Raw genomic sequence first — 51864 nt, forward strand, 5'->3', positions numbered from 1 at the left:
GCAAAGCTGTAATATATATTCTTTTACTGGCACATCGTTATCTGCAGATTTGAAGACCATTACCATTCAAAATTTTGGCGTTGCCTCAGCTGGTGGGCCGCAAAACTTGGCAATTGATTTTAATGAAGCTTTAAAGGAGTACTACCAGAGGAACACCAATTTAAAACTTATCCCAAACGAGGGCGATCTATTTTTGGCGGGTTCCATAATTAAATATGAGATGACACCAGTAGCTACCAGTGCTACGGATAAAGCTGCAACCAATCGCCTGACGATAGGTATAGAGGTCACTTTTCAAAATACGCAAGCAGAAGACGAGAGTTTTGAAAAGGAATTTTCCTTTTATCAGGATTTCCCACAGGAGCAATCCTTAAGTGATGTAGAAGCCCGATTAGTGCCCAAAATTTTGGAACAGTTAGTTCTTAATATTTTTAATGACACTGCAGCTCAATGGTAGATAGTAAAGATATATATCGGCTTATTAACCTCTCTAACGAGCCTCAAAAGGCTAGTCCTGCAGATTTTGAGTGGTTGGCAAAACACTTAGACGAATTGCCTGACTTTGATCTTTTAAGAAAGGCGTTTGTGTTGGTTGGAGAGAAATTTGGTGCCAGCGGTCCAAACTTTGAAGAAGAAAGAAATATTTGGAAAAGGAAGAAGGTCTTTTACGAGCCTACTCCTAAAATAAAAAAAAGATTAGAAGCTAATCCTGTCAATAAAAACACTACTTCTGAAAGAATAAGTCAATTCATGAAGCAGTTTCAGCCAGTTCTTTCACCATATTAGTACGTTTCAAATAAGTTATAGCATAGGAATACTGTTACTTTAAGAAAAAAGTATTTATTTTGCACCCTCTTTAGAAACTCGAGAAAAATAATTTTGATTTCATGATAAGTACAATCTTAATATTAATGGTCATTGCAGCTTTATTGCTGATAGTGGTAATTTTAGTTCAAAACCCAAAAGGTGGTGGACTATCAAGTGAATTTGGCGGTGGAGCCACTTCTCAAATGTTTGGTGTTCAGAAAACCGGCGATATCTTAGAAAAGTTAACGTGGGGATTTTTTACATTCATTGTTTTAGGTTCATTATTCACTGGTTTGTATTTACAAAATGACCAAACGACAACTGTGAATAGTGCTTTAGATGTAGAAAGTAGCCAATCCGCTCCTGCTGCACCTGCACTTCCTAGCACTACTCCTTCTCCAGGTTTGACCGCTCCGATTGAAGTACCTGCAGAATAAGACAAATAGCATTATTAAAGAAGAGCCTGAGAAATTTCTTAGGCTCTTTTTTTTGGTCAAACTGACAGTTTAACCGAATCTATCCGGCCTTAAAACTTCGGATATCTGCCGCTTGTCTGAAAAGAAACAAGCCAACCTGAAAAATTGTCAGGATTATACACCTTTGTCACCCTTTGGCAGATAGTTTGTTCATCTGCTCATATATTAATAACCGAAAAAATAATTTAAAACTTAATAAAAACTATGTCAGTAAACGTGAAACCCTTAGCGGACAGAGTATTGGTAGAAGCTTCTCCAGCTGAAGAAAAAACAGCCTTCGGAATCATTATACCAGATACTGCAAAAGAAAAACCTCAAAAAGGAGTGGTAGTGGCTGTAGGCCCAGGAAAAAAAGATGAACCAGTTACTGTAAAAGTTGGTGACAATGTACTTTACGGAAAATACTCTGGCACTGAGTTGAGTGTAGAAGGTAAAGAGTATTTAATCATGCGTGAATCAGACATTTTCGCAATTGTTTAATTAATTATCGAGTTTGCTCGAGCCCAACAGCATACTGTTGGGAAAATAAATTATTGAAAATATAAAATTTAAAAGAAATCATGGCAAAACAAATTCACTTCGATACCGAAGCTAGAGATAGAATGAAAAAAGGAATTGACACCCTTGCCAATGCTGTCAAAGTAACTCTAGGCCCTAAAGGAAGAAACGTAATTATCGATAAGAAGTTTGGTTCTCCTGCTATCACTAAAGATGGTGTAACAGTAGCCAAAGAAATTGAGCTTAGAGATGTTATTGAAAACATGGGAGCACAGTTGGTTAAAGAAGTTGCTTCTAAAACTGCAGACCAAGCTGGTGATGGTACTACTACTGCCACTGTTTTGGCTCAAGCTATTTACACTATTGGTGCTAAAAACGTAGCAGCTGGTGCAAACCCAATGGATCTTAAAAGAGGTATTGACAAAGCGGTTACTGCTGTAGTAGCTAACCTTAGAGAGCAGTCAAATACCATCTCTACTTCTAAAGAGGTTACGCAGGTAGCTTCTATTTCTGCAAACAATGATTTCGAAATCGGTCAAATGATTTCTGATGCCATGGATAAAGTAGGAAAAGAAGGTGTTATTACGGTAGAAGAAGCTCGTGGTACTGAAACTGAAGTTAAAACAGTGGAAGGTATGCAGTTTGACAGAGGTTACCTTTCTCCATACTTTGTAACTAATGCAGAGAAAATGGATGCTGAAATGGAAAACCCATTCATCTTAATTTCTGAGAAGAAAGTTTCTTCTATGAAAGAACTTCTTCCTGTTCTTGAAGCTGTAGCTCAGACTGGTCGTCCTTTGATGATCATTGCTGAAGATGTAGACGGAGAGGCTCTTGCTACTTTAGTGGTAAACAAAATCCGTGGTTCATTGAAAATCTGTGCTGTTAAGGCTCCAGGTTTTGGTGACAGAAGAAAAGCTATGTTAGAAGACATCGCTGTTTTAACTGGCGGAACCGTAATCTCTGAAGAAAGAGGATTTAAATTAGAAAATGCTGACATTACTTTATTAGGTCAAGCAGAAAAAATCATAGTGGACAAAGACAATACAACTATTGTTAATGGAAGCGGTGATAAAGCGGCTATTTCTGGAAGAGTAAATCAGATCAAAGCTCAGATTGAAACAACTACTTCTGACTATGATAGAGAAAAACTTCAAGAGCGTTTAGCTAAATTATCTGGTGGTGTTGCTATCATATATATTGGTGCAGCTACTGAGGTAGAAATGAAAGAAAAGAAAGACAGAGTTGACGATGCTCTTCATGCTACTCGTGCTGCAGTAGAAGAAGGTATAGTAGCCGGTGGTGGAGTTGCCCTTATCAGAGCTCAAGCAGCCCTAGAAGGCCTTGAAGGTTCTAATGCCGATGAAAAAACGGGTATCGCTATCATCAGACAAGCTATTGAGTCTCCATTGAGAACTATCGTTGCCAACTGTGGTGGAGAAGGTTCTGTAGTGGTTATGGAAGTTAAAAAAGGCAAAGGAGCTTATGGTTACAATGCACGTGAAGACATATACGAAGATTTAATTAAAGCTGGTATCATTGACCCTACGAAAGTAACTCGTTTGGCTCTTGAGAACGCTGCTTCTATTTCTGGCATGTTATTAACTACGGAAGCTGTAGTTTCTGATATCCCTGAAGAGAAAGGTGATATGGGCCATGGTCACCCAGGTGGTGGAATGGGCGGAATGATGTAATTCATTCTTCACCCTGTATTTACAAAAAGGAGATTGTCTGTAATGGGCAATCTCCTTTTTTATTATACTGTAATACTTTAGCACAATATTTGCACAGATTCTTTTGATGAAAAAGGTACACTTGTTTACGATGTATAAACCAACGGTATTTTTGCTGCTTATTTTATTAGTAGGCTGCAACAAAGTAATTGATCTAGATATCAAACCTCTTAAAGAAAACATTGGAGAGACTATCTTAGGCAAAACCTGTAAAGTACAAAACCTCACAAGATCTGATGGTTTGTCTTTTAGCGTAGAATATGATGGAGACAAGCCGATTACCATTACTGGAAACTTACCTAGTTTTGACCGATTTCTGTATACAGGAAACCTTCTCACAGGGGCACAGCTAAGCAATGACCCAAAATCTCAAATCCTATTTACTTTTGATACTAAAGGAAATTTATCTAAAATAAATTTCAAAGGATCAGATGCTAGAGGTCCATTTGATTATGCCACCACCTTGACATATGACGGCAAAAGTAGACTTACGGATCTATCCCTAAATCTGCCCATCTTCTCGAAACCGGCCAATGTTAGATTAGAGTATAATGCAAATGATAACGTTACCAGAGTATTAAGAAAAACAGGTTTTGAAGACGAAGTACTTCTAGAAAATCATACTTTTGACACTAAAAAAGCCCCATTTTTAGACCAAAGACTTGGACAAATTTTATCCTACTTTATGGTATACTCACTTTTACAAGGTGACGCAAATTATACTTATTTCGTAAATAAAAACAATGTTACTTCCGCCACCATTACTAATGATAATGGCGTTACTGAGCTCTCTATGGAATATGCGTATAATACCAGCGGTTATCCAACTTCAACAGATATTGCCAAAAACTTTCAAGGTAGACTAAAACAAAGTACAGAGGCATTTACCTATAAGTGTGAATAAAAATTTTCTTTTAAATAGAACGCAGAAATGAATAAATCTATTTTTGAAGTAGCACATTGACCCTTAGCATTTCAACACTCCTAATTTGGAAATAAAATAGTCTCAGTTAAATTTAAGAAGAATTAAAATAGAAATTCCCGAAATATTTAAAGCCCGTTCAAACAAAAAACACTACTTTTGTATCCCGTAATCATAATTAGGAATTTACCAAATTTCAATGAGCGGGCAGAAAAAAACACCAAAATACATCTTCGTTACAGGAGGTGTCACTTCATCACTAGGTAAGGGAATCATAGCGTCGTCGCTAGCAAAACTGCTTCAAGCAAGAGGCCTTTCTGTGACCATTCAGAAATTAGATCCTTATTTAAATATTGATCCAGGAACCTTAAATCCTTATGAACACGGCGAATGCTATGTAACGGACGACGGGGCAGAAACAGATCTAGATTTAGGGCACTATGAAAGATTTCTGAATGTCAGAACTTCTCAAATAAACAATGTTACTACCGGTAGAATCTACAATAACGTACTCAGCAGAGAACGAAAAGGAGATTTCTTAGGTAAAACTGTTCAAGTAATTCCGCATATTACAGATGAAATCAAGAGAAACATTCTCAATTTAGGTGAAGAAGGTAAATACGACATTATCATCACTGAGATTGGCGGCTGCGTTGGTGATATTGAATCTTTACCATTTATTGAGGCGGTACGTCAACTAAAGTGGGACTTAGGAGAGCATAATATGCTCACCATACATTTGACGCTAATTCCTTATCTTAAGTCTGCAGGTGAACTAAAAACAAAACCTACGCAGCACTCTGTAAAGAAACTTCAGGAGGCTGGTTTACAACCCGATATTCTTGTTTGTAGAACGGAGCATTCACTTCCAATGGATATCAGAAGAAAAATTGCCCTTTTCTGTAATGTTCAGGTGCAGTCTGTTATAGAAGCCAAAGATGCTGGCACTATTTACGATGTACCACTTATGATGGAAAAAGAGAAGCTAGACCAAAGGGTACTTTATATGCTAGATATTTATAACGACAAAGACGCCAATATGAACGATTGGAAGAAGTTTCTTGGTCGTTTAAAAAACCCTACTGCCGAAGTTACCATTGGCTTAATAGGAAAATATGTGGAGCTTCCTGACGCTTACAAATCTATTGTTGAATCTTTTATTCATGCTGGAGCAGAAAATGAGTGCAAAGTAAAGATTGAGTGGATACACTCAGAAAGCTTTACGCTTGATAATATCAAGGAGAAACTTGGTGGTTTAGATGGTGTTTTAGTGGCTCCTGGATTTGGAGAAAGAGGCATTGAAGGAAAAATAGCTGCCGTAAAATATGTAAGAGAAAACAACATTCCATTTTTCGGAATATGCCTAGGTATGCAAATGGCTGTTATAGAATATGCCAGAAACGTACTGGGCTGGACAGACGCCCACTCTACAGAAATGAATCCTGATACCAAGCACCCTGTCATACATCTCATGAGAGACCAAAAAGATGTAGAAAATAAGGGAGGTACTATGAGACTTGGAGCATATAACTGCGAACTCGTAAAAAATACCTTAGCGTATAACGTTTATGGCAAAAAGAAAATCGCCGAAAGACACAGACACCGCTGGGAATTCAACAATCAATATATAAAAGATTTTGAAAACAGTGGTTTAGTACTTTCTGGCTTGAATGTTGAGAATAACTTGGTGGAAATTATAGAGCTTCCTACACATCCGTTTTTTATTGGCGTTCAGTTTCATCCAGAACTTAAGAGTACTGCATTGGAACCGCACCCCTTATTCATATCGTTTGTTAAGGCGGCGATGGCGTTTTCTTCAAACAAAGAATAACTCGATATTTTGTAAATTAGTGGAGCCCAATTATGAAAATAAAATATTCCTTTTTACTACTCATTATTACGGTCTTCACTAATTCTCAGCTCTTTTCTCAAACTATTACCATTAAAAATCTAAAGTCTCCACTCTGTAATGGTCAAAAAACGTATATCCAATTTGACACTACAGGACTGTTTATTGGAGAAGATTTCATTCTATATAGGTTAGATTTTCAAGGTTTTAAAGTGGAAATGGCTCGTTCTAAATCAGACTCCATAGCTATTTCTCCTACTTTCTCGACTGAAATATTCATAGCATCTTCCATTTCAAAAGTCTCTTCTGCAAAAGTAAGTATGAGCGTAGATGCTTTTACAGGATTATTCTTAAAATACAGTTCAGAAGCTATCTGTAATGGTTATACCAATCCAATAGAAATTTACACAGGCTTAGCCAGTGGTGATGAAATTTTCTGGACAAAAAATAATGCAGAAATCGATGGAGCGAAACAAAATATTTATCAAGCCAATGAAACGGGCACATATAAAGCCAAAGTAAAAAGAGGTGCTTGTATTTATTCCGTCGGTGGTACCGCCAATGTAGAAATTGGAAGCATCAGAAAAGCCGTTTTAAGTTCAAAACAACCTCCGGAAGTCTGTGAAGGTTTTTCGGTACCTTTGGATGCGAGCATCCCAGTAATAGCCGACCTTAGTTATCAGTGGCTTTACAATGGCGAAGAAATTTCTACAGCCAACATGCGTACTTACCTTGCAACAAAATCTGGAAGCTACCAACTGAGATTAAGTCAAGGCGAATGTACCAGCCTTTCTGATAAATTCGCTGTTAAAACAGGAAACCTCAAACCGGGTAAAATAATTACTCAACCTATAGTCTCCACCAATAGTGCTGTTACCATTTGCGAAGGCACCAGTGCCGGCCTAAGCATATCAGACTATCAGTCTGCCAGTAATATGTCAATAACTTGGCTTAAAGACGGTGTCAAATTAGCAAAACAGAATTCAGACCAGAATATATACGTCAAAGAAGCTGGAATTTACAGATATCTATTAAAACAAGGCAGTTGCGAAGTTCTTTCAGAACCTTTGATTTTAAAGACAGCAAAAGGAATGAGGGGGTTTGACCTAAAAGGCTTATCTGGTACAAGTTCTTGTGCTGGTAAGACGGTTGAGCTTATTATCAATTCAAAAAATAATGTAATTAGCCAAAGTGCATATAGTTTTAAACTCTATAAAGGAGGGCAATTTCTTTCTGATGTTCCGTTTCTATTCGATTATCTAAAAATAAAAGAGACGGGCAAATACCATGTAGAAGGTCGCTATGGCTCTGATAACTGTACTGTATACTCCGACACCCTAAATGTGACTATCTCCAATTCATCCGTTCCTTTTCAGATTTATGCGGGTATAGACGAAATACAAAGCTGCTCAGACTCTACTTTAATCGCACAAAATTTAAACCTTACTGGTTTAGATAGCCCTAGTGTTCAATTTTTATGGAAGAAAGACGGACAATCCATATCAAATGGCAACCAAAAGGCTCTTTATGCCAAATCAAGTGGGACATATAGTCTAAGTGTTGCTCTGGATAGTTCTTGTGTTTATGAATCCACACCCCTAAAAGTAAGTCTAAAGTCCTTTAATGGTAAAATACAAAAGCCAGAAAAAGCTCTATGTGCAGCTAACTTGAACGAATTACTTGTTCAAATTGGTGATAAAAATATTAGGACTCAGAAAATAGGCGGCGACTTGCTTTTAAGCAATGACGTTAGCTATCAATGGTTTTTAGACAATGCTGCTTTAGGCACGAAGTCTAGTCAAACGATTAGTAAATCTGGAAAATACAGTGTTGATATTTTTCATAAAACTTGCACTGTAAATACGCCACAAAGTTCGGTTCAATTATTAGAACTCAATAGGAAGCTTACACCATCGATAGACACGCTTTCTATATGCCCTGCAGGAGGTTTGGTGGTTATTTCTGCTATAGGTATAGCAGACAGCTATCAGTGGATTAACGACAGCATTAATGCGACGTCTACCGAATTTGAAATTTATGCTGATAAACTTGGCAGCTATAAGGTTTGGATGGAAAAAGAAGGCTGCTCTGGATTTTCCGAAACCAAAGTAGTAAAAAGAACTAACGCCTCGCCTACGGCAACATTAAGCGGCGGTGAAACCATAGAAATTGGCAAAAAAACAGATTTAAAAGTGGCGTTGACAGGTTCTGCACCTTGGAATTTAACAACCTCCTCTGGTGAAACCTTTTTGTTAGTTAAATCACCATTTACTTGGAAAGTATCTCCAACCGAAAACACCAGCTATTCGCTTACCACGGTAACCAACCCATGTGGATCTGGAGAAACTTTTGGAGGTGCAGACGTCAATGTTTTAGTATTGGGGAATGAAGAAAGTAAAACAGACGGTCTTTCTGTTTATCCTAATCCCGGAGTTGATAAAATTAGACTAGAACTGAGAGAAACACCTTCTTCAAAAACAGATTATAAAATCTACAATCTAAATGGCGAGATTCTTAAGTCCAGCTTAGTTTCTGAAAAAGTAAGTGATATAGATATCAGTAATCTTAGTGAGGGAAGCTATATCATTAGAGTGGTTTCAGGACAGAGTGTTAGAACAAGAAAGATCATAAAAAGGTCATATTAATAACTAGACCTGACAAGCAAAACCTATTATCTTCATTAAAGATTAAATAGCTTTATCTAAAGTAATTCATCCATCATCTGAACATCCAATGGCGTTCAATAGGTGAATTGACAGAAAAGTTGTAAATCATAATTTGTCTTAATCCCTTAGAAAGATATTGAAAATGCTTAAAGTAATATTAAAAATCCTAGCTGGTATCTTCACAGTTTTACTGTTTCTAGTAATCTGTTTGGTAACCAAAATTGACAGAACACCTTATCAGGACATGGATTATTATTCCGCCTGGAAAAGCAATATCAATAACTTGGTACTTTCCTCCGAAAAGGCCACTGATTCTCTTAAAGTAGGCTGGGCAAAAGTTAACATTACACCTCAAAATCCAATTCCACTGGCTGGATATGGAAAAAGAAGAGGTGCCGCTTATGAAGCCGTTCACGATTCTGTTTTTGTTAGAACCATACTTTTAGAGAAAAACAACATCAGAACCGCCATTATATCTGCCGATTTACTCATCCTCCCACCTACCGTAAGTCAAAAAGTTAAATCTGGACTAAGTGAGTTAAACATAGATTTTGACCATATTTATTTTGGAGCCATTCATAGCCATAACAGCATAGGAGCTTGGTATAATACGCTGGTGGGAACTTTATTTGCCGGAAAATATGATGAGACCATAGAGAATTCAATAAGTGATGGTATTCTAAAATCCATTCAACTGGCGTCAGACAATTTGACCGTAGCGGAAGTTAGCTTCGAAAAAGACTTAGACGAAAAAGACATCAAAAATAGAATTATAGAAGGAGGAAAAATAGAACCTTTTATTAGAACCTTAAGATTCAAAACCACAAATAATAAACAAGCCATTTTAACCACTTACGCTGCCCATTCCACGGTCCTTAATGCCGCTACCCTTCAGCTTTCTAGAGATTATCCTGGTGTATTGGTGGATTCCTTAGAAAAAGGAGAGGCCGATTTTGCCATGTATATGGCAGGTGCAGTAGGAAGTATGGCACCCATAGAAAAAGGATTGGACGATTTTGACGAATTAAATAATCAAGCGAGGGGTGTTCTATTTGAGCTTAACTCGGAAAACGAATTTGAATCTTTGTCTTTAAATCCTGACATTTTATCTTTTCAATTAGATTTACCTTTAAGAAAACCATCTCCTCGTATTTCTGATAATTATGCACTAAGACCATGGGTTTTTAAATGGCTTTTTGGCGACGCACCTTCCTTTGTGAAAGTTTTGAAAATAGGCGATAATCTTTTAGTAGGATTGCCATGCGATTTTTCTGGAGAACTGATGGAAAACCTAGATTTGTATGCCCAATCAAAAGGTCTCAACCTAATCATAACAAGCTTTAATGGCACCTATGCTGGCTATATAACGGCCGACGAGCATTTTGATACAGAAACTTACGAAACCTTCACCATGAGTTGGTTTGGGCCTTATAATGGAGACTATTTCTCTGAAGTGGTCACAGATATAATAGACAAGCTTTCTCTTAACTAAAAAAGCTTTAAACCGCTTTATTCATTAGAAAATCTCCCGATTTTATCGGGACCGTAGCTAAATTGCTTCCCATCGGCAAGCTCAGGGTTACACAAATTAGTTCAATTCGTCAGGCTCAATGCAGGCGTAAACCCATTTAAACTCAATCTCCAGAACATTTGCTCAGGGTAAACCGGTAGGCTATTCTCGTATAAATGTCTGATTTATGCCACTTTAAAACTCATTACGATTCATGAATAAACCGGGTTTAATCTCTTTTCAAAAAAACGAAATCTATAGACATTTCTTCGTTGGAAATGGTGGCTTTAAGCGTATCTCCCAATCTATTGTAGGCAATTTTCTTAGGAAAGTCGTTGGCAGTATTTTCGGCTACAAAGCCATGAGATGATTTAGTAATAATATCAAAATAGGTGGGTTCTTCATTAACACCTCTTACCACTAAGGCCCACTTTTCACTGTCGTTTTCTATGGTCATGTTTTCTATAAAAACCGTATCCGCATTGTTTAGTGTTAGCCCTAAACCTGCCATAATACCTTCATGATTTTGTTTCCAATACTCATAAGTCTTTTTCCCTTCGGCATTATTTAATCTTACCCAATCTCCTGATAACCACGAGAACTCTTTAAGCTCACGAGATTGACAAGATAAAACGGCTGTCCATAAAAAGGCCCAAACGATTAATTTCATGCGGCTTTATCTGACTTGATTTTGAATGGCATTCTTAAAACTATCTTAGTTCCAGTGGCTTCACCCCTAGCGTCTTCCAAATCTACAATCTCTAAAGAATGTTCGTTGGAAGAGTCTTTAAAGTAATTATCAAGTCGCTGCTTTGTCAAAGATAAACCAATAGATGAATTATTAAGTGTTTTCTGAGCCTTGATCTCTCTGGATTTTTTCCTACCAATTCCATTGTCTTCAATCTCTATTAAAAACTCTTTATTTGAATATCGACTCACATTCATTTTAATCACTTTCGATCCTTCTTTTGACGATAATCCATGCCAAATAGAGTTCTCTAAAAAAGGTTGAAGAATGAGGGAAGGAACCCTTATTCCAGTAGTTTCTATCCCATCTTCTACATTCATCTCAAAATGTATTTTGTTTGAAAACCTGATATTCTCTATGTTTAAATAAAGCTCCATGGTGTCCAGTTCTTCCTGCAATGTAATATCCTTTTCTTTTGAAGTTGCCAAAATGGTTCTTATCAGTTTTGAAAACTTATTGAGATAATAAACCGCCTTATCTTTCTCATTGCTAATAATATACAACTTGATGGAATTAAGGGAGTTAAAAATAAAATGAGGATTCATTTGAGAACGCATCATTTTTTGTTCTAAAGCCAAGTACTCTTTTTCTCTCCTAAGCTGTAATTGCCTGTAAATAAAATAAAAAAGCCCTATTAAAAGGGTAAGGCATATACTTCCAATAACAAAAACCTTACGATTATCATCTAGTTTAAGATGAACTATTTCATTTTCCTTTTCTAATATTTCAATTTTATTCTTCTTGGTGTCAGAGTCATATTTAAGAATCAGGTCTGCTACATATTGCTGATTAGATTCGTTTAAATAAATGGCTTGGTTTTCATTGTATAATTTCATGAAGCGAATAGCCTCCTGATATTGCCCTTTTTTTTCATTAATTTCTGACAAGACTCGGTAAGACTCTGCAACAAAATAGCCCATATTTCTTTCCTTGGCGTCTGTCAAGGCTTTTTGTATATATGACTCGCTTAAAGCTAAATTTCCTTCTTCCAAAAGTGCCCAGCCATAGTTTAAATTAGCCATGGTCAAATAATAGTAATCTCCTATTTCCTCCGCCTTTTTAATGGAAGGTTGAATAATTTTCAAAGCTTCCTTAAAACGCTTTTGTTTTATATAGATCTGGCCAATACTGTTATTGCAAATTACTTTACCTAATGTGGAATTTATTTTGTTATTGTAAGCTAGAGATTTCCGGTAATAAGCTAGTCCAGTTTCTAAGTCTCCCCTATCCTCATAAATGCTGCCAAGGTTCTGATAATTAATAGCCAAACCCATTGCATTATCTGTTTTTTCTTCAATTTTAATGGAAGCCAAAAACTCAGTTTCAGCCAATTCTGGCTGACGCAATGAAATGTAAATATTCCCTATGCTATTTCGTGCTACAGCAATATTTCGCTGTGCTGTTAGGGTTTCTTTACCACTAGCTTCCGCAAACTCCAAAGCCTTTTTATGTAGGTCTAAGGCTTCTCTGACCTCCTCCATCCGACGATGAACCACGCCCATCATGTTTAGACTAATAACTTTGAAGTCTATGTTTTCACATTGTTCGGCATACCCCAATGCTATTTTAAGATCAACCAAGGCCTTTGGATATTCTGAAATATTTCTACTGTTAATACCCTTTTGAATATAGGCATAAGCTAAGCCCTCATTATAAGATTCATTTTTCGCCTTAATAATAAAAGCTTCAAGGATATCCGAATCTCTTCTTACTGATTTTAGTAAACTGTCTATTTCTGCAAAATCTGTGGAATGGATTTTCAGTACTTCATCCAAGTTGACTATTCCTTGCGAAAAAGTATTTTCTGGAAAAGTCCATATAGCCATTAAGACCATTAATATTTTAAGCAAACTTCTCACTAAAATTTATTAAGAAATTCAGATTTTCTGTTCCTAGAAACAGGTATATGCTTACCATCTTCCATGATGATATAAGCATCTGTTTTTAAATACTCCCTCACCTTTGAAAGATTGATTATATAGGAGTTGTGTACTCTAAAGAATTCTATCTCATTAAGTTTTTCACTTAACTTTTTCAATGTTTGTGTGATAAAAAGCTTTTCGCCGTTGCCCAAAAAGATAGAAGTATAATTTCCGTCGCCCTCGCAATAAAGGATTTCCTCGGGTTTTAAAAAGACAATTTTGCCATCAATGTTAATGCCTATTCGCCGATTTCCTCCCCCTGTTTTAGACATCACATTTAGCAGCGTTTCCTCAAATTTATCTTTGATTGAATGCTCTCTTTGAAAATCCTTAACTTTATTACAAGCCAACATTAAGTCGTCAGAATCAATGGGCTTGAGAAGATAATCTAAGGCCCTTTCTTTAATGGCATTGATACCATATTGGTCATATGCAGTAGTAATAATAACTGCGAAATTCCTATCGGGCAATTGGTCTAAAAACCTAAACCCATCCATTTGAGGCATTTCAATGTCAAGAAAAACACAGTCAATTTCTTGCTCATCATCAAAGAATAGCAATCCTTTTCTGGGGTCTGTAAAGGTGGCCACAACCTCAACCTCAGGACAGAAATTTTCCAATTCCCATTTGAGACCTTCAATAGCCTTAGGCTCATCGTCAATTATTACTACTTTTATCATGATTGAATGCTAATGGCACAATTTACATCAAAGCATTTATTTGCAGTCAAAAAGTGTATACTTGGTATCCTTTTTTTAATAAACGGTCGTTTTCGATTAAAAATTAACGAAAACGACCGTTTATAAGTTATCTTAAGCCTGCCTTCACTATAATCTCCTCTACTATAGTAGGGTCTAAAAGTGTTGATATATCACCTAAGTTTGACACGTCTTTCTCCGCTATTTTCCTTAAAATTCTTCTCATAATTTTCCCTGATCTAGTCTTCGGTAAACCAGACACGAAGAGAATTTCATCTGGCTTAGCTATAGGTCCAATCAGTTTAGTCACAGTGGCTAAAATCTCCTTTTTAGTCTTGTCCTCATCACTAACGTTTTTCTCTATGATTATATATGCAAAAATACCTTGGCCTTTAATGTCATGAGGATATCCTACCACGGCAGATTCTACCACTCCATGATGAGAATCAAGAGCATCTTCTACCTCTGCGGTGCCTATTCTATGTCCAGAAACATTGATAACATCATCTACCCTACCGGTAATTCTGTAGTATCCGTCTTTGTCTCTTACACAGCCATCTCCTGTAAAGTAATTACCTGGGTATGCAGAAAAATACACTTTCTTACATCTTTCGTGGTCACCCCAAGTAGTTCTTATAATAGAAGGCCACGGAAACTTAATGCATAAGTTTCCATTGACACCATTACCTTTTATTTCTTCCCCTTTATCGTCTACCAGCATAGGCTGAATACCCGGCAATGGTAAAGTGGCATAAGTCGGTTTAGTTCTAGTGATATCTGCCAAAGGAGAAATCATGATACCTCCAGTTTCGGTTTGCCACCAGGTGTCTACAATCGTACATTTCCCTTTACCTATTTTTTCGTCATACCAATGCCACGCTTCTTCATTAATAGGCTCACCCACAGAACCTAACACTCTTAAACTGGATAAATCCTTATCATTTACATACTCATCTCCCTGTGCCATTAAAGCTCTAATGGCCGTAGGTGCTGTATAAAAAATATTGACTTTATGTCTCTTCACAATATCCCAAAAACGACCCGCGTCTGGGCACATAGGAACGCCTTCAAACATTAGGGTAGTTGCACCTGCTGCCAGTGGACCATAAACTATATACGAATGACCCGTTATCCAGCCAATATCTGCGGTACAGAAATATACATCTCCAGGATTATACTGGAAAACATTGAGAAACGAATAGGTGGTATAAACCATATAGCCCCCGCAGGTGTGAACCACACCTTTGGGCTGCCCTGTGGAGCCAGAAGTATACAATATGAACAATGGGTCTTCTGAATCCATTTGCTCTGGAGCACATACTTCCGAAGCCTCAGCCATTTCCTCGTCCCAGTCCTTATCTCTACCAGATAGCATGGTTATTTCTTCATGGGTTCTTTTCTTAACCAATACCACCTCCACAGAAGAACAGCTTTTCATGGCCTCGTCTACCGTGGCTTTCATTGGGATATTCTTTAATCCTCTAAAAGCTCCATCAGAAGTGACCACAGCCTTACAATCCGCATCGTTTATTCTATCGGCAATGGCCTTTGCAGAGAAACCACCAAAAACTACAGAATGAATAGCACCAATTCTGGCACAAGCCAAAGCAGCAATAGCTAGTTCTGGAATCATTGGCATATAAAGACAGACACGATCCCCTTTACCAATGCCATTATTTTTTAAAACATTAGAAAACTTACACACTTCGGCATGTAATTCTTTAAAAGTAAACTTAACGGGTTCGTCTATAATTTCATTAGACTCCCAAATAATGGCTACTTGGTCTCCTTTATCTTCCAAATGCCTATCAAGACAGTTCTCCGTTATATTTAATTTACCGCCAACAAACCATTTTACATTAGGCTCATCAAAATTCCATTCCAAAACCTTATCCCAAGGCTTCTGCCACATGAACTCCTTGGCTATATCTCCCCAAAACTCTTCAGGACTATCTACACTCTTTTTATATGCTAATTGGTATTCTTCGAAATTATGTATTCTCATTTTTTAGGGTCACAAATTATATTTATACTAGTTTGTAAATATAGGAAATTAGTGTTTTCAAGCCAGAAAAAGATAGAAAATTGGCATTATTGACTTAAAAGTTCAATAGAATATAACCTCAAAAAGTTTGCTTTCTTGCGTTCACATCTGAACGAAAGTCCTATTTCTTAACAAGAGGGATGTACCATATATCCTTTTGAAGGTCTACGCCACCACCCAGTTGTTCTTGCACCACCCGGTCTATAATATAGATTCCTTTATTAGCCATATTAGGAAAAGAGTCGATGCCATTATTGGGAAAACCTACTCGAGTTCTATGGATATTAAACTTGTCTGCAAACTTTCTTCCAAAAGCTTCTTCTACGCCCTTTTTACCAATCATAAAACCTAACAAACCACCCCAAGTGGCCGTTGGGTTATCAGAATCCCAGCCACAAAGTGCTCCTATTTTTATGGTCTCTTTAAGGTCTCCTTCTCCATAGTAAAGACTTATAATGCTGGATGCAAAGTTTATTCCTGCGGCAAAACAGGCATTGCAGTAAACGTTTTTCGAAGTCATATCATAGCCATCTTCTTGATTAACCTGATATCTTTCGTATACCTCGTCTCTGGTTTCTTCCCACGTTTTACCTAACATATATTGAGCTTTTACCAAATCATACATCTTGGCAGAATAAGTATGATTTGGTAAATGTTTACGAGCTTCCTCTGCCATCCATTTGATATTATCCGCTATTGGTTTAGACTCATCAATGCTGGAAGCCAAAGAATACATGATCACGTTAAACTCAGAAACTAATTGGGCATTTTCTCTCGCCACAGTTTGTATCGGCAATAACGATAATTTCAGTGCCACCTCCGGACGAGACGGTGCATAAAAGCCAAATATCTCTGTGGTCAATTGGGCATCTATCATATCATACTCTGGATTATTTTCTGGACTTCCAGTAGCAGGAGGCACTAGGCCTTCGTACATTAAATCCAAAGCTTTCTGATTTGAAACCCACAGATAGTTCTCTTCTTCTTTTTTGATGTGCTTTAACCATCCATTTCTTATTTGCTCACCAGAAAGAATACTCGTTTTATTTGCTAGTAGAAGTTCTTGATAGATGTATTCAATGTCGGTATCATCGTCTGCCCCCCAAACACTCCCTTCATCCTCAAAAACAAAATCAATGGTAGAGGACCATTCGCTAATCTCTCCATTTTTTGAAAAAATACTTGGCAAATCTGGTTTACCCCAATCTTCTCTTGTGTAGAAATTCCCTGTTTTAATAGCTCCAATATTTCCAATCTTATCCATCTCTGTCACTAAACCTGTCCAATTGGCAATACATTGCCCTAGCCAAAAACCTTCGAGCTTGTCCTTATAAGCTGTTCTAGAAATCTTTATGTCGGAGTCATTCTGTTGATAATCTTGGTAAACCAAATCTGGATTTTGAAGGCTATTGGGTTCTGACTTTTGGCAGGAAGTAAAGACTAAACCTAGTACTAAGACTGAATAAGAAAAGTATTTCATGAATGATTGGGTTGAATATTAAATAAAAGCAAATGCTCGTCCGAACATTTTCTTGACCAAATTACGCAGCGTTTTTACAAGTGTTAACCTGTTTTGTCTTTTTATTGAGTCAATCCTGAAATAAACAAAATTACCTCTAAAGGATTACTGAGCAACAAATTATTAATCATATCCCTGTATTAAATAAACTTCTTTATGGCCATCATATAACCCAAATAGACCCTTCATCAGCCGATGTAAAGTGCTTACAAAAAATAACATTTAATATAATTCCTAAAACCAAAAATGAATTCAATAATACCTCCAGAATAGGAGGAAAAACAGCCTTTCTAAATACACTAATTGCAAAACTAAATATGCTAGATAAAATCAGAAGATAGATACCTATCCTATGAGAAGGTGAAAACACAGCACTCGATAAACAACAGTCATTTTCTTTTCCAAAATCCATGTATAATAAGAAAAAAATAGGCAAGAAAATAACTGTCCACAGCTGAATCACCTTCCATAGCTTACTAACCGTTTTTACTTTTCCTTGGACTAAATAATAAGTAAAGTTTACCCATGAAAAAACGGAGGACACTATTGCCAATATTATTATCGGAAAACTAATCAAAGCACCTATGTATTATTTAGAAATGCTTACCCCACAATAAGAAAAAACTATTGAGAGGTAAGCATAATATTTATCAATGCCCCGTAGCCTCTCCAGCTCCGCTAGGAATTCTAATAGTTTCTACCATTTCTTGTACATCTTCTGGTGGTGCAGGCGTAAATCTTGAAATGATTAAAGACACTGTAAAGTTGACCATCATACCTACCGTACCAAAGCCTTCTGGTGAGATACCAAACCACCAATCTGCTTCTGTGGCTGTAGCTTCATCTCCTATCCAGTGCAATCTAAATCTAGCGATATAATACATGGTAATTAGAAGACCTGTTATCATTCCTGTAATTGCTCCTTCTTTGTTCATTCGTTTATTAAAAATCCCAAGAATGATGGCCGGGAAGAAAGATGCTGCTGCTAAACCAAAAGCTAGTGAAACCACGGATGCTACAAAACCTGGCGGATAAATACCAAAATAGCCGGCTACGCATACTGCTACAAAAGAGGCCAGACGAGCCGCTAATAGCTCTGCTTTATCGCTCATGTTTGGCATGTACTGCTTCTTCAATAAATCGTGCGAAACAGAACTAGAAATAACCAAGAGAAGTCCTGCCGCAGTACTTAGAGCTGCTGCTAAACCTCCTGCAGCCACTAAAGCAATGACCCAATTAGGCAATCTGGCTATTTCAGGATTCGCTAATACCATGATATCCTGATCAATCTTAAGTTCATTGGTAATAGGGTCGGCAACGTATTGTACTAAACCATCACCATTCTTATCTTCAAAGCCAATCAAACCTGTTTTCTCCCAATTGGAAAACCATGCAGGTAAACTTTTATACTCCGCATTACTAACAGTTTCAATTAAATTTGTTCTGGCAAAAGCAGAAATTGCAGGTGCCGTGGTATATAAAATAGCGATAAAGGCTAAAGCATAACCTGCAGATTTACGAGCATCACTCACCTTAGGAACCGTAAAAAACCTCACTATAACGTGCGGCAGACCTGCCGTGCCCACCATTAAAGCAGTAGTAATAAAGAAAACATCTAATTTGGATTTTACTCCAGAAGTGTATTCTGCAAAACCCAGCTCCTTATGTAAACCATCCAATTTGTCTAAAAGGTAAACACCATCCGACATTTTAGCACCAAAACCTAGCTGCGGCAAAATGGTATCGGTCATCTGGATAGATATAAAAAAAGCAGGAACCATAAAGGCAAATATTAAGACACAGAACTGGGCTACTTGTGTATACGTAATGCCTTTCATGCCACCTAATACAGCATAGAAAAACACAATGGCCATTCCTATGATAACACCTGTGTTAATGTCCACTTCTAAAAACCTTGAAAATACTACCCCTACCCCACGCATCTGTCCTGCCACATAGGTGAAAGAAACAAACAAGGCACATACCACAGCCACTGTTCTGGCGGTGTTGGAATAATATCTATCGCCGATAAAATCTGGCACCGTAAACTTGCCAAATTTCCTTAGATAAGGAGCTAATAACAAGGCCAGTAAAACATACCCACCTGTCCATCCCATGAGGTAAATGGAGCCGTCGTATCCCATAAAAGAAATAAGACCAGCCATAGAAATGAACGATGCTGCTGACATCCAGTCGGCGGCTGTGGCCATACCGTTTGCCAAAGGGGAAACGCCACCACCAGCCACGTAAAAGTCTTTGGTTGATCCTGCTCTTGACCAAATGGCTATACCTATATATAATGCAAAAGAAATACCTACGATAATGTAGGTCCATGTAGTTATGCTCATCTATTAATCTTCGTTTACGTTAAATTCCTTATCTAATTTATTCATAAGACGTACATAGACGAAAATCAGAATAACAAACACATAAATGGAGCCTTGCTGTGCAAACCAAAAACCAAGTTTAAAACCACCCATTCTAATGGTGTTCAATTGGTCTACTAAAATAATTCCGAAGACGTAGGAAACTAAAAACCAAATACTAAGAAGTATAGCGAGGTACTTCAGGTTTTTTCGCCAATAGGCGGTTTTATCAAATTTTTTGGGTGTCATTATATAGGGTTAATTATTATAGATTAACTATAGAAAGCAAACTACCAATAATTTTTACTGAACGGAAGGATGACATCCATTTTTTGAATTAAAAACCCTTAGAGGGAGCTTTGATTCAAACAAAAATGGGTGAGAGAACAATTCTGTTCGCTCACCCATTTTAAACTTATTCTATAATTAGTAACCGTCGTTTTGAACGATGTAACCTTTTATATTAGAGGCTCCATCAATGGCACTTTGAGGAATTGGAAATAACCTCATTTTGGGGTCTGAATTTGTTTTCTCTGTCCAAGAGTCCTCGTATTTACCAAAGCGAATTTGGTCTGCACGTCGAAATCCTTCCCAATAAAGCTCAAAGCCTCTTTCCCTAATCATGACATCAAGATTTATAGACTTTAATGCAGGCGGAATTTGAGCTGGACGAGCAGTTCTGGATGCTCTTAAAGTATTCACATCGGCAAGTGCACCTGCATTATCACCATTTCGGAGCTTCGCCTCAGCACGCATTAAGTATATTTCACCTAGTCGCATCAAAACAAGATCCACACTACTAAAATTGTTCGCATTAGGGGAAGTACGACTAAATTGATATTTGGCTACACGATAACCCGTTTTATGCAGTCTACCTTCATTCGTAAAATCAACTTGTAAAGTATGGTCTACATAACCTACATTCTTATCTGGCCCATTTCCTTTAATTTGTTTTACAGGATAAACCCTATAACCACCTTCACAAGTAATAAAAGCTCCGTCAGCGTTTTTTCTTGGGCCCCAAGGTGTTCCACGAATAATTCCACGATTCATTTCAAAATTTTCGGGTGCCACACAAATGTAATTGTCCGCATCATTTAATGGTGACTTACCATCAAGGTTTGCCAGTTCTGCTGAAACTTGAACATTATGCTGGTAAAACCTCGCATCTGCTGCAGGATCGGTTGTCCCATAACCATCTACCCACGTTTTGTAAAAATCAGATGTAATGGCAGGCCCATCTGTACCATCCGAGCTTGGGAACTCCAACCTTCCCCATTGAGAACCCGCAATAGACCAATAGGCCCATCGGCTATGCTCTCTTTCTAATACACCTCTTTGATCAAGAGCAAAAATCAACTCCGCATTAGAATTATTTTCATCATTAAACAATTCAAAGTACTCTGGAGATAACGCATACTTACCCGAATTGATAATCTTATTTGTATAGTCAATGACCTTGTCCATATCTTCTTTGGCAAAATCAGGAGTGCCATAAGGGTCTCTATATACGGCAACATTTAAGTGCAGCCTAGCCAATAAACCCCATACAGCACCTTGAGTAATTCTTCCTGGCCCACCGGTATTTCCTATTCGATCTACCACCGATTCCAATTCGCTCTTGATATAGTCTATGGCCACCTGTCCCCTTATCACTTCTGATATCTCATTGGATGTCTCTTTTCTAAATACTAATCCCCAACTATCTAGCATGAGCATATTTAGGTAAGCTCTTAGAGCAATCATTTCATTCAAGGGCCCTTGAGCTGCAGTGTTTCCCTCTGTCACCAAGGGGCGAAGTACTTCAATAGCGGATAGAGCTCTTGAAATATTAAGTGTAAGCTCATTCCATGAACTTCCCACAAGGTCATTCCCGGGTGTTATGGTATGCCTGTGTGTGTCTAGAAACTTTCCCCCATCAAACCAATCAGTACCTCCGCGATAAGGTAAAATGGCTTCATCTGCCGCTATAAGTTGTAAACCGTAATAATTGGTATGCCTCCATGTCCAAGATACTTGACCATAAGCAGGGGCAATAGCTCCACTAATAACCTCAGCCTGACCCTGACCAAACAAGGATTCGTCTAATACTTCTTCTTTTAAATCGGTACAACTCCCCATGAATGTGAGTATTCCGATTGTAATTGCAATTAAGATATTTCTTTTCATGCCGGTATATATTTTAATATTCTTAGCCTTTCTGGTCCTTTTGGATATAAAATCCATTAAGCCATTCAAGCTTTTAATTTTAATTAGAATGAAACATTTAAGCCCAATAGAAATGTACGAGGCTTAGGATAAGTAAAGCGATCAATCCCAAAGGTTTGAACTCCACCTATAGAACTTCCAGAGTTTATTTCTGGATCATAACCGGTATATTCGGTTATAACAAATAGGTTTTGACCTGTTATTGAAAAACGAATGTTATTTATCCATTTGTCTAAACCTACGTTTTGAGGGCTAAGCTTATAGGACAAGGTGGCATTGTTCATTCTTAAATAGGCTCCGTTTTCTAAATATCTGGTTGAAACCTCGTTTGAGTTAGTAATGGATTCATTCGGATACTGAACGGCAAAATCGGTAGTATTAAAGGAAGACGCCAGATTACCTCTATTGAAAATAGACATGGCCGTATGGTTATAGATTTTATTCCCTGATACTCCATTGAAATTAAGACTCAAATCGAAGTTTTTGTATCCAAAGTTGGTATAGAAGGCATAGAGCGTACTAGGCAAAGCTGTGCCAACTACAATTCTATCATTTTCTATCACTTGACCATCACCATTTTGGTCTTTGAATTCATTAAGACCATCGTCACCAATCCCAACAAATTCTTTCATAAAGTAAGAGCCAATAGCCTCTCCATTGATATAACCATTGATAGTTGCTCCGGTTTGTCCTGCTCCTTGTGCAGCACCAGTGGTTAACACAGCATAAGGTGAATCAACCACTCTGTTTTTAATAAAAGTAATGTTACCACCAAAGTTATAATAGAACCCATTTTGGTTTCCATTTTGATAGTCTAGAGCCAACTCCAGTCCTGAGTTACTAATCTCCATATTTGGAACATTAGTCCAAAAAGTAGGTGTTGGTTGAATTGGGTCTGCTGGCACCGCCTCTAAAAGAATGTTACTTGAAACTTTATTAAAATAATCCATCGTACCAGTTAACTTATTCCTAAACAAACCAAAATCTAAACCAACGTTGCTTTGCGTGGAGACTTCCCATTGTATGTTAGGGTTTGCCAGCCTAGTATAGATGGTACCATAAGGATAATCGTCAAGGGTGGTGGCATTAGGATCTAATGGATAAGTGTCATTATCAGCACGGCTATCGTTAAAGTTGGCTTGGGTAATTTTAGATGGGATTTCTTGATTTCCTGTTTGACCCCAGCTGGCTCGAAGCTTCAGATTGGTAACTTTAGATCCTGCCATAAAATCCTCATTGGTGATATTCCAGCCCCCTGCAAAAGATGGGAAATAACCATATTTGTTATTTGCTCCAAACTTGGATGAGCCATCTGCTCTAAATGTAGCTGTTACCATATATTTATCTGCAAAACCATAATTTACTCTACCAAAGAAAGATTGTAATTCATTTTTTGTGGCATAAGTATTAACTATGGTAGGTTGCTCCTGAGTGCTTAACTGGTCTTGATAACGCGGTTCTATATCATTATTAGCAAACCCAGTACGACTAAAAGATGTTTGATTGTCAAAAAACTTTTGATAAGAATGACCTGCTAAGAAATTCATGCTATGCTTATCTTTTGAAAAGACATAGTTCAGCGTATTCTCAATCAAACTATTACTATTTTTTGCATAAATAGAATTCAAAGAGCCCAAATCTAAACCTTCTAATAAAGCGTAAGGCATGGTTTGAATCACCCTGTCTGTAGATGAGAAGTCTACACCGAGATTAAGCTTATAAACAAGCCCCTTGTATAGCTCTAAACTTGGTGAGATGTTGGCAATTAAACGGCTATTGGCGGCCTCATCTTTATATAATTTTTGTCTTGCAACTGGGCTTAAGATATCATCTAAAAGCGTAGGCTGTCCATTGGTATATGCAGGAATCGTAGGATTTAATCTAAGCATATCTACAACAATATTGCCACCATCTGGTCTAGCATTTTCTGTTTGTGCTCCTATAATATTATATGCAATTTTCATTTTACCATTTAAAGCCGTTTGATTCAAGTTTAGTCTCCCAGAATAACGTTTCAGACTACTATTATTTAAAATCCCCTCTTGATTATCCAGACCAAGTGAAGCGAAATAAGAGAATTTTTCGCTGGCTGCACCACTCATTGATAAATTGGTGGCCGTAGAATGAGCCGTTCTGGTCAGTTCATCTTGCCAGTTGGTATTTCCACCAGCGTCAAAGAGCGTACCTCCCGCATTTACCACTTGTTTCCGAAAATCAGCAGCACTGAAAACGTCTATTTTATTCGCTAAAGTGGACGTTGCGGTAGACACAGAAAGATTGACTTCTGTTTTACCTTCTTTCCCTTTTTTTGTGGTAATAACAATAACACCATTTGCAGCCCTTGCACCATAAATAGCCGCTGCCGAAGCATCCTTAAGAACATTTATTGATTCAATGTCTTGAGGGTTAATGAAGTTAAGTGGGTTACTAGCAAAACCATTGGATGAATTATCTAGCACAAATCCGTCAATCACGTAAAGTGGTGTAGTACCAGAACGCAGGCTACCCACTCCACGTATAACCACATCTTGGGCAGCACCGGGTTCTCCACTTACAGAAGTCACATTTACACCTGCCACTTTCCCTTGAAGCAATTGTCCAGGATTAGAAACGACACCTTTGTTGAAATCTTCACTCTTTAAAGTCCCTACAGAGCCTGTTACATCAGATTTCTTTTGTGTACCGTAACCTAATACCACAATATCATCTAGTTGATTGGCCGCTTGTATCAACTGAATATTGATACTGGTTTGACTGCCAACAATAACTTCCTGTTGGGCATAGCCAATAAAGTCAAAAACCAAAACAGCATTTTGATCTTTGACATTGATGCTAAAATTACCATCTACATCACTTAAGACGCCATTGGTCGTACCTTTTTCAACGATAGAACATCCTACCATTGCTGAACCATCGGCGGCATCTGTTACCTGTCCACCAATCCTTAGTACCAAAGAGGCCGCTTGAGTCATATTGGAAATGAGAAATCCAAATAGCCCGAGGTACAGTGTGAGCTTGAAATAGAGTTTTTTCATAGTAATTGAATTTTCAGTTTAGTTAAAATCTAACCAGTATGGTTAAATATTGAGAAGGGATAAGTGCTTTAGGTTCCTTTAATTTATGAATATTACATGAATTATTATAATTTTATTGGTATATTTTTACAATAATACTATGCCCTCGAGATATACCTTAGGGATTTTTTTAGACAATAATTTAACTTAACTCAAGTTGCCAAGGGAGTTATTTTAAGAATGAGCTGCAAACATAAAGAATAGTCTAGGCAGGAAAAACAGCTATTTGGAATGGTAACATTTACTTAATAGACAAGACAAAGGCATTGGCCGTGAGCAAATGGCGAGTAAGTATTTATGGGGAATTAATGCAATGCTCGTTTAAAAATAAAGGCATGCATTTTATACTCTTTTTTGTTTTGTTACAGGAGTAGCCAAAAAAAATTGGAAGGTTATCTATTAGATATGACAAGGGCGTCATAGCATAGATTAACCTTCCAATTATGGAAATATTAAATTCGGTGATTTTACAGATTATACTTGTAAATATCTTCTATAGAAGACGTATCACCTGCTTGAGCTTCAAAAAGTTCTTTTATCAAACCTGTTTTTAACTCTAAAATCCAAGCATGAATATGAGGGCCATCTCCGTTTTTCCAAGCCTTCTGAATAATCGAAGTTTTAATCAAGTTTTTAGCTTGCTCAATAGCATTCAACTCACACAGCCTATCAAACTTAGCTTCTTTGTCCTTTAGGTCTGATAACTCATCATTATTTTTTACATATACATCTTTTATGTGTCTTATCCATTTATTAATAATCCCTATATTCTCATTGGACATGGCTGCTTTAACTCCACCACATCCGTAATGTCCTACCACCATTACATGTTTCACCTTTAAAACCTCTACCGCATACTGAAGTACAGATAACATATTGATGTCTGTATGTACCACAAGATTCGCCACATTTCTATGAACAAAAATTTGACCTGGCTGGGTATTGGTAATTCTGTCTGCAGGAGCACGGCTATCTGCACAGCCTATCCATAGGAAATCGGGACTTTGCCCTTCAGCCATTTTATTGAAAAAAACAGGATTTACTATATTTTGAGCCTTGGCCCATTCTTTATTATCGGCTAATAATTTTTGATAGGTTTCCATTATACTAAATTAATTTCTTTTCGTTTAAACTGTTTTTTCTAATCCTATTTTTTCATCATTCTTTCCAAACTTAAGTTTGGTTCTAGTGATATCCAGAACATTAACCTTAATATTCTTTTTGGGTGCATCACGCACAAAATCCTCAATAGTTAAAAATATATCGTGGTCAATAAAATCGATATTTCTACCATCCAAAGTTAATTCATCACCCTCTTCCAATTGACTTAAGTTCTTCACTAACTCTGCTCTGTTATAAAAGAAAACATCCTTCTGGAAGTCTATAATCATATGATTACCCACCTTGGTTGGTTTAATAACCGACTTAAAGTTAGTATACAATACATATCCAATACCTACCATAAGACCAATTAAAATACCCACGAGTAAGTCTGTGAACAAAACTGCTGTAATGGTTACTATAAAGGGAATAAATTGATCATGCCCTTCAGCGTACATTCTTTTGAACATTTCTGGTTTTGCCAACTTATAGCCTACCATAATCAAAACAGCCGCTAAAGCAGATAACGGAATCATGTTCAATAAATTCGGAATAAAAACCACACAAATTAAAAGTAACATACCATGAAAAATGGCAGACACTTTAGTTTTACCTCCAGCTTGAATATTAGCAGAACTACGTACAATTACCTGTGTAATAGGTATACCTCCAATAAGGCCAGAAAGCATGTTACCCGCACCTTGAGCTACTAACTCTCTGTTTGTAGGGGTTACGTTTTTCCTTGGATCTAATCTGTCGGTGGCTTCCACACAGAGTAGTGTTTCTAAACTGGCAATAATAGCAATTAAAAAACCAGTCTTTATAACATTAAAATTGGTGAAAGCTGAGAAGTCGGGAAAGGTAAAAAGATTTAAGAATCCAGCTGTCGACTCAACTTCAGGCAGTTGCACCATGTGCTCACCTCCTAAGTTAAGGTTTTCTGGATAAAAATAATTAATAATAATACCGGCAAATACAGCCAATAATGGTCCGGGAATAATGTTTAAAACCTTGTTTTCTTTTATCCATTTCCTATCCCAAAGAATAAGTAAGGCTAAACAAAATACACCAATAATTAAGGCTCCCGTGTTAAAGTTACCCAAGTTAAAAAGTTCTGAGATTGTATTTTCCCCATCACTTTGTATAAATGATGAATCACCTTCAGGGTCTGTATCAATGCCAAAGGCATGAGGTATTTGTTTTAAAACAATGGTTATACCAATAGCGGCAAGCATTCCTTTAATAACAGAAGACGGAAAGTAGAAAGCTATTTTACCTGCTCCTACAAAACCTAAAATAAGTTGTATAAAGCCACCAATAACTACGGCGGCCAAGAAGATTTCGTAAACTTGGAACTCATTAATAGCCGTGGCCACAATGACGGCCAAACCAGCAGCGGGTCCACTAACTCCTAGCTTAGAACCACTAATAGCTCCCACCACAATACCACCTACTATACCTGCTATAATCCCAGAAAATAGTGGGGCCTCTGAGGCCAAAGAAATCCCTAAACATAGTGGTAATGCTACTAAAAACACTACCAATCCTGCCGACATGTCACTGCCGATACTTTTAAACGAAAAGTCGTTTTTCATAAAAATAATTAATTGAAAATAAGATGTACACAGATCTTCCTCAACACTTTGAAAAGAGAACAGATCTAAAATAAACTAATTAATAATTTATGAAAGGTCGGGGGGTGGCCCAAAAATGGTAGAGAAGTCTCCATCATAGTAAGATGGACAGTAATATTTGTAGAAACTAGGTCTCTGAAAATAAAGAGCCAAAACGTCAACTAAACTTACGTTCGCCAACTTTTTTGAATCTAATTCATCCCTAGAGTCGTCATCATTGTCATGTTCTTCATTAATTTGAAGAAAAGTAGCTGCATTACTAATCGTAACCATACGCAATACATATACCTGCCCGCCAAGAAAAGCGAGGAGAAAGAAAAGTAAAGCAATATTTTTACAAATGCGTTTTGACATCATAACTCATGTAAATAAAGATAAAAACGTTAGAAAAAGTTTCATCGAATAGAGAAATAAATAATCTATGCATATAAAAAACCTAATTCAGGCGAACTTAGAAGCACGAAATTTAGAAGAAATAGAACCAAGTTCATTTGCTTTAAAAAACCCAATGAAGTGGGAATCTGAATTTCTAAGGGAGGTCCTAAACCAGTATCAAATCTTAAAAAAAATAACCATAAAAATCCCTTCATGGGCTACTAACAAGGAAATTATAGGAGCCTCACTTTTAAATATAGAGCAGTGCTCTTCTGATGAAACAGGGAGTCATAAATTCAGAAACCATTCTGGTGTTACGGCTATAGACTTAACGGGTGGTTTCGGTGTAGACAGTTATTTTTTGAGTCGGAAATTTGAAAGAATAATTTCCGTAGAATCTTATCAAGAGCTTCAAGAAGTAGTCAGGTATAATTTTGAAAAGTTAAATATCAAGAATACTGAATTTGTTAATAAAACTGCTGAAGACTTCCTGAAAGATTGTGAAACCAAGTTTGACTTCATTTATCTAGACCCAGATAGAAGAAATAAAGCCAATAAAAAACTGGTGCTACTAGAAGAGTGCAGTCCTAATCTTATAGAAATTCAATCTAAACTTTTGAGTCTAGCTCCAAAAGTTTTGGTTAAATACTCGCCTCTCCTAGATATTCAGTTGGCCTTGAAGAAAATAGACCATGTGTCAACTGTAGAGATAGTAGCATTAAAAAATGAGGTCAAAGAATTACTTTTCACTATTTCCGAGGATGCCAATGACACTCCTTTGATTATTTCCACGAATATCACCAAAGAGAAAACGGAAAGCTTTAGTCATACTATTGAAGAGGAAAAAAACACCATGGCCACCTACCATGAACCTCTATGTTATCTTTATGAGCCCAATGCCGCTATTATGAAAAGTGGGGCATTTAACATGGTGGCTGTAAAGTTTGATATTTTCAAAATAGCTCAGCACAGTCATTATTATACTTCCGATAACCTTGTACAGGATTTCCCAGGCAAGACATTCAAAGTTGAAAAAATAGAATCTTATAACTCTAAAGTGTTAAAACCATTAAAAAATCGGCGATTTAACGTTTTAGCAAGAAATTTTCCTCTAAATTCTGTGACTATTTGCAAGAAACACCATCTTAATACAGGAGGAGACAAGTATTTAATATTCACACAGAATCTCAGAAACGAAAAGATAATTTTAACTTGCATTAGAACTTTTTAACCAAAAAACATGAAAAAGATAATTGCACTTTTAGTGCTTATAGGTATTGCTTCCAGCGTTTTTGCTCAGCATATCCTAACAAGCTCCACCATTTATGATGGTGAAGTACATACCACAAAGTACATTTTTATCAGATCAGACATTAAGGATCTAGAAAAAGATTGGAAAACCTATTTATCTAAAACAGGAAGTGTTTCTGACGATAAAGGTCAGCTAACGGTAAAAGTAAATTCTTCTAACATCAGCAGAGATTTAGATAAGATTATCAGCTATATAGAAGACCATAAGTCTTTTTCTGCTGTACATTTAATTTTGCTTGACGGAAATGGTAGGTCTTTAGATAATCAAATTAACCTTGAAGCATTGGAAAGATTACTTTATGACTTCTATGATTTGGCCTATTATGCTGAAGAGAAGAGAATGGCCGAAACAGATCTGGAACTGGCAGAAAAGCTTCATGATAATGCAGAAAAAAGCAAATCAAGAGCGGAGAGAGCCTTGTCAGCAAATTTAAAAGCTCAAGAAAAGCTTGGCAAAAAACTTTCTGAAAGTCCAGATAAACTAGCAGAAATCATTAAAAGTAAGGATGAGGTTTATCAAGAAATCTTAAAAAGAGATGTGGCTGATACCACTACTTCCGATGAGCCAGATGAGCTTGATAAGGAATTTTCTAAACAGGAAAAGAAGATAGTACAGACTAAGAAACTTAAAGTTAAAAACTCTAAAAAACTTAAAAGTAGAGAAGATGAGTTCGAAGACTTGACAGACGAACTTATTACAGCCAGATTAGAGTTGGAAAAAGCAACTCAAGTTTTGGAAAGTAAGAAAGTGGTTATACAGGAGATTAAAAAGAGATAAACTATTTCAGTTTAAACTTCTTCCCTGGCATCGCTTTTACGAGGTCTTGAAACTCAAGATTAAGTAAAAGGGATGCCAGTTTATTTAAAGGGATATTGGTCTCAAAGCTAAGATCGTCAATTTGGCTGCCTCCTTTTTGTTTTAATAGTGAAAGCACTTTGCTTTCGTCATCGGTAAACCTTGATAGGTCTAGTTCAGAAACAGGACTATTATAAGAAGGTTCGCCGTTTAATGTCCAGCCCAAATCTCCGATGATGTTTTTGGGTGATGTAAATATTTTAGCTTTGTTGAGTCTTATAAGGGTGTTGGGGCCTTCTGAGTAAGTCATACCCAAAGCACCCGGCACCGCGTAAACTTCCCTGTGGTAATTATTGCCATATTCTGCGGTTACTAAGCCTCCTCCCCTTTTGGCAGATTCCACTATAATAATGGCATCGCTCAGAGCCGCAATAATCCTGTTTCTAGCGATAAATTGCGGACCAATGGGCTTGATATCATTTTTATTTTCCGTTAGTAAAGCTCCTTTATCCAAAATCTCTCCTACATATCTTTTATGAGCAGCTGGATAAATGTGGTCAAAACCTCCTGCCATTACCGCCACCGTTTGTAGATTGTTTTTCAAAGCGGCCTTATGAGCGGCAATATCTATCCCGTATGCCAAACCACTAATAACCGCCACATCATATGCTGCCAATTCTGATACAATCTTTTCTGTTACCTCTTTCCCATAATCTGTGGCCTTTCTTGTTCCTACAATACCAACGGTCCTTTTATAATTCAAATCTGTAGAACCTAGACAAAAGATAACAGGTGGAGCATCATAAATGCCTTTAAACCTTAAGGGATAATTAGCATCTTGAAAAGAGATTATTTGAAACCCCTTTTTTACGGAATCTTGTAATAGCTTTTCTGCAGCGGGGAGACCTTTTTTAGCTTTTTTAATACCAGAAATAACACCCGGCCCTATGCCTGGTATTTTCAACAATTTGCCCTCTGCTGCCTCTAAAACTATTTTAGCCGAGCCTAAATAACTTATCAAATGCCTAAAAAGAACACCACCAATGCCATCTACTTCCTTTAGAGCCAATTTATAAATTAAGTCCTCTTGCATAGATTAACCTCTAATTTTTATCAATACCTCTTTAACGTACTTAAGCCTTTCAATCACCTCCTTATTGCTATTTTTCGACTCTTTCTTGGTCTTAAGTTGCTCTTTAACGCCCTGAAGCGTATAATTTTCTTCATCTGCCAGGGCTATAATTTCACTTAGCTTCTCAAGATCCTTTTTGGTAAAAGCCTTATTCTTTCCACGAGTTTGAATTTTTAGGTTAAATTCTCTTTCGTAGAAACGAATTTTGGAAGGGGCTACTTCAAAGTGCTGTGCTACTTCTTCTGTGCTGTAAAACAGTTTAATATCTTTCATTGTGGATTCAAAAGTATGTTCTATTTGTCATTCAAAAAAGTATCAAATATCCTTATAGCAATTTAGCTAAAAAAATTAGCGAACATCCACACCCTTGTTTTCTAAATTCTCCTTTAGGCTATGCAAGTCTACTTTTTCTGATTCTTTAAGCGGAACAGTACAATTTGCCATAAAAAGGACTTCTAGATTTTGAATCTCCAACAAGCTCTGCGGTAGCTTCTCAAAAGAATTATTAGAAACATCCAATTCCTTTAATTGTTTTAAGTTCAATATTTGCTCAGGAAGAAATTTAAAATGATTATACCCTATGTCAAATAACTTTATGGAAACCGGAAGTAAAGGTAATTTCTCTAGCTTATTATGATGGGCATAAAGCGTTTCAAGTTTTTCTAATTTACTAATTTCCAGCGGTAAATCCGATAAGTCATTGTTAGCTATCGCCAATGTTTTAAGGTTTTTCAACTGGCCAATAGTACCTGACAAAGCATGTAGCTCATTATAATAAACATCCAGCTCCTCTAAGTAAACGAAAGCCCCTATATTTTCAGGAAAGTACTTTAAACCAGCATTATATAGATTTAGATTCTTTAGAGGTGGGAGCTTTTCAAATTTCTGATTATGAAAGTTTGATAAATAATTATTACCCAGAAACAAGTCATTTAAGCCACCAAACTTTCTCAATGACTTGGGCATTTTTGTAATTCTATTAAACTGCAGATTTAGCAATGACAAAGAATCCTGTCGCTTGGTTTTTATAGACTTATCCGTCAATAAGTTTTTTGTCAAAGTCACCGTCGTTAAATTCTTAAGCGACCAAAGCTTCCTTGTAACCTTCTTCAAGGCATTATTTGATAAGTCAAGTTTCTCCAAATTCTTACATTTATAAACTGCTTTAGGGATTTTAGTAAGACCTAGATTAGATAAATCTAAGCTTCTTAAAGTGCCAAGCGAGTCCTTATTCTCTAAATTGGCTAAGCTAGCACTCCCTAGTTTGTCATCATTGAAAAAACTAAAACCAATAGGCCCTTCCCCAAAACTTTTGATTTCATCCATATGACTAACATGAAACGCCTCAATAATAGGCTTCAATTTAGGAGCAATGGACTTAAGAGATAATGTATCTATAATTCTTTCATAACTTCCTGTTTCTTTTAAGATACTAAATCGCATAACTGTAAAGGTCGCCAAACTTAAATTTTGCTGCTTAATATACCCAAAAGTCATACTTAAATTGCCATTTATCTCAGCTAAAAACAGCCCGTTAACTTTCATTTGAGCCTCTAGCACATACTGAAGTCTTTGTTTTCTAGCTATGACTGCACCATCATTAGAATGAGGTGTAGCACCCTCCATCATGAGCACTTCGGCTAGGCTTTTGCCATATTGACTCTGAAAGTCAAGTTCAGACAGTACTTGTATTTGCCCTAAACTGGGCATGCTAATCAGCAGTAAAAGTGTTAGGATATGTTTCATACTTCTAAATAAGGAAACTTTAGTTGTATAACTACAATTTTAGTTCAATTATTTTTATTTATTCTTTATCCCAGACTTTTTAATCGAAAATGTACGGACTTCCGCAGCCTTTGGCTCAAATTTCAAATGAAATAGGTTCACCTTTTCCTTCCAAAAGCCCTATATAAACCCTACTTTTGCAGGAATTTTTCAAACATATCCGTTTAAGGCAATAAAATCTTTTAGAATGACCTCGCACGAAATAAGAAAAGCATTTCTTGACTTCTTTAGCTCTAGAGAACACTTGGTGGTTCCTTCTGCTCCATTGGTGGCAAAGAACGATCCTACTTTAATGTTCTATAATTCTGGAATGGCACAGTTTAAAGACTACTTTTTAGGTAACGCCACACCACCGTCAAAAAGAATCACAGATACTCAAAAGTGTTTACGTGTTAGCGGAAAACATAACGACTTGGAAGAAGTAGGTTTTGACACCTACCACCACACCATGTTTGAGATGCTTGGAAACTGGTCTTTTGGAGACTATTTCAAAAAGCAATCATTAAATTGGAGTTGGGAGCTTTTGACAGAAGTTTATAAACTGCCTAAAGACAGAATATACGTTTCTGTTTTTGAAGGAAACGAAGCCGACGGTGTTCCGTTTGACCAAGAAGCTTTTGACATTTGGAAAGAGATTTTAGGCTCCGACGAAAGAATTATCTTCGGAGATAAAAAGGACAACTTCTGGGAAATGGGTGATGTAGGACCTTGTGGACCATGTTCTGAAATCCACATAGATTTGAGAGAGCAGTCTGAAGTAGATAAAATCTCAGGTAAAGAATTGGTGAATGCAGACCATCCACAAGTAGTGGAAATTTGGAATAATGTATTCATGCAGTTTGAGCGTAAAGCCGACGGGTCGCTTATTGCCTTGGAAAACAAATGCATTGATACCGGAATGGGCTTTGAGCGTCTTTGTATGGCCATTCAAGGAAAACAATCCAACTATGATACCGACCTTTTCCAAAATACCATTCATGTTTTAGAGGAAATGAGCGGTCTGAAATATGGCGTTAATGGCACTTTGAATTCAGACAGCTACAGCGATGTGGCCATGAGAGTTATAGCCGACCATATTAGAGCCGTAGCTTTTGCTATTTCTGATGGTCAGTTGCCATCTAATACTGGAGCTGGATATGTTATAAGAAGGATTTTAAGAAGAGCCATTCGTTATGGTTACTCTTATTTGAACTTCAAAGAGCCTTTCATGTGTCAGCTGGTGCCTGTTTTGGCTAAGCAATTTGAAGACGTATTCCCTGAGCTAAAATCTCAGGAAGAATTTGTCAAAAAAGTGATTGAGGAAGAAGAGAAAACCTTCTTAAGAACTTTGGAACTTGGACTAAAAAGACTCGATGTTATTTTTAGCGAAGGTTCTGATGAAAAAACGATTGGAGGTAAAACTGTATTTGAACTGTCAGACACCTTTGGTTTTCCAGTAGATTTAACCGCTCTAATAGCCAAAGAAAAAGGTTTTGACATTGACGAAGCCGGTTTCAAAGCAGAACTAGAAAAGCAAAAAGCAAGAAGCCGTAAAGATGCCACCAAGGAAGCTGCGGATTGGATAACCGTAAACGAACTGGATAATCCAGAATATATTGGTTATGACCACGAAGCTGCTATAACCAAGTTAGTTCAATACAGAAAAGTTAAAACTAAGAAAGGTAGTGAGTATCAGATAATTTTAGAAAAAACACCTTTCTACGCCGAAATGGGTGGCCAGGTGGGTGATACAGGTATTTTAGAACTAAAAACACCACATCATGCCTTCAAAATTGATATTGTTGACTGTCAATTAGAAGCTGGATTGCATGTACATATTGCATTAAAAGCTCCTTTTGAGGACATTTCTCATGAAGACCTAAAGGCAGCCGAAATTACAGCTAGCATTAATAGTGAAAGGCATAGTAATATAAAGAAAAACCATACCGCTACGCATTTGATGCTGTCTGCTCTTAAACATGTTTTGGGCGACCATATTGTACAGCGTGGTTCTTATCAAAATGATGAATTGACTCGTTTTGACTTCTCACACTTTTCAAAAGTGACCGATGAAGAGCTAAAGCAAGTGGAAGATATTGTCAATCAAAAAATCAGAGAAAACATTGCTCTAGATGAGCGTAGAAATGTGCCGATTGACGAAGCCATGAAATTAGGGGCTACAGCTACCTTTGGTGAGAAATACGGTGATTTTGTAAGAGTCATCATTTTTGACCCTAAATATTCATTGGAACTATGTGGGGGTTCTCACGTAAGTTCTACTGGGGAGATTGGTCTTTTCAAATTTACCACGGAAGGTTCTGTATCTGCTGGAGTAAGACGTATTGAAGCCATCACGGGCTTAAAAGCTCTGGAGAAAATGCGTGCTCAAGAGGCCACAATAAATAATTTGAAAGAATTATTGAAAGGTTCTACAGACGTGGTAGCTTCTGTAAAAACATTATTGGAAGAAAAATCTGCTTTACAGAAAAAAGTAGATGGTCTAGAAAACGAGAAGCTTCAAGGTGTTAAAGTAGCATTGCTTCAAAAAGTTGAAACTATTGACGGAGTTCAGGTCATAGCCGCAAAAGTGAATGTCCCAAATGCAGACGGACTGAAACAACTGGCTTATGACCTTAAAGCTAAAATGAACAATGCATTTATCGTTTTGGGTGCAGAGATTAGCGAGAAACCTTTACTGGCTGTCATCATTGATGAAGAGCTAATGAAAGCCAAAAGCTTACATGCGGGTAACATTGTAAAAGAAGCTGCCAAAGAAATGCGTGGTGGCGGCGGTGGTCAACCGCATTTTGCTACAGCTGGTGGAAGTGATGTAGGTGGACTAGATAAGGCCATAGCTAAAGCAAAGAGTTTCATACAATAAAATCTGTCAAAATAATGGAAGACGTTAAATTCAGGACAGCGAATACAGATGACCTTGAAACGCTCTTGGAATTTGAGCAAGGTATTGTAAAAGCTGAAAGGCCGTTCAATAGCACGCTAAAAGAAGGTCATATCAATTATTATGACCTGAAAGCCATTATTGAAGCTGATGATTCTGAAGTTATTGTTGGAACTATTGATAAGGAAATAGTTTGTTCGGCTAGTGTCTTAATTAAAGATGCCAAGCCATATCTTAAACATGAAAAGTATGCCTACCTCGGTTTCATGTTTGTAAAACCAGCGTTTAGAGGAAGGGGTCTTAATAATGGCATTATAGCAGAGCTGAAAAATTGGGCGAAAGCCAAAGGCTTGTCAGAGGCCAGACTAACCGTTTATACTGAAAACGAAGCTGCTATAAAAGCTTATGAAAAAGCAGGTTTTGAGAAACTCCTTGTAGAAATGAGACTCGGCCTGGACTAAATTAATATGATATGAAATTACTAGTGATTGGAGCCGGAAATATGGGTTTGACTTATGCCAAAGCCATAAACGATTTCGGAATTTTAGGAGATGACAAAATCATGATTCTGGACAAAAGCCCAGAAAAACTGGCGGAACTAAGAGCAGACGGTGTTTTTGAAGTTTTCGAAGAATTGCAAGATTGTGTACCACAGGCACAGATGATTATGGTGGCCGTAAAGCCGCAACATAAAGATGGCCTTTTTGAAGAAATGAAACCTCTTTTAAAAGCTGACGCTTTGATTATATCCGTGATGGCAGGTGTTACCATTGAAAGCATGCAAAATGCTTTGGGTCTTTCTAAAGTGGTGCGAGCTATGCCTAATTTGCCTGCACAGCTAGGTTTAGGTATGACCACCTATTTCGCTGACAAGTCTGTTTCTGAAGAAGAGCAAGAGCTCATGGGGAAACTATTGGGCTCTACAGGTAAATCTTTAAAACTAGACAAAGAAGACGGCATTAATACCTCCACAGCCATTCACGGAAGTGGGCCTGCCTATATTTTCTATTTCATGCAAGCCATGATGGATGCCGCTGAACATTACGGTTATGATGAAGCTACCGCAAAATTGTTAGTTACACAGACTTTTGAAGGTGCTGTGCAACAATACAAAGAAGGGACTTTCACGCCTACTGAATGGATGGACAGAGTGGCCTCTAAAGGTGGAACAACCCGTGCCGCTCTTAATAAATTTGATGAGGAAAACGTGAGAGAAGGCATTAAGAAAGGAGCTATTGCTTGTTATGACAGAGCTATTGAGTTGAGCAAGATTTAGTGTTAGATTTTAGATACTAAAATCTAGATATCAGACAGTAGACTTTATACAAAAAACATGGTATCTTTTTGGAGACCATGTTTTTTTATACTCTAGCTTGTGAGCAAAACTCATCTCGGAACAAGCATTTATTTTGTAGATTTATCAGATAAAAGTCAAACATGAAGACATACAAATCTGAAATTAGCTGGGGAATGGCTGTTCCCTTAGCAGTAGTTTTATTAGGCTCTCTGGTAATGACCATAATGGTTAAAAATTGGCCAGCAATCCTTGTCATGCTGCTGACATGTGCCTTCATTTTTCATATTTACTCCAGTACTTCTTATCGCGTTTCAGAAGCTAACCTTATTATCAAATCAAGTTTCCTAGTAAACATCGACATTCCAATAGCCTCCATAAAAAGTATCAAACCGAGCAGAAGCCTATTAAGCTCCCCTGCCCTTTCGCTTGACAGGTTAGAAGTTTCTTACAGCAACTATGGTTCTGTATTAATTTCGCCAAAAGAACGAGCCTTATTCCTAAGGAATCTGAAACAAATTAATCCTGAAATAGAAATTTTAGCCTGATACTTAGATAACCTAAAGCCGCCATATGGCTTACACTACATTTGGCTAACACATCATCACAATCAGTACTTTAAACCCCAAAAGGCGTTTATAGCATATTCTTAAATATAATTATTTCAATACTTAGAAGTATTTTATGGTTCATTTTTTACCGTATAATAAATAGCATTTTGAGATCTTTCAGAAAGTGACCAGATTTACATGGTCGTTATAGCCTGATGACCAACACTTAAAATCAACAAAAAAAGTATTTTTAGTTTCTCTCTAGACCCAGAGGAAATTGGAATAATCTGTAAATAAGCCCTTAGTCACACAAAGGTATGGGCTAAAACTAAAACTATGCTAACACTTTATAAATGCAGCAACGATCAATTGCTTTATTGGGAAACATGGGACAGCGACTTTAATGCCGCCGTTGTTCACTGGGGTATAGTAGGAGAAGAAGGAAAGCAAAAAGAGGTAAAAAGCACCCTTTTTACCAACTACAAAAAAGTAATTAGAAAACAAATTGATGAAAAACTTAAGGAGGGTTTTATAGAGTTTTCGGAATTCAATATTTCATATTTAGAAATCGTATACAAAATTGAAGGATTAGGTACGGAGTATGACTTAGACAAGAAACACGCTCTAGAAAAAAAACTAGGCCTAATATTAAAAACTACTGGATTAGGCCAAATAAGTCTAGGAAACATGGGAGCAGGAATTATGACGGTCAATTGTATCGTTATTGATTTTGAAATAGCCAAAGATGTGATAGTTCAAGCCCTGAATAATACAGATTTTGAAGACTATTCCGCAATAACCAGGGTAGAGCTAGAATAGCCAGTAAACTTGAAACTCATTTCAATTGAGATTTTAAAATGTAAAGTCAAATAAGCTTTAAGTACCACCTTAATTAAACCCACTTTATGCATAAGGCAATCTCCCGATTTTATCGGGAGCGTAGCTAAATTGCTTCAAATCAGCACACTCCGTCAGACTCAGTGCAGGCGTAAACCGATTTAAACTCAATCACCATAGCTTTCGATATTAGCTCAGGGTAAACGCTATGCTCATTTCCTTTAATTGTCTGATTTATTGTATTTTAAAACTCATAACGATTCTCCTCACCCATAATCCGAGTTAAAAATAAGTACAACTAGACCTGCACCCTATTTTTAGACCTAAACGCTTCTAGTGATTTTAGAATGTGAGTTCGCATATGAACCTCAGCCATTTCAGGATTCTTTTCTTCCATGCTCGCAATAATAGACAAGTGTTCTTTTAGCGTTTGCTCTGGTTTCCGTAAAAGTCCTGATTGAAAAGCCTTCAAATGCACATTACTCAACATTTCCAATTGGGCTATGACTTTATTACCACTCCATTCTAGAATGTATGCATGAAATTTTCTATCCGCCTCAGCGTAGGTTTCCGAATCTATGTTAGATACTCCAATAAAAGGTTTAAAACAAGCCTTTAGTTTTAGGATTTGCGATGCATCAATGTGCTCTGTAGTCAGTCTTGCAGACAAACCTTCCAAAACAGCCCTGCATTCAAAAATATCAATCAGCTCATTAATATCAATAGACTTTACAAACATCCCACGCCTTGGAATACTCTCCACAAGCATTTCATTTTGCAATCTATGTAATGCCTTCAAAAGAGGACTCCTGCTTATACCCAATTGTGCAGAGATTTTCTCTTGAATGATTTTTTCACCTGGCTTTAACCTTTGGTCAAAAATCATCTGTTTCACCTCCGAATAAATACGGTCTACTAATTCTAAGTGCTCCACGTTAAAAGGTACGGTTTCTATTTAAGGACGCAAATTACATCTTTTCAAAAAATATCAAATTGCATTTTGAATTCAAAATACAAAAATATAGGTTTGTCACACGATATCCGGAAGAGATAACATCTTCTTAAGTTCTAAATGTCAAATTAAATAATGAAAAATTACAAAATAGCTGCCGTCAATGGTGACGGTATTGGCAACGAAATAGTACCTGCGGGAATGGAGTTATTGCAAGCTGTAGCTCAAAAGCATGGTTTCACTATCACTTCAGACACTTATCATTTTGGTGCGGAGCACTATAAAAAACATGGTTGTTTCTTACCTGAAGATGGTTTAGAGACCATGAAAAAGTACGATGCCATTTATTTTGGGGCTGTAGGACTTCCAGAAGTTGATGATACACTTCCTTTTAAATTGTTTACTAATTATATCAGAACGCAGTTTAAACAATACGTAAACCTTAGACCTGTTCACCTTTGGGATGGTATTGCTAGTCCATTGGCTAATAAAGGTAAAGAGGATATTGATTTTGTAATTATCCGTGAGAATAATGAAGGTGAGTTTGTGCAGAGTGGTCGTCAAATGTATGCAGACAGCCCAGAGGGTTTTGCGACAGACACCAGCATTTTCACTAGAGCAGGTACCACTAGAGTAGCACATTATGCATTCCAATTGGCTCAAAAAAGAAGAAAACACCTGACTAACGTTACCAAATCAAACACATTGATTCATTCCTTAGCTTATTGGGATAGAGTTATTGAAGAAGTGGCGAAGGAATACCCAGATGTGGTGTATAAAAAAATGTACGTAGATAATGCTTCTGCTAGCTTCGTGCTTCATCCTGAGTACTTTGACGTTATTCTTACCACCAACATGATTGGGGATATTCTTTCTGATTTAGGTGGTGCCATCATGGGAAGTTTAGGTTTAGGAGGCTCTGGAAATATTAATCCAGAAGGAGATTTCCCTTCAATGTTTGAGCCTATCCATGGTTCTGCTCCAGATATCGCTGGACAAAACATCGCTAACCCAATTGGTCAGTTTTGGTCTGCAGCTTTAATGCTGGAGCATTTAGGAGAAGCGGATGCAGCGGCTGACTTAATGAAAGCCATTCATACGATGACAGCCTCTGGTTTAAAAACCAAAGACTTAGGTGGCAATACCTCTACCCAAGAAATGACCAAAGCAACGATAGCAGCTTTAAACGCATAAATGTTTGACCCTAGCAAATATATTATCCATGACCTCACGCATACGCTTGACGAGAAAATAGCGGGCTATTCAGAGAAACCTGCTCGTACGCTCTTTAAGGATGGATGGAATGCCAAAACGCTGACTATCTATTCTCATGCGGGTACTCACATGGATGCTCCCTTTCATTTTGGTGTAAGTGAGCATACCATCGACCAATATCGTCCAGACGAATTTATGGGTAAGGCATGGATAATTGATGTTTCGGTAACACAGCCAAAACAGTTAATTGTTTTGGAAGACGTTCTCAGTCAGTTAAGTAATTTTCATAGCGGTGATAGTTTGCTCATCAGAACACTGTGGTCAAAAAAATACGAGGACACCAATTTCAAACCAGACTTACCTAGAATAAGTGAAGAACTGGCAAATTGGTGCGTAGAGCATAAAGTAAAGATGCTAGGCGTAGAACCTTTATCTGTAGCAGATGTGGAAGACCTAATCGAAGTAACCAAAATTCATAAAATACTTTTGGGTGGTTATGTCACCATTATTGAGGGTTTGAATAAGCTAGATAGTATCAAATCGGAAAGTGTTTTTTTAATTGCATTGCCTTTAAAAATCAAAAACGGAGACGGTGCTCCTGCCAGAGTTATCGCTTTTGAAGAAAGATAAATTGAAACAAAACGACATTACATATCATCAACTCACTAAAAGCCTTAAGACATCTCACTTTTCTTATTCAAAAGAGGAATTGAGTGCTAAAGTTCATGAGGCATTTGATGCCATTATAGTATTAGACGATGACCCTACGGGTACCCAGACGGTGCATGACATTCCAGTGCTGACAGAATGGTCTAAAACCCTAATAGCAAACGAACTTTTAAACGGTACAAAGCTTTTCTATATTCTGACCAATTCTAGAGCTTTAACGGCTCAAAAGGCTGAAATATTTGGTTTAGAAATAGCCAGAAACATAAAGCATGTACAAGACGAGCTTAACAAGAACTGTTTAGTTATTAGTAGGTCAGACAGTACTTTAAGAGGCCATTATCCTTTAGAAATAAACATTTTAAGCCAGGTATTCCAAAAAGAAAGGGGTGTTCATTTTATAGTTCCTGCTTTTTTTGAAGGAGGAAGATACACCATTGATAATTTTCACTATGTACGCGAGGGTGAACAAATGATACCTGCCGCAAATACCCCCTTTGCTCAGGATAAAGTCTTTGGTTTTAAATCCAGCAACCTTAAAGATTGGATAAAAGAGAAATACAACGCGAAAATAGAAGATTCTCAAATTCACGCCATTTCTTTGGATGAATTACAAAACGTATCAAGTAGCCAAACCATAAAGAAAATTAATCAATTTCAGTCTGGCGATGTTTGTATTATCAATGCGGTCTCTTATGATGACCTTAATCAAGCCATCTATTGCATATTCTCATCCAATGTTTATCCATTCTTTAGGTCTGCGGCCTCATTAATTGCAGCTTTAGCTGGTCAAAAACCTAAACTAATAGCAGGCAAAGACTTGCCTCTAGATTCTAAAAATGGTGGTTTAACTGTTTTGGGCTCTTACGTACCAAAATCCACAAGTCAACTGGCTCATGTTTTAGAAAACGTCAAAATAGTATCTATCGAAGTTGACATTGAAAGCCTTTTGAAAGGAACTGGACCTAGTATTCAGAAATTTGCGGAGCAAATTGATAGCCTTATCTCTGAAGGTAAAGATGTTATTTTATATACCAGTCGTAAACTGATAAGCTCTTCTGAAAAGGAGAATAATCTGAATATTGGCTCCGTGGTATCTACTTTTTTAACAGACATAGTAGCTGCACTAAAAGTTACCCCAAAGTACGTCATAGGTAAGGGTGGAATTACCTCTAGCGACTTAGCAGTCAAAAGTCTCGGAATAAAACGAGCATTGGTCATGGGGCAAATGATACCTGGCGTGCCCGTTTGGAAGACATTTGAAGGAAGTAAGTTTCCGTACATGCCATTTATAGTTTACCCAGGAAACGTAGGAGATGAATCTGGACTTAGTCAAGTTATTGAAATATTAAAAACGTAAGCATGAAATTTAAAGGAAGGCATTATGTGGTGGTAGGGATGTTTATTTTATCCCTCCTTTTGTACATTGACCGTGTATGCATTTCTGTGGCAAAAGACGCGATAGGTTCAGACCTTGGCTTAAGCGACAAAACCATGGGATGGATACTTTCTTCCTTTGCTTTAGGCTACGCACTTTTCCAAATTCCATCTGGAAGGCTTGTAGACCGTTTAGGGCCTAGAATAGTTTTGACCAGTATCGTTTCTATTTGGTCTGTCTTTACAGCATTCACGGGCATGGCTTGGAATGCCGTTTCATTATTAACGGTAAGATTCCTATTTGGTGCAGGTGAGGCAGGAGCCTTCCCTAGTATGTCTAGAGCCGTTTTTTCTTGGATGCCTCTAAAAGAAAGAGGCTTGGTTATAGGGCTTAACTTTTCAGGCTCACGAATTGGAGCTGCATTTGCCCTGCCTTTAGTAGCATGGCTTATCACCTCTTACGGCTGGAGAAACGCCTTTATTATTTTAGGAGTGGTGGGTATCGTTTGGGCCGTATTATGGTGGATGGCCTTCCGCGATTTACCAGAAGAACATGCTAAAATCAGCGATGCTGAAAAAGCCGAAATATTAGCAGGACGTCAGCAGGTAGACGAAACAGTATCGTCAAAAGTACCTTTGAGGGAGCTGCTAAAATCGAAGAATATGAAAATTGCCATCGTGCAGTATTTCAGTAGCAACTTCACTAATTTCTTTGCTTTGACGTGGCTCTTCCCGTATCTAAAAGAAACCTATTCTTTAAACACCATGGAAGCTGGTTGGTATGCCATAGCTCCATTTATAGCCGGTGCATTTGGCAACTGGATAGCCGGTGCCGCCATTGACCGCATTTATTCAAAAGGAAACTGGAACAAGTCGCGTAGCCTACCAGCTATTATAGGTTTTGGAATGGCAGCTGTCGGCTTAATAGGATGTAGTTTCATGACCACTCCCCTTTCGGCCGTCATCATGTTAAGTATTGCCATTTTGGGTGTAGATATGACCATATCTCCATCTTGGGCACTCTGTGTAGACATAGGCAAGAAAAGCTCTGGAGCGGCATCTGCCACCATGAATATGGCTGGAAACATTGGCTCATTTCTTACCGCTCTTGCTTTTCCATATTTGGCAGCATGGACGGGTTCATCGGATTCTTTCTTTTACATAGCTGCCATTTTAAATGTAATAGCCATGTATTTATGGTCAAAAACCAAAGCAGACCAAGGTTTGGCTTATTAAAGTAATTAAGATTAAATGACACGTTTTAAAGTAGTATGTGTGGGGGCAGGGTATTTTTCAAAATACCACGTAGAAGCCTGGAAGAGAATGTCAGAGGTAGAGTTAGTGGCTATCTGCGACCTAGACATTACGAAGGCTCAGAGCCTCGCCGAACAATTTGATGTAAAACAGGTTTTTTCAACTACAAAGGAGCTTTATGAAAATTTAGCTTTTGATATACTGGATATTATTACGCCTCCTGCCACGCATTTAAACCTGTGTATGGAAGCCTCGGCTAAAGGAAAGCATATCATTTGTCAAAAGCCTTTATCCCCTAGTTTTGCAGAAGCTCAGGAGCTTATTACTGCCATGAATGCTGCTAAGACTAGATTCATGATTCATGAAAACTTTAGGTTTCAACCATGGTATAGAAAAATCAAAGAGCTGTTAGATGAGCAGGCAATTGGTGATGAGCTATTCTCTTTAAACCATAGAATGCGTATGGGAGATGGCTGGTCTGAAAACGCTTATGCTGAAAGGCAACCTTATTTCAGAAGTATGCCAAGGCTGCTAATTCATGAAACGGGTATACACTTTGTAGATGTTTTCCGTTTTCTGTTAGGTGATGTAAAAAGCATTTACTCAAGACTTAGGAAACTTAACAAGCATATTGCTGGCGAAGACTGCGGCTTAATACTATTTGATTTTGAAAGTGGCTGCCAAGGCGTTTTTGATGGCAATCGTTTTAACGAATCAAAAAGTAAAAACCCCAGATACACTTTTGGCGAAATGCTTATTGAAGGAAATGGCGGTTCTATAAGGCTTGAGCTCGATGGTTCCATTTTTATTCAAAAATTGGGTCGAGATGAAATTAAAATTGACTACAAGCATGAGGATAAAAACTTCGCTTCAGACTGTGTATACGCGACACAAAAACATTTCATTGATGCCTTAGTGTCAGGAAAAGAATTTGAAACCAATGCCAAAGACTATTTGAAAAACCTGCAAGTGCAAGAAGCCATTTATCTAAGCTCAAAAACGAAACAAGAAATTGATATTTCGTCCAGTCATTTATAAAACCTCATATCAACTATTAGTCTTTTTAAAAGGTGCTAGTCGCCAAATAAATTCAACTCAAGTTAAATATAATTCAAATGAAAAAAACACTTTTAATACTTCTTCTTCCATTCGTTATTTTTTCCTGTGCCGACTCCAAAAACAGTACTACTGCTAAGAAGAGTACTAAAGTAAGTATCTCAGGGAATCAATTTCTAATTAATGGTGAACTTACGCATAAGGGCCTCGTATATCAAGACCAAAAAATTGAAGGGTTGCTTTTTAACTCTCGCATGGTGCAAGGAATTTTCAATGACACCAATCCTGAGACAAAAGATAATTTTGTTTACCCAGATACTAAAACATGGGATACTGACAGAAACACCAATGAGTTTATAGCCGCCATGCCTTCATGGAAAAACCATGGCTTGGATGCATTCACCCTAAACCTACAAGGCGGAAGTCCATTAGGTTACGGAAACAAAGGCTGGATAAACACCGCCTTTGATCCAAAAGGTGAGCTAAAAGCAGATTATATTACCAGACTGGAGCGTATTCTAAACAAGGCTGACGAACTAAACATGGTCGTTATTCTAGGTTACTTCTACTTTGGTCAAGACCAATTTTTAGAAGACGAAGCGGCAGTAATAAATGCCACAGATAATATTACCAAATGGATTTTAGAGCATGGATACACCAATGTTATCATTGAACTTAATAATGAAACGGACATTCAATACGACCACGAAATTTTGCAAACAGCAAGAATTCACGAATTGATAAAACGTGTACAAGACACCGAAATCAAGGGACAAAAACTATTGGCAAGTACTTCTTTCTCTGGCGGGAAAGTACCGAGTCAAGAAGTAGCAGATATTGCCGACTTTATCTTAATTCACGGAAATGGAGTGGCAACACAAACCAAAATGCTTGGCTTTATTGAAAATGTAAAGGCTATAGTAAAATCGCCTAAGCCAATCGTGATAAACGAAGACGACCATTTTAACTTTGAGTCTGATACCTGCAATTTTGTTACTGCCACTAAGAATTATGTTTCTTGGGGTTATTTTGATTTCAGAATGGAAAATGAAGGCTTTGAAAACGGTTTCCAAAGTGTACCAGTTGACTGGGCTATTAGTTCTGAAAGAAAGAAATCTTTCTTCAATAAAATGAAAGAAATTACCCAAAAGTAGGTTTACTCTTCCAGTATACAAAAAGGCGATTTAGGTTTTACCTAGGTCGCCTTTCTGCTTTTAAGACCTTTATCTAGAGCGACTAACAAGAAGAAAACACTTAACACTCCGTAAAAACTGTTTATGTATACCATTGAAACAAGCGATTAAATGTATATTTTGACTCCGTTTGTTATAAAACTTATTCAACATTAATTTATGAAATCACTATCTCTACTCTTCTTTTTCCTATTTATAAGCTCTTTAGGCAAGTCTCAGACTTATTCTGTAATAGCGAATATCAATGGAAACAATGAAGTGCCACCTACAGAGACCGAAGGATCGGGTAGTTTGACGGGAACATACGATGCTACCACCAATCAAATTACCATCAATGCCTCCTACGCTAATTTAACAGGAACGCTCACGGCTTCTCATTTGCACAAAGCTGCAGCAGGCATAAATGGCGGTGTTATCATTAATCTTAATCCTACCACCGGAAGCTATTCAGGTACCATTGCTGGCACATTTACGGTGTCAGAATCTGATGAGGCTGATCTTATTGCTGGAAACGTATACATCAATTTACATAGCAGTTCATTTGGCGGTGGTGAAATTAGAGGTCAACTGGCTTTAACGCTACCTCCTCCAGCTGCCAGCAAAGAACTAGAAGTGGCATCTGGCGATTTCTTTATAAAAGATAGCACAAGAGGTGTAATCATGAAATCTCCAAATGGCTCTTGTTTTAGAATACAAGTGAGTGATGCAGGTATTTTAACCGCGACACCATTAGCCTGTCCGTAGGAAAAGTATTTTAAGCAGAATAAATTTGTCGTTCCTTAACATTCAAAGGTTCCAATGATATTTATCCCTAATTTTGCCTTTCAATTTATTTAGAAAATGGGCAATACAGAAAAGGTGAGTCAGGAACAGATAGAGGAGTGTTTGGCGGTTTTACAAAAGCTCAATTCCAACACTTCTCAAATAATTGACATTCCTGAAGATAAACGCCTTGCTCTAATTAAGGCTGCGGGTTTATTTGCACTGCCAGATAAAGAAGAGCTTTCTCGAAGAAAAAAAGAGGCCAAAAAGCTATACAAACAGCGGGCAAAACAAAAAGACAAGGAAGCGAGAAAAACCACGGGAATTCGCTCGGCGAGGGAAGCCAGTATTTTCACTGCCCCTACCATGATAGCCCTAACGGGCAAAGAAACGCAGCAGGTAAAACTGGATACACCAAGACAATGCTATGTTTGCAAAGAGCCTTTTGACATACTTCATCATTTTTATGACACCATGTGTCCTGACTGTGGCGACTTCAACTATGCCAAACGTTTTCAAACGGCAGACCTTACTGGACAATTTGCCTTAGTCACAGGCTCTCGTCTAAAAATCGGTTACCATATCACGCTTATTATGCTTCGTGCAGGAGCCACGGTGATAGCCACCACACGTTTTCCTGTAGACTCAGCCATACGTTTTGCTAAAGAACCTGATTTTGCAGAATGGGGCGACCGATTAAAAATTCATGGCCTTGACCTGAGACATATTCCTAGTGTAGAGATATTCTGTAATTTAATAGAACAGCGTTATTCTAAACTAGATATTCTGATTAACAATGCTGCTCAAACCGTAAGAAGGCCAGCAGGTTTTTACCATCACATGATGGCTAATGAGCTTTTGCCTACAGATGAATTGCCACTTTTGGCTCAGAAGCTATTATCTGACCACAACGCTTGCCTTAGTGAATTAAGAACCTTGAGCAGTAGCTTCTCTGATAAAGAACAAAAGAATTTGCCCGTAAGTTGGCATGGAAAACAGCTAGGTATAGGCCTAAGTGCTTCTGCTCAGCTTTCGCAAATTCCCTATAGTATTGATGATTCTTTGCCAACGGATGAGGTCTTCCCTGTTGGTCAATTAGATGCCGATTTACAGCAAGTAGACTTAAGAAAAACGAATAGCTGGCGACTGAAACTTGGTGAAATTCATACCAACGAAATGTTGGAAGTTCAGTTGGTCAATTCTGTAGCTCCTTTTGTGCTTTGCAACCGCTTGGTCAATATCATGAAAAAGGAAAATACAGGCATGAAACATATTATCAATGTGTCTGCCATGGAAGGTAAATTTCATAAATGGCATAAGGAAGATAGACATCCACATACCAACATGGCCAAAGCGGCATTGAATATGATGACGCTTACTTCCTCTTCTGATTTTGCTAAATACGGCATATATACCAACGCGGTAGACACGGGCTGGGTAACAGACGAAGACCCTGCTTTGCTAGCAAAAAGAAAACAAGAACTGCATGATTTTCAACCTCCGCTAGATATAGTAGATGGAGCCGCCAGAGTTTTAGACCCACTTTTTGATGGTATAAATACAGGAAAGCACTGGTGCGGCAAATTCCTGAAAGACTATAAGCCTACGGATTGGTAATAGACAGAATACGTTGCCATCATAACTGAAATACCTTATTCAGCATATTTCAAATAGTCCAATCTCTTTAGAAAGTTGATCTGATTGAGGATTTTATTCTCTAATTTCCCTAGATTTCTTACTTAGAATAAAAAGAGCTATTTATATGCCTATAAAACTTTCTCTTTTTGCTTGTCTTGTTTTCTTTAATCTATCTGCTCTTGGACAAGTCAGCACGGAGTTAATTGACCAAAGTCAGGTATATGCTATTCACCCCACTGAAGAGGGAAAAATCTATTACATTACCCGACTAGAAAAAAGGATTTTCAAAAAGTACAAGATCACAGCTTCCTTAAACCTTTTTGATGGGTACAATTCTTACGAACTTATAAACTTACCCGGTTCATTCCCTTCCTCGGTTCGTTTTACTATATATCCGTACAAAAAAAACAAACTGCTAATTTTCCATCCCGCCATTTCTAAAGAAGGAATTATAAACCTCTACATCTATGATATACTAACGAATTCCCTTAGTGAAGTAGGAGAAAAAACGATGGATATCAATGCCATTCATCCTTCAAGCCAAGGCCTTTTTTCGATTGGTAATTCAGAATCAGGTAAGACAAGTTTTTATGAATACCGTGATGGTCAACAGCATTTGTTGTTTGAAAAAACAGGTCGATATCAAAACATAGCACAGGCCAACGGACTTATTTACACTTTCAAAAACAAAAACGGTTTAGAGGTTTTTGACCTAATAGGAAAAAAGGTCAGAGAATTCAATAGTAGCAATATTCAAGTAGATGCACATCGCTATCAAATGCCGGATTTCTTTTTTGAAACAAAAGAAATTGTGGAAGGCAAACTGGTTATAAACTTTGAACATATTATTCCTTCTATACAAGTTCTAAATACAGAAACAGGGGATTTTGGAGCATTTAATGCTTCTCTAGGCGAAAATTATGGGCAATGGTACTCCGATAATCATGGAAACTCTGTTGTTCGTCAAACCGTAGGAAAAAACGCTTGTGACAATGACTTAACCTTCTATTTCAAATCAGAGAAAGGTAGATGTGTAGAACATAAACTGCCAAATACTCCGCTTTCATTAGCCTCTACGGACTTTGATAAAAATGTCTGGATAGGCCATGAAGGTGGCCTTTTCAAAGTTAGTTTTGAGAATAACTACGTTACAACTTTATTCCGAGGTGCCAGTTTAAGAGCTATTTACCCACTAAACGACGAAGAAGTTTTGGTGGGCTCTGAGCATGATGGTCTTTTTCTTATTGACCGCCAAACGGGAAAAGGGAAGGCGTTTCTGGAGGAATTCAAGGCAGATGATATCTTCACACAGAACAGAGGTTTTTACAAAGACCAAAAAGAAAACATTTGGATTAGTAGTTTAAAAGGGTTCTCGATATTCTATGATGGGTTTAAAAGTAAAGAAAGTATCCCAATAGAGAATTTACGTAATGCTTTCCGTATGGCAAATAAGTCTATTATAGCGGTTATTGATAAAAACTATTTGCTTAGTATAAACCCAATTAGTAGGACAAGAAAAGGCACCAGTGTTTATCCTGCATACGGCTATATTCAAAGCCAGATTACGCTAAAAGATGAAAACAAAGCTTTACTTTTTGGCGATGGAGGCTTTTTATTATACGATGATGTGGCCGGTTCCGTAAGCATTGTAGACACTACAACTAAAGACGTAATTTCTGGGTATAAAGAAAGTGAAGATATATTCTGGTTTGGGTATGAAAACGGAAAACTAAGCCGAAATAAATGGAATGGAAAAGAGTTAAAAGAACTGGAGGCCTATAACTTAAATAGTGGAGTAGCCACCATCACAGCATCTCCCGATGGTAAACTCTGGATTGCCACTTTCGAAGGTGTTGCAGTTTTTAACCCAATCACAAAAGCTTTTAGTTTTCTGGATAAATCCAGTTTAAGTCACCCAGAAAGCAACCGATTTTCATCTTTTTACGATGATGAATACCACAAAATGTACATTGGAACGGTGGACGGATTAAGTATTATTCAAACCGATAAATTTGAAAGCCAGAATTCAGCCTTTCGATTGTTTTTCAGCAATATTTCACAAAGTCAAAAAGACCAAGAGGAATATGCAGAATCAAGTGGATACTTTGAAGATAATATTAACCTAGAAATACCAGCACAACGAAGGTATTTGAGACTTCGGTATTCGGCCAGCTCAGCTGTAAACAATAAAAATCTGAATTATTTTTATCGAATAAATAATGGCTCCTGGATAGACAATGGAAAACGAAACGAGCTATTATTCCCTTTTCTTGAATCTGGAAAGCATGAAATAGAGATATATGCAGAAAACTCCGAAAACACTAAAAGTTCTAATATCCTTAAAGCTAGCATTAACGTAGATTCCTTTTATTATCAAAAATGGTGGTTTATTTTGATACTAGTTTTGATTGCTATCAGCGTTATATACTATTGGTATAAAAGAATAAAAACAGAAAACAAAAGGCTAGAAGTTACGGTAGCAGAACGGACAGATGAACTAAAAAAAGACAAAGAGACCATTGAAAACCAAGCCCTCAAACTTAGCGAATTAGATGAGTTAAAAAATCAGTTTTTTGCCAACATTTCTCATGAGCTTCGCACGCCATTAACCCTTATTATATCCCCGCTGGAAAGGCTATTGAAATCAAAAATCCCAGAAAAGGACATCCCAAAGCATTTGACCCTTATGCATGAGAATGGCCTTATCTTGAAAGATAGAATTGCGGAAATGCTAGAGCTTAGCCGATTAACTGCAAACAAGGTTAAACTTAGTCGTCAAACTGTCTTTTTACCAGAATTACTTAAAAAGAATAGCCGAATATTCATTCCGCTAGCCGAAAAAAAGAACATTGATTATCAAATAGAAATAGATGTACCTGAGGTTTACTTAAAAATAGACGAACGGCGGCTTGGCAAAATCATCCAGAACTTACTATCCAATGCACTTAAATTTGCACCAGAATATGGATTCGTGAGATTTAAAGCAACTTTAAAAGATTCGGAACTACGTTTTTCGG

42 protein-coding genes are annotated in these 51864 nt (G+C 37.4%); 25 read left to right on the forward strand and 17 right to left on the reverse strand.

What is annotated here, in order from left to right; genetic code table 11:
* From lptE to ACTBZY_RS16735, 9 genes are all read left to right on the forward strand, one after another.
* Positions 1 to 457: LPS assembly lipoprotein LptE (gene lptE / locus ACTBZY_RS16695; RefSeq protein WP_463047486.1), on the forward strand; the 457-nt coding region annotated here is incomplete at its 5' end.
* The gene (locus ACTBZY_RS16700) at positions 451 to 786 is read left to right on the forward strand and encodes a hypothetical protein (RefSeq protein WP_463047487.1); all 336 of its coding nucleotides are present in this window, start codon (positions 451 to 453) and stop codon (positions 784 to 786) included. The genes lptE and ACTBZY_RS16700, both read left to right, overlap by 7 nt.
* 101 nt (positions 787 to 887) lie before the next feature.
* Positions 888 to 1244, forward strand: a complete 357-nt coding sequence (secG, locus tag ACTBZY_RS16705; RefSeq protein ID WP_463047488.1) for a preprotein translocase subunit SecG — start codon at positions 888 to 890, stop codon at positions 1242 to 1244.
* Positions 1245 to 1487: 243 nt separating this feature from the next.
* Positions 1488 to 1763, forward strand: coding sequence for a co-chaperone GroES (locus ACTBZY_RS16710; RefSeq protein WP_463047489.1), 276 nt, complete (start codon positions 1488 to 1490; stop codon positions 1761 to 1763).
* A gap of 80 nt (positions 1764 to 1843) precedes the next feature.
* Positions 1844 to 3475, forward strand: coding sequence for a chaperonin GroEL (groL, locus tag ACTBZY_RS16715; protein WP_463047490.1), 1632 nt, complete (start codon positions 1844 to 1846; stop codon positions 3473 to 3475).
* A 106-nt stretch (positions 3476 to 3581) separates the two neighbouring features.
* Complete coding sequence (locus ACTBZY_RS16720; protein ID WP_463047491.1) at positions 3582 to 4418, forward strand: hypothetical protein; 837 nt, start codon at positions 3582 to 3584, stop codon at positions 4416 to 4418.
* A 217-nt stretch (positions 4419 to 4635) separates the two neighbouring features.
* Positions 4636 to 6267, forward strand: coding sequence for a CTP synthase (locus tag ACTBZY_RS16725; protein WP_463047492.1), 1632 nt, complete (start codon positions 4636 to 4638; stop codon positions 6265 to 6267).
* A gap of 32 nt (positions 6268 to 6299) precedes the next feature.
* Positions 6300 to 8930, forward strand: coding sequence for a T9SS type A sorting domain-containing protein (locus ACTBZY_RS16730; RefSeq protein ID WP_463047493.1), 2631 nt, complete (start codon positions 6300 to 6302; stop codon positions 8928 to 8930).
* A gap of 163 nt (positions 8931 to 9093) precedes the next feature.
* Complete coding sequence (locus tag ACTBZY_RS16735) at positions 9094 to 10443, forward strand: neutral/alkaline non-lysosomal ceramidase N-terminal domain-containing protein (RefSeq protein WP_463047494.1); 1350 nt, start codon at positions 9094 to 9096, stop codon at positions 10441 to 10443.
* Between the two features lie 247 nt (positions 10444 to 10690).
* Here ACTBZY_RS16735 and ACTBZY_RS16740 read toward each other — a convergent pair whose 3' ends face one another.
* The 13 genes from ACTBZY_RS16740 to ACTBZY_RS16800 form a co-directional block, all read right to left on the reverse strand.
* Positions 10691 to 11131, reverse strand: coding sequence for a DUF6265 family protein (locus tag ACTBZY_RS16740; protein ID WP_463047495.1), 441 nt, complete (start codon positions 11129 to 11131; stop codon positions 10691 to 10693).
* Complete coding sequence (locus ACTBZY_RS16745) at positions 11128 to 13059, reverse strand: tetratricopeptide repeat-containing sensor histidine kinase (protein WP_463047496.1); 1932 nt, start codon at positions 13057 to 13059, stop codon at positions 11128 to 11130. The genes ACTBZY_RS16740 and ACTBZY_RS16745 overlap by 4 nt, the downstream gene beginning before the upstream one ends.
* Positions 13060 to 13067: 8 nt before the next feature.
* Positions 13068 to 13811, reverse strand: a complete 744-nt coding sequence (locus ACTBZY_RS16750) for a LytR/AlgR family response regulator transcription factor (protein ID WP_463047497.1) — start codon at positions 13809 to 13811, stop codon at positions 13068 to 13070.
* Between the two features lie 127 nt (positions 13812 to 13938).
* On the reverse strand, positions 13939 to 15834 hold the full coding sequence (gene acs, locus ACTBZY_RS16755; protein WP_463047498.1) for an acetate--CoA ligase: 1896 nt from the start codon (positions 15832 to 15834) through the stop codon (positions 13939 to 13941).
* Positions 15835 to 15994: 160 nt separating this feature from the next.
* Complete coding sequence (locus tag ACTBZY_RS16760; protein WP_463047499.1) at positions 15995 to 17353, reverse strand: ADP-ribosylglycohydrolase family protein; 1359 nt, start codon at positions 17351 to 17353, stop codon at positions 15995 to 15997.
* A 202-nt stretch (positions 17354 to 17555) separates the two neighbouring features.
* The gene (locus tag ACTBZY_RS16765) at positions 17556 to 17969 is read right to left on the reverse strand and encodes a DUF6688 domain-containing protein (protein WP_463047500.1); all 414 of its coding nucleotides are present in this window, start codon (positions 17967 to 17969) and stop codon (positions 17556 to 17558) included.
* Between the two features lie 73 nt (positions 17970 to 18042).
* Positions 18043 to 19740, reverse strand: a complete 1698-nt coding sequence (locus ACTBZY_RS16770) for a sodium:solute symporter family protein (RefSeq protein WP_463047501.1) — start codon at positions 19738 to 19740, stop codon at positions 18043 to 18045.
* A 3-nt stretch (positions 19741 to 19743) separates the two neighbouring features.
* Positions 19744 to 20007, reverse strand: coding sequence for a DUF4212 domain-containing protein (locus ACTBZY_RS16775; RefSeq protein WP_463047502.1), 264 nt, complete (start codon positions 20005 to 20007; stop codon positions 19744 to 19746).
* Positions 20008 to 20184: 177 nt separating this feature from the next.
* The gene (locus tag ACTBZY_RS16780) at positions 20185 to 21927 is read right to left on the reverse strand and encodes a RagB/SusD family nutrient uptake outer membrane protein (RefSeq protein ID WP_463047503.1); all 1743 of its coding nucleotides are present in this window, start codon (positions 21925 to 21927) and stop codon (positions 20185 to 20187) included.
* An 83-nt stretch (positions 21928 to 22010) separates the two neighbouring features.
* The gene (locus tag ACTBZY_RS16785) at positions 22011 to 25001 is read right to left on the reverse strand and encodes a SusC/RagA family TonB-linked outer membrane protein (protein WP_463047504.1); all 2991 of its coding nucleotides are present in this window, start codon (positions 24999 to 25001) and stop codon (positions 22011 to 22013) included.
* A 506-nt stretch (positions 25002 to 25507) separates the two neighbouring features.
* Positions 25508 to 26143, reverse strand: a complete 636-nt coding sequence (locus tag ACTBZY_RS16790) for a carbonic anhydrase (protein WP_463047505.1) — start codon at positions 26141 to 26143, stop codon at positions 25508 to 25510.
* A 24-nt stretch (positions 26144 to 26167) separates the two neighbouring features.
* Positions 26168 to 27736: a SulP family inorganic anion transporter gene (locus ACTBZY_RS16795; RefSeq protein WP_463047506.1), complete on the reverse strand. Its 1569-nt coding sequence runs from the start codon at positions 27734 to 27736 to the stop codon at positions 26168 to 26170.
* A gap of 87 nt (positions 27737 to 27823) precedes the next feature.
* Positions 27824 to 28132: a hypothetical protein gene (locus ACTBZY_RS16800; protein WP_463047507.1), complete on the reverse strand. Its 309-nt coding sequence runs from the start codon at positions 28130 to 28132 to the stop codon at positions 27824 to 27826.
* A 64-nt stretch (positions 28133 to 28196) separates the two neighbouring features.
* Between ACTBZY_RS16800 and ACTBZY_RS16805 the strand changes: the two genes are divergently transcribed.
* Positions 28197 to 29381 carry a THUMP-like domain-containing protein gene (locus ACTBZY_RS16805; RefSeq protein ID WP_463047508.1) on the forward strand — a complete coding sequence of 395 codons (1185 nt, stop codon included), beginning with the start codon at positions 28197 to 28199 and terminating at the stop codon, positions 29379 to 29381.
* 9 nt (positions 29382 to 29390) lie between these two features.
* Positions 29391 to 30239: a hypothetical protein gene (locus ACTBZY_RS16810; protein WP_463047509.1), complete on the forward strand. Its 849-nt coding sequence runs from the start codon at positions 29391 to 29393 to the stop codon at positions 30237 to 30239.
* A gap of 1 nt (position 30240) precedes the next feature.
* Here the strand turns inward: ACTBZY_RS16810 and dprA are convergent, their stop codons facing one another.
* The 3 genes from dprA to ACTBZY_RS16825 form a co-directional block, all read right to left on the reverse strand.
* Positions 30241 to 31350, reverse strand: a complete 1110-nt coding sequence (gene dprA / locus ACTBZY_RS16815; RefSeq protein WP_463047510.1) for a DNA-processing protein DprA — start codon at positions 31348 to 31350, stop codon at positions 30241 to 30243.
* 3 nt (positions 31351 to 31353) lie between these two features.
* Complete coding sequence (locus ACTBZY_RS16820) at positions 31354 to 31662, reverse strand: MerR family transcriptional regulator (RefSeq protein WP_463047511.1); 309 nt, start codon at positions 31660 to 31662, stop codon at positions 31354 to 31356.
* Positions 31663 to 31737: 75 nt separating this feature from the next.
* Entirely contained in the window at positions 31738 to 33135 is a 1398-nt protein-coding gene (locus ACTBZY_RS16825) for a leucine-rich repeat domain-containing protein (RefSeq protein ID WP_463047512.1), read from the reverse strand.
* Between the two features lie 226 nt (positions 33136 to 33361).
* Between ACTBZY_RS16825 and alaS the strand changes: the two genes are divergently transcribed.
* From alaS to ACTBZY_RS16850, 5 genes are all read left to right on the forward strand, one after another.
* Positions 33362 to 36034 carry an alanine--tRNA ligase gene (alaS, locus tag ACTBZY_RS16830; protein ID WP_463047513.1) on the forward strand — a complete coding sequence of 891 codons (2673 nt, stop codon included), beginning with the start codon at positions 33362 to 33364 and terminating at the stop codon, positions 36032 to 36034.
* 14 nt (positions 36035 to 36048) lie between these two features.
* Positions 36049 to 36513, forward strand: a complete 465-nt coding sequence (locus tag ACTBZY_RS16835; RefSeq protein WP_463047514.1) for a GNAT family N-acetyltransferase — start codon at positions 36049 to 36051, stop codon at positions 36511 to 36513.
* An 11-nt stretch (positions 36514 to 36524) separates the two neighbouring features.
* Positions 36525 to 37328 (forward strand): pyrroline-5-carboxylate reductase, encoded by an 804-nt coding sequence (gene proC, locus ACTBZY_RS16840; RefSeq protein ID WP_463047515.1) that lies wholly within the window; start codon positions 36525 to 36527, stop codon positions 37326 to 37328.
* A 161-nt stretch (positions 37329 to 37489) separates the two neighbouring features.
* Positions 37490 to 37894: a PH domain-containing protein gene (locus tag ACTBZY_RS16845; protein WP_463047516.1), complete on the forward strand. Its 405-nt coding sequence runs from the start codon at positions 37490 to 37492 to the stop codon at positions 37892 to 37894.
* Positions 37895 to 38233: 339 nt separating this feature from the next.
* The gene (locus ACTBZY_RS16850; protein WP_463047517.1) at positions 38234 to 38716 is read left to right on the forward strand and encodes a hypothetical protein; all 483 of its coding nucleotides are present in this window, start codon (positions 38234 to 38236) and stop codon (positions 38714 to 38716) included.
* 316 nt (positions 38717 to 39032) lie between these two features.
* On the opposite strand, the gene ACTBZY_RS16855 is transcribed toward ACTBZY_RS16850, so the two are convergent.
* Entirely contained in the window at positions 39033 to 39668 is a 636-nt protein-coding gene (locus ACTBZY_RS16855) for a GntR family transcriptional regulator (protein ID WP_463047518.1), read from the reverse strand.
* Between the two features lie 153 nt (positions 39669 to 39821).
* Between ACTBZY_RS16855 and ACTBZY_RS16860 the strand changes: the two genes are divergently transcribed.
* The 9 genes from ACTBZY_RS16860 to ACTBZY_RS16900 form a co-directional block, all read left to right on the forward strand.
* Positions 39822 to 40880: a tartrate dehydrogenase gene (locus ACTBZY_RS16860; RefSeq protein ID WP_463047519.1), complete on the forward strand. Its 1059-nt coding sequence runs from the start codon at positions 39822 to 39824 to the stop codon at positions 40878 to 40880.
* The gene (locus ACTBZY_RS16865) at positions 40881 to 41531 is read left to right on the forward strand and encodes a cyclase family protein (RefSeq protein ID WP_463047520.1); all 651 of its coding nucleotides are present in this window, start codon (positions 40881 to 40883) and stop codon (positions 41529 to 41531) included.
* Positions 41518 to 42927, forward strand: a complete 1410-nt coding sequence (locus tag ACTBZY_RS16870) for a four-carbon acid sugar kinase family protein (RefSeq protein WP_463047521.1) — start codon at positions 41518 to 41520, stop codon at positions 42925 to 42927. The genes ACTBZY_RS16865 and ACTBZY_RS16870 overlap by 14 nt, the downstream gene beginning before the upstream one ends.
* A gap of 2 nt (positions 42928 to 42929) precedes the next feature.
* Positions 42930 to 44180, forward strand: coding sequence for an MFS transporter (locus tag ACTBZY_RS16875; RefSeq protein WP_463047522.1), 1251 nt, complete (start codon positions 42930 to 42932; stop codon positions 44178 to 44180).
* A gap of 15 nt (positions 44181 to 44195) precedes the next feature.
* Positions 44196 to 45236 carry a Gfo/Idh/MocA family protein gene (locus ACTBZY_RS16880; RefSeq protein WP_463047523.1) on the forward strand — a complete coding sequence of 347 codons (1041 nt, stop codon included), beginning with the start codon at positions 44196 to 44198 and terminating at the stop codon, positions 45234 to 45236.
* Positions 45237 to 45313: 77 nt separating this feature from the next.
* Positions 45314 to 46408: a hypothetical protein gene (locus tag ACTBZY_RS16885; protein WP_463047524.1), complete on the forward strand. Its 1095-nt coding sequence runs from the start codon at positions 45314 to 45316 to the stop codon at positions 46406 to 46408.
* A gap of 198 nt (positions 46409 to 46606) precedes the next feature.
* Positions 46607 to 47191, forward strand: a complete 585-nt coding sequence (locus ACTBZY_RS16890; protein ID WP_463047525.1) for a CHRD domain-containing protein — start codon at positions 46607 to 46609, stop codon at positions 47189 to 47191.
* A gap of 96 nt (positions 47192 to 47287) precedes the next feature.
* The gene (locus tag ACTBZY_RS16895; protein WP_463047526.1) at positions 47288 to 48826 is read left to right on the forward strand and encodes an SDR family NAD(P)-dependent oxidoreductase; all 1539 of its coding nucleotides are present in this window, start codon (positions 47288 to 47290) and stop codon (positions 48824 to 48826) included.
* Between the two features lie 145 nt (positions 48827 to 48971).
* The coding region (locus ACTBZY_RS16900) for a sensor histidine kinase (RefSeq protein WP_463047527.1) at positions 48972 to 51864 on the forward strand (2893 nt) is incomplete at its 3' end.

It is taken from the genome of Arcticibacterium sp. (assembly GCF_055134445.1).

Excerpts from the sequence above, each read along its gene's own strand:
- ACTBZY_RS16860 (WP_463047519.1), top strand. The coding sequence starts at position 39,822 with ATGAAAAATTACAAAATAGCTGCCGTCAATGGTGACGGTATTGGCAAC.
- ACTBZY_RS16720 (WP_463047491.1), top strand. The coding sequence starts at position 3,582 with ATGAAAAAGGTACACTTGTTTACGATGTATAAACCAACGGTATTTTTG.
- acs (WP_463047498.1), bottom strand. The coding sequence starts at position 15,834 with ATGAGAATACATAATTTCGAAGAATACCAATTAGCATATAAAAAGAGT.
- ACTBZY_RS16885 (WP_463047524.1), top strand. The coding sequence starts at position 45,314 with ATGAAAAAAACACTTTTAATACTTCTTCTTCCATTCGTTATTTTTTCC.
- ACTBZY_RS16740 (WP_463047495.1), bottom strand. The coding sequence starts at position 11,131 with ATGAAATTAATCGTTTGGGCCTTTTTATGGACAGCCGTTTTATCTTGT.
- ACTBZY_RS16880 (WP_463047523.1), top strand. The coding sequence starts at position 44,196 with ATGACACGTTTTAAAGTAGTATGTGTGGGGGCAGGGTATTTTTCAAAA.
- ACTBZY_RS16790 (WP_463047505.1), bottom strand. The coding sequence starts at position 26,143 with ATGGAAACCTATCAAAAATTATTAGCCGATAATAAAGAATGGGCCAAG.
- ACTBZY_RS16820 (WP_463047511.1), bottom strand. The coding sequence starts at position 31,662 with ATGAAAGATATTAAACTGTTTTACAGCACAGAAGAAGTAGCACAGCAC.
- secG (WP_463047488.1), top strand. The coding sequence starts at position 888 with ATGATAAGTACAATCTTAATATTAATGGTCATTGCAGCTTTATTGCTG.
- ACTBZY_RS16750 (WP_463047497.1), bottom strand. The coding sequence starts at position 13,811 with ATGATAAAAGTAGTAATAATTGACGATGAGCCTAAGGCTATTGAAGGT.
- ACTBZY_RS16710 (WP_463047489.1), top strand. The coding sequence starts at position 1,488 with ATGTCAGTAAACGTGAAACCCTTAGCGGACAGAGTATTGGTAGAAGCT.
- alaS (WP_463047513.1), top strand. The coding sequence starts at position 33,362 with ATGACCTCGCACGAAATAAGAAAAGCATTTCTTGACTTCTTTAGCTCT.
- ACTBZY_RS16825 (WP_463047512.1), bottom strand. The coding sequence starts at position 33,135 with ATGAAACATATCCTAACACTTTTACTGCTGATTAGCATGCCCAGTTTA.
- ACTBZY_RS16760 (WP_463047499.1), bottom strand. The coding sequence starts at position 17,353 with ATGAAATACTTTTCTTATTCAGTCTTAGTACTAGGTTTAGTCTTTACT.
- ACTBZY_RS16810 (WP_463047509.1), top strand. The coding sequence starts at position 29,391 with ATGAAAAAGATAATTGCACTTTTAGTGCTTATAGGTATTGCTTCCAGC.
- ACTBZY_RS16785 (WP_463047504.1), bottom strand. The coding sequence starts at position 25,001 with ATGAAAAAACTCTATTTCAAGCTCACACTGTACCTCGGGCTATTTGGA.
- ACTBZY_RS16890 (WP_463047525.1), top strand. The coding sequence starts at position 46,607 with ATGAAATCACTATCTCTACTCTTCTTTTTCCTATTTATAAGCTCTTTA.
- ACTBZY_RS16700 (WP_463047487.1), top strand. The coding sequence starts at position 451 with ATGGTAGATAGTAAAGATATATATCGGCTTATTAACCTCTCTAACGAG.
- proC (WP_463047515.1), top strand. The coding sequence starts at position 36,525 with ATGAAATTACTAGTGATTGGAGCCGGAAATATGGGTTTGACTTATGCC.
- ACTBZY_RS16850 (WP_463047517.1), top strand. The coding sequence starts at position 38,234 with ATGCTAACACTTTATAAATGCAGCAACGATCAATTGCTTTATTGGGAA.
- ACTBZY_RS16835 (WP_463047514.1), top strand. The coding sequence starts at position 36,049 with ATGGAAGACGTTAAATTCAGGACAGCGAATACAGATGACCTTGAAACG.
- ACTBZY_RS16800 (WP_463047507.1), bottom strand. The coding sequence starts at position 28,132 with ATGATGTCAAAACGCATTTGTAAAAATATTGCTTTACTTTTCTTTCTC.
- ACTBZY_RS16730 (WP_463047493.1), top strand. The coding sequence starts at position 6,300 with ATGAAAATAAAATATTCCTTTTTACTACTCATTATTACGGTCTTCACT.
- ACTBZY_RS16895 (WP_463047526.1), top strand. The coding sequence starts at position 47,288 with ATGGGCAATACAGAAAAGGTGAGTCAGGAACAGATAGAGGAGTGTTTG.
- groL (WP_463047490.1), top strand. The coding sequence starts at position 1,844 with ATGGCAAAACAAATTCACTTCGATACCGAAGCTAGAGATAGAATGAAA.
- ACTBZY_RS16770 (WP_463047501.1), bottom strand. The coding sequence starts at position 19,740 with ATGAGCATAACTACATGGACCTACATTATCGTAGGTATTTCTTTTGCA.
- ACTBZY_RS16875 (WP_463047522.1), top strand. The coding sequence starts at position 42,930 with ATGAAATTTAAAGGAAGGCATTATGTGGTGGTAGGGATGTTTATTTTA.
- ACTBZY_RS16845 (WP_463047516.1), top strand. The coding sequence starts at position 37,490 with ATGAAGACATACAAATCTGAAATTAGCTGGGGAATGGCTGTTCCCTTA.
- ACTBZY_RS16780 (WP_463047503.1), bottom strand. The coding sequence starts at position 21,927 with ATGAAAAGAAATATCTTAATTGCAATTACAATCGGAATACTCACATTC.
- dprA (WP_463047510.1), bottom strand. The coding sequence starts at position 31,350 with ATGCAAGAGGACTTAATTTATAAATTGGCTCTAAAGGAAGTAGATGGC.
- ACTBZY_RS16725 (WP_463047492.1), top strand. The coding sequence starts at position 4,636 with ATGAGCGGGCAGAAAAAAACACCAAAATACATCTTCGTTACAGGAGGT.
- ACTBZY_RS16805 (WP_463047508.1), top strand. The coding sequence starts at position 28,197 with ATGCATATAAAAAACCTAATTCAGGCGAACTTAGAAGCACGAAATTTA.
- ACTBZY_RS16775 (WP_463047502.1), bottom strand. The coding sequence starts at position 20,007 with ATGACACCCAAAAAATTTGATAAAACCGCCTATTGGCGAAAAAACCTG.
- ACTBZY_RS16865 (WP_463047520.1), top strand. The coding sequence starts at position 40,881 with ATGTTTGACCCTAGCAAATATATTATCCATGACCTCACGCATACGCTT.
- ACTBZY_RS16735 (WP_463047494.1), top strand. The coding sequence starts at position 9,094 with ATGCTTAAAGTAATATTAAAAATCCTAGCTGGTATCTTCACAGTTTTA.
- ACTBZY_RS16795 (WP_463047506.1), bottom strand. The coding sequence starts at position 27,736 with ATGAAAAACGACTTTTCGTTTAAAAGTATCGGCAGTGACATGTCGGCA.